The organism is uncultured Nostoc sp. (assembly GCF_964245445.1).
In the GTDB taxonomy this organism is placed as follows: Bacteria; Cyanobacteriota; Cyanobacteriia; order Cyanobacteriales; family Nostocaceae; genus Nostoc.
On sequence record NZ_CAXTNE010000009.1, the window covers coordinates 16,738 to 59,269 of the forward strand.

Sequence of the window (42,532 nt, forward strand, 5' to 3'; positions counted from 1 at the left end):
CCGCCAAAGCTATGCTTTGTCTCCCCTCCCGAAGAGCCTACGGTGTATACACAAGTACTTTCGTTCACAACACAAGTCTTTTTTGAGCTTTTGAGGCAATGAAACAGCTTTGCTTTTCTAGAAGGGTTAGGGGGATTAAAAGTCTGTGGAGCCACTGTAAAAGACTTGTGTGTACACGATAGCCCCGCTTGCGGGGAGGAGTTATTTATTGTTGACTTACGAGAGCGGCAATCTAGCTGAAATGCTTACTACGGTAGCGAATCTAACATTGACAGTAACTTGAAGGTTATCTATAGACAGGTTCAGGATTTATGTTGTCTGTTGGTATTGATATGGGAATCTTAATAATAAAGTATTAATATCAGCGTCTTTTATGAAACCTGTTTTGCGTAAAGGTCAACTAACAACATGGAAAGATGACAAGGGCTTTGGCTTCATCCGCTCCAGTGATGGTAATCAAGACGTTTTTCTTCATATTACTGCACTCAAACAAACAAATCATCGTCCACAAGTTGGTGATGTGATTTGCTATCAGCTAACGGTTGATAAAAACGGAAGAGTTCATGCTTGCAACGCTTTCATTGAGGGAATTGTATCCAAACCTATACTGAGAATCTCACTTTCTGCAATAGAGAAAGCAACATTCAAACCCACAGCGAAATCTTCTTTAATATTTGAAGTGTTGCTTTTATCATTATTACCGGCTTTGGGAGCAATACATTTTGCATTAACAACTTTCAATCCAATCCCTCTGATTCTCTATCCTGTAATGAGTTTTATTACCTTTGCACAGTATGCGGATGATAAATATCGTGCAAAGCAGGGGCGTTGGAGAATATCAGAAAAGAGATTACATTTATGTGAATTTATGGGTGGATGGTTGGGGGCATTCATCGCCCAACGAACATTACGCCACAAAAGTAGCAAGGTTTCATACCAAGTTGTATTTTGGGTAATAGTAGCTATTCACATTGTATTTTGGTTAGATTGGCTTTTCTTGGGTAGAAGACTAATAAGTTTATTTCTGGGCAGCGTTTTTAGAGGATAGCAGAGAACCCTTGCAAAATAAACTGCTCAGTTAAGATTCCCTGAGTGCTTGCCCATTTATTGAAGAAGTGCGATCGCATAGAAGACACACTCAAAATTTTAGCTGTTGGTAAAAGACTCGTTTAAAGTTTTCAGCGATACGCCGATCAGATAAAACCTAGATATTTTGATACGCGATATCCAAGCCAAATCCCTACAAGTCCACCAATGACGCTGAAAAAGATCGAGGTAAATGATAGCACACTTCCACCCCACAATGCAGGGATGTAACTACCAATCGTAGAGCCAACGAACATCCCAATTCCAATGATGAATTTATTCATTCAAAAAAAGCCTCAAAAGTAATCAAAATAAGTCATGCTTGAACTCCTTTATGACTCAAAATATTACCTTTTGGGAAAAGATTTATTTAACCCTTTTGGCAGCCGTGACAGCAACTTGAGCAATCAGAGCATCGAAAATACCGCTACCAGGAAAGTTTAAGGTTGCCATTTGCGCGATCACATGGCAGACACGCTCAAAATTTTACTTATTTGTAAAAAACTGTTGTGATGCTTTCAAAGGCAGTGACATAGAGTGCTGCGATCGCCTTAGCAGTTCTGCCAAGGAATGCGACGATGATGAAATAATCAATGAGTGTTGGATTTTGCGATCGCTCAAAACTCCGATATAGTAGGTATTTATGCATTATTTAGCTTTGCAGTAGGTTACACTCCTATGTCAACAGATAATCAAGTAGTCTATGCCACTAAATAAACAAGCCATTCTTCAAGATATATTCCGAAACGCACCACCGTTGAACTCGGAAGATGATTGCGCTGAAAACGTCGTTATTCCTTTCCTGCAAAGACTTGGTTATACCAGACACCAAATAGGGCGAAAAGTATCTATTACAGGAACTTCAGGTCATCGCTTTAGAAAGCAAGCTGATATTGTTGTTTACATTAATCAAAGACCTGCTCTCGTTGTTGAAACAAAACGAATTCAACATAGACTTAAAGAAGAGGACGTTAATCAGGCGCTTTCATATGCTCAACTTCTAGAACCACCTACCCCAATTGCTGTTCTGACTAATGGGCGTGATTGGGAGGTGTATTACCTCGACAAAGATGATATTGGTGGTTTGGAAGCTGTACCAGAACCACAGGAATTAGGAAGTCTAGTACTTACAATTTCTAGTACTTTAATCCAAACAGAAAAGCGTCAAGCTGCTGAACGGCTGCTAGTAACTATTGAAAATAAAGCTGATTTAGAGGTTGCTTTTAAGGAATGCCGGAAGGAGCTTGCTAAGGAAGGACTTATTGCTGAGTCTGCTTTTGATGAATTAACTAAAATTCTTACATGCAAGTTCAATGAGGAAAAAAGAGCCTCTGAAGGTCTTGCGACAAATCGCTTCACTTCTCAATGGCTGTTAGGTAGCAGTCCGCTTACCGCTTTGCAGCAAATGTTCTCTGATGCAAAACAAACATTTAATGTTTTTCCTACTGGTACTCAAATCCAAATTAGAAGCAATGAAACAGTTGATAAAATTGTTCGTGAGTTAGAGCCTTTTGGGCTTTATGGATTCAAAACTCCTCTGGGATTGGCTGGTGCTGGTGGTGATGTAGTTGGTTCTGTTTATGAGGCTTTTCTTACAGGAACACTTCGTGGCGACTTAGGGCAGTATTTAACCCCAAGACAATTGGTTGAATTTATGGTTGAAATTGCTGATATACAGATTGGCGAAAAAGTTCTTGACTTATCATGTGGTAGTGGTGGGTTTCTGATCAGAGCTTTTGTTCATGTCCGCAAAAAAATTCGCTCCCTTGATATTAGCAAAGAGGAGAAAGATCGGCTTGTTAGCAATCTTGTTACAAATCATTTGTGGGGAATTGAAATAAATCCACGTTTAGCTACGCTGTGCAGGATAAATATGATTTTGCATGGAGATGGATACGAGCATATTTATACAGGTGATTCAATTCGGGATGACTTCTTTGAAAATACGGATGGTCGCAGAACTGACTTGACAGCGATTGAGGACAATAATGCTACAAAATTTGATGTGATCCTTATTAACCCACCATTTAATATACCGTATGAAGATTTTACTTCTCTCAACAGATATGTCTTAGGCCGAGGTAAAGCTGCTCAAGGCTCTGATTATTTGATTCTAGAGCGAGCTATTAGCCTGTTGAAACCAGAAACTGGTCGATTACTTGTAATTCTGCCTCATGGTGTTGCAAGTGGCGTTTCAGAAACAGAAGTCCGAAAATTTATGAAGGCTAATACTTATATTCATGCTTGTATAAGTTTGCCTGTTGGGTCATTCAAACCATTTGGAGGTTCTAATGCTAGGACTTGTGTTTTGTACTTAATGAAAACAGCTAAAGATAATAAAAAGCGTTTTCTAGCTCAAGCGGAGCGTGTTGGATATGATATCACCTCAAAGTACTACAGAGAGATTGATTTGAATGACTTGCCTGTAATAGCTGAAGCCTATCATAACATCAAGCACAATTTGCAATGAGCATAGAATTAATCAAAACAGAACCTCTAATTTTAACAATCACTGAAGAAGCGGCAAATGATATTGATACCGTTGATGCTGGTGCTGCGTATACACAATATCTACATGAGCAAATAGGCGAATTTGAGCAATATCCGTTGGGTAATTTTGTAGATATAGTGTCAAGAAGTGTTAAAACTCAATCTAATAGATATATAGAGCAAATATTTGAATATATAGACTTAAGAGAAGTAGATGATATTTATGGACATATCTTAACCTTTAGAGCTAGAAAAGGGAGAGATATAAGAAGCACGAAACATCGCTTCCAAAAACACGACATTTTATTTGCAAAGATTATGCCTAGCTTGGCAAACAAAAAGATAGCATTGGTAACACAAGATTTGACAAATGCAGTTGCATCAACTGAGTTTATCGTTTTAAGGAAGAAACCGCAAGCTGAAATAAATCTCTATTACTTATTTCGAGCCTTACGTTCTGACCATTTTACCCGTCAAGCCACAGCAAATGTTACCGGAGCAACAGGGCGACAGCGAATCAGTCCATCAAAGCTATTAGAATTAAAAATTATTGTCCCCCCAGAGGAACTTCAAAATACAATTGGGGACGCTGTTGAGCAAGAGTTCACGCTACGAACTTTGGCAGCAGAACAGTCCAAAAAAGCTGACGATTTGGCTCATCTCGTGCTTGGGTCCCTTACTCTGAGAACTGATGGTTGAGGAAGCGCATAACAAATCATACATTTGCGGGTACAGACTACCAACACAACCAACGATTTTTGATTTGTCACATTTGATTTAACGCTAAACTAAAGATAAATCCGGTATCAGCCTCTGCAAAACTTGCTTCAACACCATTACCGTCCAATCTATATCAGCTTCAGTCGTATCACGCCCCAATGTGATGCGAATTCCCCCCAAAGCAGCTTTTTCGGAATAACCCATCGCTAACAATATCGGACTAGGGCTAAGTTTACCACTGTGACAGGCAGCACCAGCACTGATGCCGATGCCAGCAAGGTTTAACTGTCGTACCAAGGTTTTACCACTAAGTTTTTCCCCATCGGCGTATTCTAAGCACATACTGATATGGTGAGGTAAACGATCGCAGCCATCCCCTGTAGCAATTAAACCAGGAATTTCAGCTAATTGGGCAAAGGCGCGATCGCGTAACTCAATTAACCGTGGTGTTTCTGTAGCCAATTCTTTGGCTGCTAATTCTGCTGCTACACCAAACCCCGCAATTATCGGTACTGCTTGCGTACCAGAACGCAGTCCCATTTCTTGCCCACCACCACCCAGTAAGGGCATCAATTCCACACCAGGACGCAGATATAGCGCCCCTACACCTTGCGCCCCATATATTTTATGACTGGAAAGGCTAAGTAAGTCTACGGGTAGTTGTTGCACATCTATGGGTAAGCGTCCCGCAGCTTGCACCGCATCTGTATGGAACAAAGCACCATGCAATCTCACAATTTTACCCAGTTCTGCGATCGGTTGCACAGTTCCAACTTCACTTTGACCGTAAATGATAGAAACTAAAACTGTGTTATGTCGCAACGCCGCCTTTAAATCCAAGGGGTTGACTTTGCCTTTAACATCTACACATAAATGCGTAACTTCCCAACCCCATATTTCTAGCAACTTTACCGTTTCAGAAATTGCTGAATGCTCCACGCTAGAGATAATAATATGTTGAGGAACAGCATACAACCGAGCCACCCCCATAATCGCCAGATTATTTGCTTCGGTACCACCAGATGTAAAGATTATTGATGCTGGATCGACAGCGTTAATTAATCCAGCAACTTGGACTCTGGCTTGTTCCACAACCGTTGCAGCCCTTTGCCCCCACTCATGTAAGCTGGAAGGATTGCCCCACTGTTCGGTGAGGACTGTTTGCATAACTGCGATCGCTTCTTTTCGAGTCGGAGTAGTGGCGCTGTAATCTAGATAAATTTGCATATAACCGATAATGGTGAGAACACACGTTGGTAGTAGGCTGCTGATCTTGTCAGTATATATAGTTTGAGTGGACAAATCGTGAAAAAATCTCTGTAATGCTCTAACAGTGGATTTTTCCCTTTACTTGGAAAGTTATTTTTCTACTTAATTCAGAACACAAAATTTTGGGAATGATAAATATGTCCACTCCTAATCCACTTTTAACAGATTACAGTGCAACTTATCTCTAGACGAAGATATTGTTTATATATCTTTTTACTGATATTTCCTCTTGTTGCTTGTCAACGAGTCCAGTCTTCCAATCAACGTCCAGCACCTTTACCACAAGATCCATTAATTCAAGTTTACTTTAACCATTCTGAGTCTTCAGAATACAAAGAACCTTACCGTCAGCAAATTCGTCTTGGGGATGATTTAGAAAAACAGATTGTCAATGCTATTACACAAGCTAAGTCTACAGTAGATGTGGCGGTGCAAGAATTACGTTTACCCAAAGTTGCCCAAGCACTGGGTGATAGACAAAAAGCTGGGGTAAAAGTCAGGATAATTTTAGAAAATACCTATAGCCGACCTTGGAGTAGCTTAACATCTGCTGAAGTAGGTAAGTTAGATAAAAGGGAACAGGAACGTTATAACGAATTTCGCAAATTTATCGATATTAACCAAGATAATCAACTCAGTCCAGCAGAAATAAATCAAAGAGATGCTTTGATAGTTTTGCAAAATGCCAAAATTCCCTGGATAGATGATCAAGCGGATGGTTCAGCCGGTAGCAGTTTGATGCACCACAAATTTGTGATTGTAGATAATCGCATTGTAATTATTACTTCAGCCAATTTTACTTTAAGCGATACTTCTGGTGATTTCACAAATTCCAGCAGCTTAGGCAATGCCAATAACTTATTGCAGATTGAGAGCGCAGAACTAGCATATTTATTTACAGAAGAGTTTAATGTCATGTGGGGAGATGGCCCAGGAGGTAAACCAGATAGTCAATTTGGTTTGGAAAAACCGATGCGTTTACCTAGACAAATCACTTTAGGGAACACCCAAATTACTGTGCAGTTTTCGCCTACTTCCCCAACTCAACCCTGGAGTAACAGTAGTAATGGTTTAATTGGCAAAACTTTAGATTCAGCAACCAAATCTGTTGATATGGCGTTATTTGTGTTTTCTGATCAGCTTCTTGCCAATATCTTAGAAAAACGCCATCAACAAAGTGTGCAAATTCGCGCTTTAATTGAACCACAATTTGCCTATCGTCCTTATAGTGAAGCATTGGATATGATGGGGATTGCTCTCAGTAACAAATGTAAATATGAAGTTGATAACCATCCTTGGAAAAATCCAATTACAACCGTAGGTGTACCTGTGTTACCCAAAGGCGATTTATTACATCATAAATTTGGTGTTATTGATAATCAAACAGTAATTACAGGTTCTCATAATTGGTCAGATGCTGCCAATAATGGTAATGATGAGACGCTTGTAGTGATTCAAAGTCCCATAGTTGCTGCCCATTATGTGCGCGAATTTGCTCGTCTTTATGCCAAAGTTAAACCAGGCTTACCACCAGGAATTCAAGAAAAAATTAAAGTAGAACAAACACGGTGTCCTCAGATAAAAAGTTATTCATCAAGTGAACTACAAGCAATTAAAGAAATAAATATTAACACTGCAAATCTAGAAGAATTGACAACTCTCCCTGGTGTGGGTAAGAAGTTAGCACAACGGATAATTATTAGCCGTCAACAGCAAAAATTTACATCTTTACAAGACTTAGAAAGAGTTCCAGGAGTCAGTGCTAGAACTGTAGAAAAATGGAGCTATCGCTTGATTTGGTAGGAACGCACATCTGTGCGTTCCTACTATGGTTTGTATTCTATTTAGTTAAAAACATGTAATATTACACAAATGTGATATTTAAGTGCGATCGCTACCTAAACCAATCAAACTGCGGAAACGCCCATTCTGAGAAAATCGTTTTGCTATTATTTGTTGATAAACCGCCTCATAGCCATCAGTCATTTGCTCAACGCTGAAACAGTCTTGAACATACTGGCGACAGGCGTAGCGGTCTAATTCTATTACCCGATCAATGGCACTGATGCATTCTTGAGTATTATTGCAGAGGAAACCCGTCTTGCCGTGAGAAATTACCTCTTCAGTAGATCCCAATTTCATCGCAATCACTGGCGTACCTGAAGCCATTGACTCCACCATCACCAATCCAAAGGGTTCTCGCCAAGTGATGGGGAATAGAGTTGCGACTGCACCTCCCATAAGGGCATTTTTTTGAGCATGGTTAGCTTCACCCAAATACTCAATTTGCTTGCCGTCAATGTGCGGTTTGATTTCCTTCTCAAAGTATTCCGCATCAACGGCATCAATCTTACCTGCCATTTTCAAACGCCAACCAGCAAGTTTTGCAATTTCTATTGCTAAGTGTACTCCCTTCTCAGGAGACATCCGACCCAAAAATGCTAGGTAGGGCGGATCTTCGGGTTGGGCGTGAAAATTATAACTGCTGACATCAATTCCATTGTAGACGGTTGCTATACAGTTTAACCCTAACCTTGGTTCTCGTTGTGCATCAGAAATACTAACGTAGGGTTGTTTTTTACCAAAACTAAACATCTTTTCGCTGTCCGGGGTAAAAATCCCGTGCAACGTATGAATCGTAGGAGTTGTGACGAGATTCGCATAGGACAGCGCCCCACAGCCTATATGGGAGTGAATAATATCAAACTCTTCTGCGCGTTCATAAACCGAAGCTAGATTCAGCATTTCGTAAATGCTGTAATCTTTAATAGTGCGATCAAGTCTGAGGGCACGGGGATGAACTGACACTAGTTTTGCCAGACTGATAGAATCTCCCGATGCAAATAAAGTTACTTCGTGTCCGCGTCGAACTAATTCATCAGTAAGCAACCCCACTACTAACTCTATACCACCATAAGCTGGAGGTGGAACTCTCTCCCACAGTGGCGCTATTTGAGCTATTCGCATCACAAACCTCCTAACAAATAAAACTTGAATTAAAAGTTTTTTCTTTCTGTTGTTCTAGTGCTTGTAATTAATTCACTTTGCATCATAAAGTAATTTTAGATACCAAGTTTATTAACACTCTTTCAAAATCTTATGCTCTTATTTCTATATCCTTTGTCTATCTTTGTACGGAAATTACCCTCTCCTAAAGAGGTAAATACATTTTAATTTATCGATTTTTGGTTATTTAGTACAATAAATTATAAATAGCAATTTTCTAAAATAGCCAAAATCTAAATTAAATGGTGATAATGAACGAAAATAGTCTACTATCGCCTGTCAATTATCTAATTTTAAAACGTTATTTAAAGAATGATTTACATAGAGACTTTTTGGACGGCTTTCCGTACTCTAAAGGATAACCCGTAGCTACCCAAAGGAAACATTTTCGTAAAATAGGTACTTTGAAATTAGAAGAGTTGAAGTTTTATTGTGAATTTTATCTAAGCTTTTAACAGGAGGCAAAAGGGAGAGAAGCGAGTTAGCTTATTGACTTATTGCAATAAATATGATATTTTGTGTTGCTATCAATAAAAATCAAATATAAACGTGAATATCTCTCCACCTCTCAAAAAACCGCGTGTCTCATGGCAGGCGGTTTTCTCACTGCTGATGTTTGTGTTCATGTACCTGCCCATACTGGTACTTAGCTTTTATAGCTTCAATCAGTCACCTTACAGTGCAACTTGGCAAGGATTCACTCTCGACTGGTATGGCAAGTTATTCAGTGACGATCGCATTTTATCAGCTTTGCAAAACAGTTTAATAGTTGCTGGCTTTGCAGTGGGAATTTCAGCAGTACTGGGAACCTTGATGGCGGTTGGGTTGGCGCGTTACGAATTTCTTGGTAAGAAATTGTATCGTGGTGTTGCTTACCTACCATTAATTATTCCCGATATTGCGATCGCAGTGGCTACCCTAGTATGTCTAGCAGCCTTTGCAATCCCTTTGAGTTTGTGGACAATAGTTGCAGCACATATCGTGTTTTGTCTGGCTTACGTCGGACTTGTGGTTGCTTCACGACTGAGCAATTTAGATCCTCACTTAGAAGAAGCAGCACTAGATTTAGGCGCTACACCAACGCAAGCTTTTATTAAAGTATTATTACCTCAATTAATGCCTGGTATTATAGCTGGTTGTCTCTTGGCTTTTGTTCTCAGCTTAGATGACTTTCTGATTGCCAGTTTTACTGCTGGTAGCGGTTATAATACCCTACCAATGGAAATTTTTAGCCGCATTAGAACCGGAGTCAAGCCTGATATTAACGCGCTGAGTGTGATGTTGATTACAGTATCTGCGATCGCTGCTCTTGTAGCTGAATTAATTCGCATTTCTGGAGAGAATAAAAATTTCAAATAAGAGTCAAATCAATTTTAACGATTTCGCCTCTTTAATGGCATCGCAGTTTCTAAGGCTTGGAGTACCGTACCTGATTTGATCTCAATACACTTCAGTAATAACCCTCAGTCTATCTAGTTTTTGTCTTAACCGAACTGTAGTGAGAGTTAAGGGTCAAGAATTTAGTATTTATAACAATTGCTTAACATCCAGCAATATTTTAAATTAAGTGAGTTTACGGTGGCAAAGTATCAAGCTTTACAAATACAATAGAGTATGTAAAGTTCAGTACCAAATCAGTCTAGCAGCGTTGGTTTTTTATAAAAAACAGATGATGTTACTTTAAATCAAAGTTATCAGTAATAGGACTTTGAAATTACAAGTCTAATGTTTAATTTGTTTTCATCCACTTATTTTTGTAATTTGTGGATTAATTGTCTGTACTGAATAAACAGTCCATCAAATATTATGGAATTTTTGTTTTAATTTGTTACACAATAATAGAAAACAAATTCATCCATTTTTGGTTTGATTTGACCGTAATTTTTGCGTCATTTTTATTCCTACAACTACTACAGTTCGCTAAAAAAAAGCCACCTTAATGAAATGTCTCAACCCCCTAATTAATAGAATAGCAATTAATAATTCTGTTAGCGAGTTTATGAGTAATATTCATTAAAAGTTACGCGTCGCATAGCGTTTCGTAGATAAAGGTACTAGGAAAACATATCTTGTACCATTCTCAATATTAGTAGAGTAAGCATTGCTTACATCTCTAGAATCACGGGTTAAGCAAATATAAAGCAGTGTTTACCTACAAAAATATTTTAAAACAACTGGTGCAAGATGTTACACAACAACAACTCAAAAACTGAAAATCAGTTCATAAATTATGAAACCATTACGGAACTTTTTTGCTCATAATTTTCATCACTACCGTTTTTTACTAGTAGCAGCAATTTCTTTAGGAGGGTCATTTACAGTAGTAATGCCTTCTTTGGCAGATGGTACAACCTCTGGTACTACTATCGACAACACTGCAACTGCTGAATATAATTACGTGAATAATTTGGGTGTAAATGTTCTTAATAAAACTACTTCTAATACTGTAACAGTTTCTGTAGCAGAGACAGCAGGAATTACGGTGGCTTCTCAAGGTATGACAGATACAACAGGTGGTAGTGTTGTTTCTAACGATTTGCTATACTACGATTTTTTGATCACTAATGTGGGGAATGATCCTACCCGTTTCTTCATTCCGGGTAAAGCTACTATTACAGGGTCAGCAACAGCTGGCGCAATCACCGCAGATTTAGATGGTAACGGTACATTTGAAACTACTATTCCTAATACTGGTTTTACCACTAGTTCCATTCCTGTCAGTGGATTTGTCAAAGTACGTGTTCCTGTCACAGTTAATCTTTTAGCAACGCCGGGTTCTGTTATCACTGTATTATTAGGTGACACAGGCCCTAACGATAACAGTAATACTACTCAGAACCAACCTGATAGTCCTGATGGCTCAAACGCTACAGAAGTCCGTACCATTGATAATTTAGATGGAACAGCAGGAGAAACAGCAGGGATACCGTTGAATGGAGAACGAGAAGCTAGTGCTATACAAACAACTACTATCTCTGCAATTCCACAGGCTTTTGCTAAAGTCTTAAAAGTTCGTTCTGGGTATTCAGATTCCAGTACACCCAACAATCTGGGTGATGATAAGTTGACCTACGATTTGAGTCTAAAAATTGATTCCACAAGTCCCACAGGTAGTACAGGATTAACTCCCGCAAATTTGGTAGGTACGAACATCAACGTAGATGGGCTGATTGGTGCCAAAATTTTGGTATCTGATGCTATTCCCGTAAATACTCATTTAGCAAGCGTAGTTACTCCTCCTACAGGTTGGAGTGTTATTTACACTGTGACACCTACACTAGTGACAGCAAACAATGCCCTTTGGACTAGTATTGTCCCCGTTGATTTAACGTTGGTAACTCGTATTGGATTTGTTAAATCTGGTACTCTTACAGCAGGTACAACAGTGAATGGATTATCCTTCCAAGTAGTGACAAATGGAGTTCTAACTTCCACCGCTACAATTTCTAATATTGCTCAAAGCTTTGGTCAAACTCAAGGTGATGCACTCAATCAGCTAGTTTATGATGAGTCAGGCGACCAAAGCCCTAGCAACTTTAATGATGATGGTACTGTTGGTTCAAATGTTCCGAATACTGGGGTAGCAAATGTTGCTTCTCAAGGGGCAGATACTAGTAATAACAACACAGGTCAAGGGCCTGGAGGAGAAGTTAACACCTTTACAATGACAGCCCAAACCTCGATTTTGAATGGGCCGCACCTGTTCCCTAACGCTGTGGGAGCAACTGATAATAATAATGATTTTTCAAACCAATCAGCGATCGTTCCACTCTATCTGCCGCCAGGATCTACCATTAATCCTGCTGCTGTGAGCTTCTTCAATACTATACTAAACCCCGATCCAACTCTGTTGAGTAACGTCTTATTAGTACCAGTTACCCCAACCAATACGAGTGACCTACCATCAGGTACAACTGTAACCTTGACCTCTGGAGTCAGTGTTGCCACTTACACATACAATGGCACTGTGTTCACCTTGACTTCTGGCTTAGGAATTGCCCTACCAACCCTCAATAATTTGCCAGTTGATTACACCGTAACTGTAGATTTACCAGCAGGAACGCCTCTATCAACAGATACGGGTAAAGCTTTTCCTGTGACTATTCGAGCTTTTGTGGATAGTAATAGTGATGGAGCCTTTAACTCTGGAGAATCTTACAATAATACGGTTGATCAAGTTTACACAGGTTTCTTGAAACTTGTGAAAGAATCTCGGGTTTTACAAGGAAGTGGCTCTGCTGTTGCTGTGAATGATAGCACTTTTAGTACAACAGTGAAAAAGCCTGGCGTAGGCAATATTATTGAGTATCGTATTACTTACACCAATATTTCATCAGTTCCTATCGGCTCAAATAACGCTACTCTGAATGCAATTGGAATCATTATTACTGAAAATGGTAATTCCACTAATAATAACTGGGCAAAAGATAATGACAACAATGGAAAAGTAGATACCAGCCACGTGTTTAGTACTGCAATTGATACTGCCGGAATTGTAACTTATCTAAATTTGGGAGCAGCAGTAACGGATGCGATAGGCGTTGATATCACCACCTATCTAGACACAATTCCAGGGCCACTTCAACCTGGACAGTCTGGAACATTCACTTTCCAACGTAAGGTCAACTAAGTTATTTTATATCTATAGTTAGGAGTTATTATTTTATTCCTTGTCTTCTTTGCTCCTCCACAGTTAGCTGAAAGGGAAAAGGTTAATTTAGCGTAGCTGATTAGATGTATGAAACTTGGTGTAAAGACGTTGCATTGTAACATTTTTACAAAGGTTTTGAAATCACGCAAAATCAATTTAATACTTGAATTCAGCAACGCTAGTAATTTTAAACATTTACCCTTTTCTCAATTCACAGCAAAGGTCAACAGTGCTTATCCAAACCGCATTGAGAGTCAGATTGGCAATAAAATTTATGTAAAATAAAGGGTTTTATACCCCTGTATCTACAAATACCTATAGTTTCACTGAGGGTTTAAATCCCCTTATGTAACTCTCTTAAGTTTTTAATTCTTTAATTGGTTCTTTACGAACTTTTTTAGATAGTGAAAAACCGCTATCTTAAAATGTAGGGTGCATTACGGCAAGCCTAAGACACTGATATCAGTTTTCTTCAGGGTTTGAATGCTCTGATCTAACTGTTTTTAATTGTTAATCATATTTATATTCTCATATAAAAGATAGTTTTAAACACAATACCTTTGAGTTATTTGATATTCCCTAAGCCTCTTTAATAATGAGAAAATTAGAGCAATTTTAAGCACATGAATAAACTTCCGTGTTCGCTTCTCTACATAACTGTTTTCAATTAGATAATATTGGGGCTAACTTTGGAGAAGATGCTATTTCCCCCTCATTATGCAAATCTGCCAAAATCCCAATTGCTCAAATCCATTCAACTCTGATAGCAATAGATTTTGCGTGAGTTGCGGACAAAGCAACTTTGGCAAACTTCTAAGAAACCGTTACCGCGTATTAAGACTTTTAGGTGAAGGTGGATTTAGCAGAACATATTCTACAGAAGATGTAGATAGACTAAACGCGCCTTGCGTTATCAAACAATTTTTCCCACAGTTTCAGGGAACAGGACAACGTACCAAAGCAGCAGAATTTTTTAAAGAAGAAGCTTTTCGGTTGTATGAACTGGGAGAAAATCATACCCAAATTCCCAGATTATTAGCTTACTTTGAACAAGGTGCTAGTTTGTATCTCGTACAAGAATTTATTCAAGGAAAGACTCTCTTACAAGAAGTTCAGCAACAAACTTATGGTGAATCACAAATTTGGGAACTTTTAGCTGATTTATTGCCAGTACTGCAATTCATTCATACTCATAATGTCATTCATCGGGATATCAAACCAGAAAATATTATCCGCCGTGCAAGTGATCAAAAACCCGTATTAATTGACTTTGGCGGTGCTAAACAGGTAACACAAACCAGCATAGGAAGACAAGCGACAGTAATTTATACCCTTGGTTATGCCCCAACCGAACAAATGGCTGGATTTGCTTGTCACGGCAGTGATTTGTATGCTTTGGGTGTAACTTGTGTGCGTCTTTTAACTCGATATTTGCCCTTGCAGGATGCTTCTGGACAGATTAATGACCCTATTTATGATGCCATGAACGCTAAGTGGTTGTGGCGCGAACGGTTACAAGAAAAAGGTATTACTATCAACGACGACTTAGGCAAAATTTTAGATAAATTACTAAAACATTTACCAAGTGAAAGGTATCAAACAGCAGCAGAAGTTCTCAACGATTTAAAATTTGCAACATTAAACATTAAACCTGTTGCCCTAAAAATTGTTTCGATGCCTCAACCCATTTTATCGCTGCCACCACAAAAAGTAATAGTACCATTACCCCCCTTAGAAAACTTTGAATTTGATGTAGTGACAGTAGACACAGGTGGTAGAGAAGTAAACCGCGTGAGTTGTAATGCAAACTTCTTTGCCGAAGAATTGGGTAAATCTGTCACATTAGAAATGGTATCGATTCCTGGCGGTACTTATATGATGGGTTCACCAGAGTTTGAAGGAGATGCTGACGAACGTCCTCGACATAAAGTTACTGTTGAACCATTTTTTATGGGGAAATTTCCTGTAACTCAAGCACAGTGGAGAGTAGTAGCAGCTTTACCCAAAGTCAAACAAGCTTTAAATCCCCATCCATCAAAATTCAAAGGTTTAGATAGACCAGTGGAAAATGTATCTTGGTATGAGGCTGTAGAATTTTGTCTCAGACTATCAGAAAAAACTGGACGCGACTATCGTTTACCAAGTGAAGCTGAATGGGAATATGCTTGTCGGGCTGGAACTACAACATCTTTTCACTTTGGCGAAACCATTACCTCTGAGTTAGTCAGTTGCACTATCGAACCAAAAAGCAAATTCCGTAAAGAAACAACAAACGTCGGTAGTTTTGAAGTCGCCAACGCCTTTGGATTGTACGATATGCACGGGCTAGTTTGGGAATGGTGCGCTGATTCGTGGCACAACAATTACAACGACGCACCCTCAGATGGAACAGCTTGGGAAGTTGGTGGTGATATTAATCGCCGAGTGCTACGCGGTGGTTCTTGGAGTTTCAACGCAGAACTGTGTCGCAGCGCTAGCCGTAGCTGGAATGAGTCAGACGGTGGACTTAGGGTTTGTGGTTTTAGAGTAGTATTTTCCGTAGAGGAGATTATTTAGCAATTTCATTCAAAGGCTGGGAAGGGGAGACAAAGCATAGCTTTGCCGGGGTAGGCTTCTTGTACGACATTCAACTCAGAAGCCCTATAACTTAACTTCTAAGTTGCACCGGCATAGCTAAATACGTCATTTTCAAACCACCCAATGGGGTAAAAATCACTGGAGTTAGGCTTTGATTTAAATGCATTTGAATTTCCAAAGATGGTAACTCTTTCAAGCCTTCCATCAAATATTTAATGTTAAAAGCAATCTCAATATTTTCCCCAGAAATTTGTGCTGGCATTGACTCTCTACCACTGCCTACATCTTGAGCTTCACAAGATAAGGTAATTTCTTGGGCTTCGCTGTCAATACTGAGCTTAACAATATTATTTTTCTGATCGGCTAGTACAGCAATTCGCTCCAAAGTACTGACGAATTGTCGGCGTTCAATTGTTACTTGTCGCTCAAATTGGCGCGGAATTAGTTGTCGATAAGCAGGATATTGCCCTTCTAATGTGCGACTAGTCAAGCGTTGATTTTGCCATGCAAACACTACTTGACCTTGATCAAAATATAAAGCTACAGGTTCATCTGATGAGGCACTATGAGCTAGCATTCGTTGTAGTTCACGTAATGCTCTAGCTGGTACTGTCACTTCTAATTGACTAGTTCCACCTAAAGGACGCTCGTTGCTAGTTTCTACAACTGCTAGGCGATGTCCGTCGGTAGCTGCAAATTCTAGAGTATCTTGTTTAACTGTTAAATGCACCCCCGTGAGTACTTGCTTGGTTTCATCACCACTAGTAGCAAATAATGAGCCGCGTAATCCTTCAATTAATGCGGTGGTAGTGAGATGGATTACTTCTGTATTTTCAATTACAGGTAATTCCGGAAATTCTTCAGGCCCCATTGCTCGGACTTGGTAATGTCCACTCTTAGGTGTGAGTGTGACAATTAACCCTTCTCCACCGGATGTAACACCTGTGAGGGCCGATTCATCGTCTAGAGTGATTTCGCCTTCTGGAAGACGAGAGGTAATGTCTACAAGTAACTTAGCAGGAAGTGCGATCGCACCACTTTGCCATACCTCTGCGTTAAAGCTGGTGCGGATTCCCAAGCTAAGATCAAATGCTGTTAAGCTTACCTGGTTAGTTTGAGCATCCGCTTGTAACAGCACATTGGCAAGAACTGGATGAGTTGGTCGTGAAGGTACTGCACGACTGACGAGTGAGAGATTTGTACTGAGATCGCTTTGGGAGCAAACTAATTTCATAAGTCAGATTCAGCTGGTGAAAGATATCCTAACACCCTTATTGTTCATGGGCGAGTAGCAGCAGCGCTAGAGGTAAGCTTGTAGTGGAAAGGGAGTAATAATAAAATTGCGTTCAGTCGGTGAATTCGCTAAAAAATTTAGTATGTTACTCATGCTCAGACGTTTACGCAGCCGTAAAATTTTCTTGGTGGCTATGCTTGTGCTTGTTATATGCTTTACTCTGTTTAGTGTGCGTTCATTTGGGCAAAGAATTATGACATCAGCACCCCAATTGCTCACCGACCCATTTTTACAACTGCCAACTCAAACCTCAGTGCGAGTAGTTTGGTTTACTGAGTTTGCTGGTGTTAATCATACAGTAACCTATAGCGAAAATCTTAAACAAACTGCTAAGGCAAATACTACCAAACTCACTCGCACTCGTGAAGACCAACACTCAAGAGTTGCAAACCAAATCAAAGACGGACAAGTTTATCAAAAACCCGTCCAACGCAACATTTGGCGGCATGAGGCTGAGGTGATTGGGTTAACTCCTGGTTTGCGGGTAAACTATCGTATTACAAGTGTGCGAGAAGACGGCGAAACTGTTAGCAGTGATGTTTTTAGCCTCGCAGCTACTCCAAAACCGGATACACCACTAAAAATTTTACTCACATCAGATCATCAATTAAAGCCGATGACGGCGGCAAATCTGCAAAAGGTGGTAGACACGGTTGGACGGGTTGATGGGGTGTGGTTTGCGGGTGATTTGGTCAATGTTAGCGATCGCGCTTCAGAATGGTTTGATGATAATAGTGGTGGTGCGTTATTTCCCGGTCTACAAGGTCGTGCTAAATATGAAATGACGCACGACGGTGTTAAAACAACCTACACTGGTGGACAAATAATTCAACACGCACCCATGTTTACTTGCATTGGCAATCATGAGGTAATGGGACGCTTTGCCAGAACGGGAAGTTTAAATGATGAATTTGATGATACAATTCCCCGTGCAATTGCTCAAAAAATCTACCAAGACAAATCTTTAATAGATAATTCTTTTAATACTAATACTTATGAAGAGATTTTCTCTTTACCAAAAAGTAAAGAGGGTGGAAAAAGATATTATGCAGTCAGCTTTGGCGATGTGCGTTTGGTAGTACTCTACGCTACGAATATGTGGCGAACTCCTAGCTTAGGTGGAAAGCATAAGGGTAGATATCGAGAAGCCGAAAAGGATTTAAATAATCCTGAAGATTGGGGCTATGGACAGGTAATTTATGAGCCAATTGCTAAAGGCAGCCAGCAGTATAATTGGCTAGAGGCAGAACTCAACAGCCCTGAGTTTCAACAAGCAAAATACAAAGTTGTGATGTTTCATCATCCACCCCACACTCTGGGCGATAATATAGTTCCTCCTTATACAGAACCATTTCAAATAATTGAACGGGATGATAATAATATTAAAGCAGTGCGTTATGAGTACCCAAAAGACGCAGATTATATTATCCGCGATGTTATCCCAATACTTGAAGCAGCTAATGTGCAATTGGTATTCTATGGGCATTGCCATTTGTGGAACCGCTTTGTTAGTCAGAGTGGAATGCATTTTCTAGAAACATCTAATGTAGGTAATACTTATGGCGCTGCTTGGGGTAATAGAAAGCGAGAAGTGCCAATTGGATATCAAGAGGATTATGTTAAGCTTGGCGATCCCAATGGGTTAGAACCGATAGTGCCAACAATTTCCCCTTTATTGGGTGAAGATGGAAAGCCAATGCCTTATATTTCGAGTAATGATATTACGGTTTTTAGTATCTTTGATACGGAGGCAGGTACGATAAGTAGTTATCGTTTTGATACTCGTAAGCCTGATTCGGAAGTATTGAAGTTTGATGAATTTAAGTTGAAATAGCCAAGGCAAATGTAATTCGCAGCTACACAAACTTAGTCCACAGAGGCGGACTAAGTACAGCATTTCATTAATTCGTAGCGAATTAAATTTGGCAATGCCAATGCATCGGCTGACAATGCCAATGCATCGGCTGACAATGCTAATGCATCGGCTGACAATGCCAATGCATCGACTGACAATGCCAATGCATCGACTGACAATGCCAATGCATCGGCTGACAATGCCAATGCGTCCCCTTGCATTAAAAACGCTACGATTTTACGCAAAGCTGTACTAAAAAAATTGAGGGTTTGAACCCACAGAGGTCGGTTTTGCCTGTGTAGACGAGGTTTCTAACCGCCGATTTCACTTAAGTTCACAGGAGTGGATTATAGACTAGCGATCGCATCGGCAACTAGCTTAGAAACAAAAGGCAAAATTGCCTGACTCTTAGCCTGTGCTTTGCCTTCAGTAAATACCACTAAGAGGTAAGGGCGCTGTTCTGGTATTTCAATATACGCGGCATCATGGCGAACTTGACTTGTCCAACCTGCTTTTGACCAAATTTGAGCATTTTCAGTCAGTCCACCACCTAAGAAACCTGTTACCTGATTTTCTTCGGTGTCAGTGGGTAAATCGTTGAGAGGACGTTTGAGTAAAGCCATCATTGCTTGCGATCGCGCACTTGAAACCGCTACTCCACCTACAATACTATGCAGTAACCGAGCGATCGCATTTGTTGTTAACATATTGCGATTTTCCAGTAACTCTCCCGCAAACGCTCGTTCTCGTCCATAAGGGCCATCACCCCAAGTTTTTTGACAGACGTTAATCGTCTCCATTTCTTCCCAACCCAAAGATTGGTAATAGCGGTTAACGATATTACGCTGATATTTCCAGGTTTCAAAGGGCCCGATTGGCAATTCTGGCCCTGATGTGGTACCACTCAGAATATCCACAACCAAGCTGGTAGCATCATTACTAGAATCTACAATCATATCCCGCAAGGCGCGTTCCAACTCTTTGGAAGTGTTAGTCATCCCTTTTTCTAGCCATTCGTTTACCGCCACCAGGTAAAATAGCTTGACTACACTGGCGGGATAAATCCGCTCAACACCACGATAAGTGAAACCACGAACTGGGTGATCCCAAAAAGCGTTGGGAGTCAGCGCCCCACCAGTATTTACTAGCACTGGTGGATCGTAAACAACCCAAGTCAGGGCGATTTGATTACGGGCTAAGGTCGGAAATTCTGCCCAAGTTGCATCTAAAATGCCATTACCAAGATTTTCGAGTTGTTCGTCTTTATTAAAAAAAATCATTCTCTAGTAATGTCCTTTAATCTAAAATCCAAAATCCAAAATCCAAAATCAGGGGAGTATCAGTGTTTAGTTGACCTGAATTTATATGATTCTCCTGAATGTACGCGTTTAGCAACTCAAGCTGCATCTGGGAGACATTTGTGGGTAACATCAAATCATCAAAATTTAACGGTTGAGGTGTATTTGTCTGAAGATGATTATCCCGGATGGGTATCCCTTTCAGATTTTGATTCATTACAATCTGCTACTGTACATTATCAAGCTGCAACATTTTCTGAATCTGAAATTAAAAAACTCTTAGCAGAGGTCATCGCCTTTACCCAAAAAGCGATGCAGCAATCCAATTATTACCTTTGGGGTGGTACGGTTGGGCCAAATTATGACTGTTCTGGGTTGATGCAGGCGGCGTTTGCTTCGGTGGGTATTTGGCTACCTAGAGATGCCTATCAACAGGAAGGATTCACTCAACCAATTACTATTGCAGAATTAACCGCCGGGGATCTGGTATTTTTTGGAACTAGCCAAAAAGCAACCCATGTCGGGCTTTATTTGGCGGATGGTTATTATATCCATAGTTCTGGCAAAGAGCAGGGACGGGATGGGATCGGAATTGATATTCTCTCGGAACAGGGAGATGCGGTTAGTCAGTCGTACTATCAGCAGCTGCGAGGTGCTGGTAGAGTTATCAAGAGTTACGAACCACAGAGACGCTGAGGGCGCTGAGGCTTATGAGGAGTGGGTTGGTTGATCAAGGGTTGAGTAAGGAAAATGGGGCGATTTCAGCTATTGTCCCAGATGTTTCGGTGGTGCTGCCGATACATGACGAGGTGGAAAGTTTGCCGCTTTTACTAGAAGCGATCGCATCTACTTTATCTTCTAGTCAGATAAATTATGAAATCATCTGTGTAGATGATGGTTCTACAGATGGTTCTGGGGATTTTCTCAAAAAGGAAGCGCAAATCCGCACTAATTTAAAGGCGGTGATTTTGCGTCGCAACTACGGACAAACTGCGGCGATGGCTGCTGGATTTTACTATGCAGTCGGTAAAGCGATCGTCACTTTAGATGCTGATCTCCAGAATGACCCAGCTGATATCCCCATGTTATTAGCAAAGCTGGATGAGGGTTACGATTTGGTGAGTGGTTGGCGGCAAAAACGCCAAGATGGTGCTGTAAATCGGTTACTTCCTTCCAAAATTGCCAATTGGCTAATTCGGCGTACTACTAGCGTGAATATTCATGACTATGGCTGTTCGCTGAAAGCATATCGTGCAGAACTGCTAGCAGATATGAACCTCTACGGAGAATTACACCGATTTTTACCCGCTTTGGCATACATCGAAGGAGCTAGAATTACTGAAGTACCAGTGCGTCATCACGCCCGTCGCTTTGGTCGTAGTAAATATGGGATTTGGCGGACATTCCGGGTGTTGATGGATTTGTTAACCATTCTGTTTATGAAAAGATTCCTCACCCGCCCGATGCACGTTTTTGGGCTGTTGGGCTTGATTTCAATGGTTTCGGGAACTGCGATCGGAATTTACTTGACTTTCGTCAAATTAGCTTTAGGTGAGATGATTGGCAATCGCCCTTTGCTGATTTTGGCAGTTCTCCTCCTAGTAACTGGAGTACAGTTATTTTGCTTCGGTCTTTTAGCAGAATTACTCATGCGTACATACCATGAATCCCAAGGGCGGCCTATCTATCGCGTGCGAGAAGTAGTAGCAAAAAATGTTAAGTAAGGTAACAATAGTAGTCATTAGTCATTAGTCATTAGTCATTGGTCATTAGTCATTGGTCATTAGTAAATAATTAAGAGTAAATATTGGTTGACTCTAGACAAAGGACAAAGGACAAATGACAAATGACAAAAACCTCGTTAAATTGCATCTACCTTGAAAGCATTTAATACCTTTGACGCCGAACTACGACGCAACCTGCTGATTTTGTTTACAGCAGGTTTATTATTCTGGTCGAGCATATCTTCGCTCTTACCAACCTTACCGCTTTACATCGATGATGTGGGCGCAAGCAAGCAAGAAATTGGGATTGTGATGGGCAGTTTCGCCATTGGCTTATTGTTATCTCGCCCAATGCTGGGACGATTAGCCGATGAACGCGGTCGAAAAATTGTCTTGTTGATTGGTACGATAGTAGCTGCGATCGCACCCTTTGGTTACTTGGCAACCCAATCTCTTGGGTTATTAATCCTGGTGCGGATTTTTCACGGTCTTAGTGTTGCCGCTTTTACCACTGGTTACAGTGCCTTAGTCGCAGATTTAGCTCCCACTGAAACTCGTGGCGAAATCATTGGTTACATGACCTTAGCAACTCCCCTTGGTTTAGCAATTGGCCCTGCCTTGGGTGGGTATTTGGAAGCTACAAGTAGTTACGGGATATTATTTCTCTTCTGTGCCGAATTGGGTTTTGTCGCTCTCTTGGAGATTGTACAAGTCACAAATCCGCCAGTGCAGACACAACAGCAAACTGAAGAAAACGATGTCTACGACGGGCTACGCCTACGCAACTTTTGGCAAATTTTGAGCAGTCCCAGGGTAAAAGTTCCAACGATAGTTATGTTGTTGGTTGGTTTGTCCCTCGGAGCTGTGCATACTTTTGTGTCGTTATTCCTCAAATCGACTGATGTAGACTTCAATGGCGGACTGTTTTTTACAGCTTCGGCAATTTCTAGTTTTAGTATTAGAATCTTTGCTGGTAAGGCAAGCGATCGCTTTGGTCGTGGTTTATTTATCACATTTGGTATTTTTTGCTACATTTTAGCGTTAATACTGCTGTGGCAGGCTCACAACGCGATGTTTTTCTTACTGGCTGCGATCGCTGAAGGTGCTGGTGGTGGTACACTCATCTCCATGATGATCACGATGATGGCAGACCGCTCACTGCCACAAGAACGGGGGCAAATTTTTGCTATATCCATAGCTGGACTTGACATGGGAATTGCGATCGCTGCTCCTCTTCTCGGTATCATCGCCGAACAGGTAGGCTACCGCGATATGTTTGGCTACGGTGCTGCGATCACTTCTGTTGCACTTGTCCTTTTCCTCACCCAATCGAGCAAAAACCTATCCAACTCCCTGCGCTTTGCACTAGGTCTAGCTCCAGATGCCTACGCCTTGAACAACCTAAAAGTTAGGAGCGAGGAACTTTAATTCCTCACTCCTAATTTTCAACTCTTCACTTTCAAAAACGGGCGAGGAGGGATTCGAACCCCCGACACCGTGGTCCGTAGCCACGTGCTCTAGTCCACTGAGCTACACGCCCTCACCGACAATCTATATTAACACGTTCTAACTAAATGGCGCAAGATAATTTTCCATCTAATTTTGCCAACTTAACCCATCTAGATCACCAAGGACAGGCGCAGATGGTAGATGTGTCTGATAAAGCACCCACCGTCCGCCAAGCAGTAGCTGCGGCCAATGTGCGAATGCTGCCAGCCACCTTCGCCGCCATTCAAGCCGGAAATATCCCAAAAGGGGATGTGTTGGCAACTGCAAGATTGGCTGGGATTATGGCAGCCAAGCAAACAGCCACTTTAATTCCTCTGTGTCATCCGTTGCCTTTGCAAAAAATCGCAGTCGAAATTATACCCGACCCCCAACTACCTGGTTATCAAATTCAAGCCACAGTCAAAACCAAAGCTGAAACTGGTGTAGAGATGGAAGCCTTAACTGCCGTTTCTGTGGCTGCCCTGACTTTATACGATATGGCAAAAGCCTTAGAAAAGTCGATTGAAATTGAATCAATTCGTTTAATAAGTAAAAGTGGCGGGAAATCAGGAGATTATTCTTTGCCAGAGCAATAGCCTATATTATTTTGGGGCATTGGGCATTGGTTATTAATTCTTCTTCTTTACTCCTTCATCCCCAGTTATGGGAGATTGTCAGGATCAATGCCGAAATTACGCAAATATGCTGCTAACTGTTCAGCCCGTTGACGTTCTTGTTCTAGCAATAACTCAGCCTTTTCTGCTCTTTGATTGAGTTCCAGGGAATTCAAAAATCTCTGTTCATCTGGACGGTAAATTACTAACTCTCCAAGGCCCGTTTGAAATCTAATTCCTAAGCGGGGACTAATCCAACCATCCATTTGCCATAGCTTATTCAAATGGTTGTTTTGCCGCAACCACCCATCTAGTTGAAAACTTTCAGGGTCGTATAAATAGTATTCTTCAACACCATAGGTATCGTAAAACTCCAGCTTCCGCTCCATCTCCTTGGTATCATTACTATAAGAAAGAATCTCAAAGACTACTTGCGGTGGAATATTATCTTCTTGCCACTGACGATAAGAACGACGTTTTCCCTTTGATCTACCGAAGACAACCATTACATCAGGTGCAGTTGGTGTAATCAGCCGAGAACGGACGGGATACCAGAGCAAATCTCCCGCAATCAAAATATTGTCATTATTAGCAAACAGAATCTCTAAATTCTCCTTAATCAAGACAATCCAACGATATTGCTCTGTATTGTCTGCCATTGGTTTGCCGTCACTATCTGGATAGAGGAGATCGGGGTCTATTTGCTCAAAGATCGTCATCTGATTTAACCCAGTGGCTCTTGACTTCCAATTCAATTATGACTGGTTGTAAGGGTCTAATAGCAACCACTGCCACAAAAACCTTAGAATAAATAAGGTGTATTTAAATCTGTAACAAATATTTATGCCTCCTCGTTGGCCTCGCAAACCCGATCGCAAAGACCCTGATTACCGCAAGATTGATGACCGGATGAATTTTGCCATGCATGTAGCGATCGCTGCTACTATCAATTCTGGCTTGTGGTTTTTCCACATATTGAAAGACACTACTTGGGAGTGGCTGCCTTGGGTGACTTTAAGTTGGACAGGAATAGTGTTGGTGCATCTGATTTATATTAGTGCGATCGCTAACTACACCGAAACTCCGCCAAAATCCACCTGAAGATGGATTACTCATGCTGGGGCGATTGTAACCTCTGGTAGTAGGATTAGGCTGTTAATTGAGCCATAATGTAAAAAAGCCTGAGATTTCGCACTTTTTCTTAATGTAGGGTTATTTTTATGGCTAAGACTAACACCACAGAACTACTAGAAGCCCTAGCAGCTGAAATTGGCGAAAACGTCTACATAGACGTTGCCAAATGGCATCTTTATTTATCTAATGCCAAACTGCATACAGTTGTTGCCGAGCAACTGTATCCCTTAATTACTTCCAACGCTGTCAATGAAGACCGAGTTTTACAAGTCTTGGGATCGATTCCAGTAAAAATTGGTGGCGGTAAACGTGAAGTTCCTTTAATCGATTTACTACCCCTGCAATGCCAAGTGACTTTAGTAGATATTTTGGAAAAATATCAACGTGATTTCTAATCGCTAAAATCAAGATTATCTTAGTTGGACAATTTTATTAATCAGCATTCTCTGATTCGATTTTAGCTTCGGAATTAAGTATTTATTTACTGTGTCGATTTTATAAAAATGAACTCCACAGATACACACAGATCAATCTCGTGTAATTTAGGTCTGGATATCTGATAAAAATTTCCTTTAACAATTAAGGAATCTCCGCGTTCAAAATCGATTGAGATTTGAGCGAGTTTATCTTGATACTCGCTTTGAACTTCCATGCAAACTCATTGAGGCAATTTCTATGCTTTTACAAGTCAAAGATAGTGGCGAATTGGTAAAGATTGTTGAGATTCAGGAATTAATTGACCCGAATAATGATGTTGTTCACGCAAAAGACCAAGAAGGTCAAGAAGAACAGCAACCTGAAAGTTTTAAAAAGGAAAATCTTGTTTTTCCTTCAGGTGAAGTTTTACCACGCTGTTGGTTAGATGCTGACTATAGGCACGACAACGCTTAATTGATTTTAAAATCAGGTAATTTGTAATAGGGTAGCACAGATGTGCTACCCTATTATGCGTCAGATTATGACGCAGCTTTTTCTCCTACCGTCGCCGTTTCATTCTGCTGAGATTTAGGGAAAAATGTCTTAATAATCCAGTCAGTTAAGATGTGAGACAGTAATCCCATAGGGCCAGCAAACAAACACAGTGCAAGGGAATGAATTGTCCAAATACCTGTTTTTTGCCCTTCCCAATAAATCCAGCGACCGACAAATAAATCCATCACTAAAAAATGAATCCAACCCGTTGCAGCAGCCGTTTCATCTGTAAAAAACCGCGCAATATCGGCTAATTGTGGATTTGATAACGCTTCGGCATTTTCTGGCGTAATGCTGTTGATAAACAAATACAAATACGCCCCTGCTAATAGTGTAAAAGGCAAATATGATGACATTATCTGCCGTGTAACTTTCCAATTTGGTAATAAAATTATCAATGCCCAAAAAGGCAAGACGAAAAGGTTGGCAACGTTAAATAGTTGGGAAATCGTCATATTTTTGTAAAGTGAAGAGTGAGAATTTAAGTTAGGAGTTAAAAGTGAAAAATTAGGAACTTTAAGTTATTAGTATTGTTTTTTATTTTGAATTAACTAATATATAATAGCAGAATAAATTTACCATTCTAAGTTGCTCCAAGCCGCGTAATAATCGATAGGCAAATGGCAAAATTACCTTGTTCAAGGTAAACAAACTTCTGCCACAATGTACTAGTTATTCCTAACCCGTAACTCCTAACTCCTAGCTCATAAAGCTACAAGTTGTGATTCGATTTCTGAAGACTTCAAATCACGTCCGATGAAAACTAAACGCGTTTGCCGTGCTTCTTCGGGTTTCCAGGGGCGATCGTAAAATTTATCAAATCGGGTTCCCACGCCTTGCATCACTAAGCGCATGGATTTATTTGGCACTGCCACGAAGCCTTTAATCCGGTAAATTTCTTGTTGTTGTGCTAATTTCTCTAACTGCTGTTGCAGCTTTTCTGGGTCGAAGGTACGATCCAAAATTAGATTAGTTGAGGTGATTTCTTCGTCGTGATTGTGATCTTCTTCGGTATCGTGATGACTGGGACGAGAATCTAAATTCTCTTCCACTGCGGCTTGGAATCCTAATAATATAGATGCGTCTAGTTGAGAACAATCGCTCTCGACAATCTTCACCACTCTGGGCAATTCTTGCTTAATCAATTCCTCAACTCTCGCTTTTGTCTCGGCATCTACCAAGTCAATTTTATTTAACACCACTAAGTCTGCACAAGCAAGTTGGTCTTCAAACAGTTCTTGCAAGGGTGTTTCGTGTTCTAGACTATCATCTGCTTGACGCTGGGCTGCGATCGCCTCTAGATCGCTAGCAAATGTCCCTGCTGCTACCGCCGCGCAATCTACCACGGTAATCACAGCATCCACAGTGGCGGCATTGCGAATTTCTTGCCAGCGAAAAGCCTTTATCAGTGGTTTTGGCAAGGCTAAACCAGAGGTTTCAATTAAAATGCAGTCGATGCTATCCCGTCGCTTGATTAACTCTTGCATCATCGGGTAAAACTCTTCCTGCACGGTGCAGCATAAGCAGCCATTGGTTAATTCAAAGATATTAGTGTCGCCCTCACCATCTTCCGGGCAAACTTGACAAGATTTTAACAATTCACCATCAATACCGAGTTCGCCAAATTCATTGACTACAACGGCAATGCGGCGTCCTTGATTGTTTTGTAGCAGATGGCGAATTAGGCTAGTTTTTCCACTACCTAAGAAGCCTGTAATTACTGTAACAGGAATTTTCGTAGCCATATTTTTGCCTGATGTCCTCAATATGGTAAGTTTTACGCATTACAAACTTAAATACTGAGATTAAGCTTGGTGTGAAGATTAACTTAGTTATTTTAAGCTGAAAGTCTATGGTAAGCCTGAAAATATTGCCGTTTTTGTTGAGTTTAGGTTTGCCTTTAATTCCTCAAATTATTGTCGCACAAACGATAGAGGAGTTTGAGCAAAAACCAATATCTGCCGAAGAAGTGAATTCTGGAGGCGTCAGCCCCAACTCTTGGAGACGCTGTTCGCATTCGGGGAAGTCAAAAGTCAAAAGTCAACTTCCCAATTATCATAAGCTGCAAGTTTAGCAACAAATTCCTTCTCTAGTTGTTGGCGTTGTTTCGGGGACTACATTCTAGTTGAGAGCAGATGCGATCGCATCCCCCAACTCTTTCAATGTTCTTTCTTTATCAAATTCAGCAGCCGCCCTTGCTGACTCGGCCAAAATTGTGTCAGTGTTAGGAGTTAACTTAAACGCCCCACCCAGATATCCAAGCGACTTACAGAAATTATCAGATAAATTACTTGCTGCCAATCGCTTCACAGTTTGGTAATCGCCCTCCATAAATGCGTTCAATGCTTTACAATGCAAGTTGCTTTGAGAATCTCGATCTTCTTTAACCAAAACCTTAAGAATTGCATTAACAGCTTGTTGAACTTTTTCTAGTGTAAGTTCTTGTTGTATAGCTTGCACCATTGTTATTTATCTCTTTTTAACCAATTATTAGATGTTTCACCAGCGACTTGAGGGGCATATAGTAATTCCCAATTTCGCTGTAAATGTTCATAAACGATCCTAGAAAGATACTGAGCAATTTTTGAGCCATCGTAATAAACAACTGTTCTCAGCAATACGTAGTTCTGCTTGATCAGAAAAATGTAATTTATATCTTTCCTATCCATCTTTGCAGGCAAGATGATACGTTTCAATGGATTTGGGAGAATTTCATGATTGATGATTGGAGTTTTATAGTCAGGTAAAGCCTCAAATCCTTGATTAACAACTGTTTCTAGCCAATCATCTATTCTTAAACATAATTGAGGGGCAATTTCCCCATGCTTGCTTTTACTAATCAAAAGCAGTCATAGGGCTATTGCCCCTAAATATTTTGAGCATCAATCGCTCTTTCCCCAGAAACACCTATGAATTATCCTTCATCAGGCTATCTGAAGTTATGACTCGACACACCAGACTCCGCAATCTCAACATAGTTACTCAGCTGTGACAAGTTCAGTACTACCGCGTGTACGACGCCGTGTGAGGCTATTGTAAAGCATTACCCCGATCGCCTTAATCAAATTGCCTTCCAATTCTTGGAACATCGTCATGTTCATGCCAAAGGCGGCGTTAGCTTCATCAACGATGCGATCAGTAGTAGCCTCATCGAGGGGTAATTCATCTAAAGTTTGACGATATTTAGCTTTGAATGCCTTTTCGTCAGGAATCTCTGGAAACTCATAAAAGGCTGTTCCTTGTCCATCAGACAAATTCATCGCCGTTACAGCAATATTTTTGAGAATTTGTCCCCCGGATAAATCACCCAAGTAACGAGTATATGAATGAGCGATTAACAGTTCCGGTTCTATGGCAGATATTTCTCGGATGCGTTTTACATAAGCTTCACCTGCGGGAGATAGCTTGATTTGCTCTCTCCAGTTAGCCCCAAAGTAATAACTCAGGTCTTGCTCTAAAGTATACTTGCGGTTTAGCTGGGGAAAATTAATTTTAGAAAGAATTGCGTGCTGGCGATGCTTTTCCATTTCCTCTTCCATCGCTGAGTAGACGAAGTAGAAGTTAGCAACTAGTTTCCGGTAAGAGTTTTTCTCGACTACTCCTCTTAAAAAGCACTTGACAAAACCTACATTTTCTGCCATTGTGTGGGCTTTCTTAGTGCCTACACGTAATTTGGTTGCTAAATTGCTGCTCATACTAAATTTCTCAACTTTTAAAAAGTTAACTGCCGGAGTTTTAATTCACTAACGGCTAAAAAAGCCATTAAAACGTTACCTTAAAACTATTTGATGAGAATTTATATTAAAATTTTTTAAGCTGCAATACTTATGTAGTTTTTTATACAGTGATTATCTAAGGAAATAATTGCCCTGTACGCATAAAAATTACTTCCCCACCATTGCCCATTCCCTATTTTCCAGTCAGAAAATCAGCTTTTGTGTTTTCAAAATTACGAAAGCAATAACACGCAACAATTGTGTAGATTTTTAATTTAAGGTAACTTCATACTCAAATAAAACATCTCTTAATCTTCATATTAATTTTATCCAGATGAATGTTTAAATAATAAATTAGCGAGTTCTTATTATCTCAGTAGTTCTCTCAAAAAATCCATAAATCAATACTAAATTAAGTACAGATACTGAGGAGCATACAATATGCAAGTGATATATTACAAATAGATTAACTGAGGAAAAAACGTATATTTTCATTATTAATAATGTACTATATAGCAGGTTGTAACTCAGTGATTTACTTGATTTAAGTCTCAATTCCAGACATAGAAACTGTTTTACTTGTGACTACTGATATATTAATTATGCTGCAACTACCAATCAATTAAATTTGAACCTTTGAGCTAGTTAATTCCAATAAATATTACATAAACAATATGGGAAATATTTTAAATCGTTTAAAGGTTAGTTTGCATAACAAGCTATGGCTGTTTAACTACCGATTACGAGAACTTCAGATCCGGCTACAGTTCTACTGGCTTTTGTATCGAGGTAGTCAACCGCTAAATGTTAGCGATAAATCGCTGATTGTGTTTGCTCCTCACCAAGATGATGAAGCACTGGGCTGTGGTGGAATTATTGCACTCAAGCGAGAACAAGGTGTACCTATTAAGGTTGTTTTTGTCACGGATGGAGGGGGTTCTCATCAAGGTAATCCCAAGATTAGCCGCTCTGAAATTATTCAAATTCGCAAACAAGAAGCACTGACAGCTTTAAACATTCTGGGTGTTGATTCAAAAGATATTCACTTTCTTGATAAATCTGATGGCTCACTACACAAGATGACAGAAGCCGAACAGCAGCAAACCATTGAAGAAATGGCGCAATTGTTGCATACCTTTCAGCCTCAAGAAGTTTACGTAACTCACAAAAAAGATCGGAGTCGAGACCATGAGATTACTTATCAACTTGTTAAGACCGCGATTATTAAAGCTGGAGTGAAGGTTGATTTGTGGGAGTATGCCATCTGGTTGCTTTGGAAATCTTTACTATTTCGGGATCTCAAGTTGGACGAATTGGCAGGTGCTTATCGATTATCTATTCACACAGTGCAATCCAAAAAAAATGAGGCGATCAAAACCTATCGTTCTCAATATTTACCTATAGATGCTGAATCTAGTGCGGTACTACCTCCCGGTTTTCTCTGGCGGTTCTTCTTACCTCATGAGGTTTTTTTCAAATCAGAATTGCCAAAGCTATAGCTTTCTCTTTTGGAATTTGAAAAAATTAAATTGCGTTTAACTTTGTTTGAATGAATAAGGCAGAAACAAATTAGTGGAAGATTCGGAACAAGCACTTTTCTTTTAATCACTAAATCTTAGATTTAATGTGGTTTTTAGCTATTTATTAATATCTAGCTTATTTGTGATGGTTTTTCACATAAATTAATAGCTTGTAAAAAGAAAATAGCTACTTTTAAAGTCTCAATCTCTTTATTGAAAAATAACAGGAAAATAAATGATTCAATCAAAAAAAGACTTTTGCTTTTGTACTTTAGCACTAGGAAAAAAATATAGTGCTCTTGCTTCATTATTAGCAAAAGATATAGAGATATATTCCCCAAACACTTCTTTTATTATCTTAACTGATCATCCTGAAGAATTTAGTAAATATTCTCAAGTTTTAGTTTTTAAGCATCAACAACAGGGCGTCAAGTGTTACCACGATAAAAGATTTGTAATTGCAAAAGCTTTGTCACTCTTTAATTCGTGTATATTCATCGACTCAGATATGCGAATCTTGACACCAGTGCCAGAAGATATGCAATGGCTGTTAACACCAGGAATTAGCGCTAGAGCTTGTATGGATATGCCAAAAAAATTTACTAAAGTTCTTGCAGGAACTGCTAGTAGTAAATTTGTGAGAGAATTTACAGTTGTTAAAAATGCAACAAAAGTTCTTAATTTAGAAACAAGTTGGAAAGATATTAGTTTTGTTCATGAGTACTTATTCTCAGTCACTAAAGATTCAGGTAAAGAAATTGAGTTTTTGCAACAATGGGATATGCTTGCTAATTACTTTGAGCTAAATGGAATTTATGAAGGTGAAGGGAGTGCAATAGGTTTAGCTGCTTATAAAGCTGGGCTGGCAGTTAGATGGAGTGAGATGGAAGGCATTTCATTTTTCAATAATAAAATTGAGTTAGTAAAAATTAGCAAGGGTCAATCAAATAGGGATGAAATTTCTCAGTATTTTGAAGAGCACAAAAATATTTTATACCCGAAGCGCTCTTTCATGAGCAAAGCTATAGATAAACTTGGAAAAGCAATTATGCATTTTTACAGAAAAATGCGGTTCAGAATTGTTCGCTCTTCTTTGTTAAACTGATATCTGAACACTGTTATCCAAGTTGAAAAATCAGGTTTTTAGGCAAAAAATCTAGGTTCTTGGCTTCGCAATTGCAAGAAACTCAATTTTCTTTTAAAACTAGCTTTGAGAGCATCCCATTAACGCGATCGCTATCATATCGCCTAGCATGAAAAATGCGAGTTCCGTTAAATGACAGTTTTTTATAGATTTAGATCAGAACTTCAAAGGGGACTTACCCTACGGAACGCTACGCGAAGGTTGTTTAGCCACTAATTCCAGTCATTCGGTTTTGTGGTTCAAGATTTGAGAAAAAGTTTTCTGTCAGAATTGTTGAATCAAGTGTTAAATGCTATTTTCTAGTGTGATTGTGTGGAGTATTGAAACAGATGGTTTCATTTATAACTCGGACACCGGGCATTCCGGGGGATTCTGCTTCTGAAATTGACGGATTGGGGAAAGGGATTGAGAGCAGTTTTGAACTAAATTTAATCCAATTACCAGCAAATCCCTTATTTGGCACAGATGGGATTCGGGGACGAGTGGGAGAATTGCTGAGTGCGCCCCTAGCATTGCAAGTTGGTTTTTGGACGGGGATTGTTTTACGTAACCATGCTACTCAAGTAGGGCCAGTCATTCTCGGACAAGATTCTAGAAATTCCAGCGATATGCTGGCTATGGCTTTGAGTGCAGGGTTAACAGCAGCAGGGTTAGAGGTTTGGTATTTGGGATTATGCCCCACTCCTTGCATTGCCTATCTCACCAGTATCAGTGATGCCATTGGCGGAGTGATGATTTCTGCCAGCCACAATCCCCCAGAAGACAATGGTATTAAAATTTTTAGTGCCAATGGTGGGAAGTTACCCCAAATATTGCAGGCAGAAATTGAAGCCGGACTGCGTGGCAAAATATCACCTATTGCTAGAGTGAGTAATTGGGGACGGCATTACTCCCGTTTCGAGTTAGTGGGGCATTATAGCGAGGCGTTGAAAAAACCCTTGAACAGTGCCATAAAGCTTCAGGGGATAAAGATTGTTTTAGATTTAGCATGGGGTGCAGCAGTCGGGTTAGCACCAGCAGTATTTACAGAAATGGGGGCAGAGGTAATCTGCTTGCATAACGAAGCAGATGGCGATCGCATTAATGTTAACTGCGGTTCCACACACCTTGATATTCTTGCAGGCACAGTAAAAGAACACAACGCTGATATCGGCTTTGCCTTTGATGGCGATGCCGATCGCGTCTTAGCAGTAGATAATACAGGAAGGCAAGTTAACGGCGATTATATTCTCTACCTATGGGGACGACACTTAAAACAAAACCAACAATTGCCAGATAACCTGATTGTATCTACAGTCATGGCCAACTTAGGCTTTGAGAAAGCTTGGCAGCAAATTGGTGGTAACTTAATTCGTACCGCAGTCGGCGACCAATACGTACAAGCCGAAATGTTGCGGACTGGGGGAATGCTAGGCGGCGAACAATCAGGTCATATTCTTTGCCGTCATTATGCCGTAACTGGAGATGGCTTGTTAACAGCATTACATATAGCAGCTTTGGTGAAAGAGGCAGGTGTTCCCTTTAGTGAATTAGTAGATCAAAGCTTCCAGACCTATCCGCAATTGTTGCGAAACGTGCGAGTTGTAGATCGCGATCGCCGTTTGGGATGGCAAGATTGTCGACCTGTGCAAGAAGCGATCGCTCTTGCTGAAGCTGCAATGGGTAATTCCGGCAGAATTTTGGTTCGCGCCTCTGGCACAGAGCCAGTAATCAGGGTTATGGTAGAAGCTGCCAATCCCGAACTTACCAACTATTGGACAAATGAATTAGTTTCCAAAGTTCAACAGCATCTGATGGACTAAATTAGCTATTATCTCAGCTTTTAACAAGCGCCAATTTCACGTCGCAGCTTCTACTAATGACCAAGGCTGGTTAATTTGTAGAAGCTGTGACATTTGTATTTGCATTATTAGATCATGCCCGACTTTTTACTTTTCAACAAAACTCACCGCGTCAAGATAATTAGTCTTGCCATCACTCTGAACGTGTTATTATTTATTTCGAGATTCTTAGCTATATGTTCTAAAATAATATTATGCTTATTTTTGTTATCCCACTCAAAAGTGCAAAAGTTTCCAATTCCTGGGAACGTGTTACACAATTATTTGAAAGATGCATTAAATCAGTTTGCAATCAAACTTCACCTAATTTTCACGTTATTGTTGTTTGTCACGAAAAGCCAAAAATAGAATTCACTCATTCTCATATCACATATATTACAGTTGATTTTTCCCCTCCAAACGAAACTAACCCTGTAGCTAAAGGAGATACAGATAAAGGGCGTAAAATATTAAAAGGATTGGTTTCTGCTCGTCAATTTTCTCCCACTCACACTATGACAGTTGATGCTGACGATTGTGTTAGTAAAAATTTAGCCAAATTTATTCAACAATATCCAGATTATAATGGATGGTTTATAAATAAAGGTTATAAATATCAAGAAGGCAGTAATTACATATATATTAAAAGAAACAATTTTTATAAGATGTGCGGCAGTTGTAACATTATCCGATATGATTTAAATGATTTGCCTGAAGCCGCAGAATATAATCGTGGCTATGGATACTATAGATATTATATAGACCACGCTAAAGTCAGAGATATTTTAAAGAACAGAGCAAAACCCATTAAATCATTACCATTTCCAGGTGCAGTTTATATATTGGACACAGGAGAAAATCTTTTTGATAATTCAAAAAGATTAAAATTTAACATTTTTAATCGCAAATTATTAAATCAATCATTTATGGATGAATTCGGATTGTACGATTTACAGCAATCTAGAGAAATTTGTCAACTATAATATATTTCCTTGAGGCTGATAGGCTACAGCACCATTATGCTGAAAAGAAAATCAAAATCCCAACCATCTAAAAAAGCGAAAAAGCAGGCTAAAAAGGAAACTTCTACCCTTAATCTTAAAGAACAGTTAGCCCAAAAACGCAAAGCAGCCCAAGCACGTAAAGAACTCACTAGCTTACTCACCACCGCCACCTTTGGCGGTGTCTTCGTTGGCATTATGCTTTTTTTCGTAGGTGGAATTAAAGCAGCAGTCCCTGGTGTCTTGGGGATAATTATCATATCCCTTTCCTACAAATACCCGCGTCAAGCGCTATATGCCTTCATCATTTACGTACCTATTGGGGGTACTATCACTTACTACTTGGGCAATAGTCCCATACTCCAATTAGCTAAAGATGCCTTTTACGTTCCAGCCCTAATTGGACTTTGGCAGACTTGCCGTAAACAGGGGCTACCCCTAATTATTCCCCAAGGCATTAAAATCCCACTTTATATTGTTTTAGGTTGCAGTCTGCTGACACTATTATTTATTAATGGTGGACAGCAGTTTAACCCCCCTAGCGTCGGATTATTGGAAAAAGCACCCCAAGAAATACCATTAGGTATGGGAATTCTGGGACTGAAAGTATTTTTAGGCTATGTCCCCTTGATTGGTTGTGCTTACTATCTAATTCGTGATAAACGGGATTTTCTATTTTTATCGCGCCTCCAGATTGTCCTTACACTAATTTGCTGTGTGCTGGGATTTATTCAATACCTATTACTACTAACTGGTGTATGTCAAGGCACTAGAGGTCTTGAAGGAAATGCTCTATTTGTCACATCATTAGAAGCCCGTTGTTATTTTGGTGGAGCGCTCTTATATAGTCCCGAAGAAGGAGTCATTCGCCTACCAGGGACATTTGTAGCTCCTTGGCAGTGGGCATGGTTCTTAATTTCTAGCACCTTTTTTACCTTTGCCACTGGCTTCACCGACCCCTCCGCAATATGGCGACTGGTTGGTTTAGGTTCTTTAGTAACAGTTTTTATCAATGCTGTAATTTCTGGACAGAGAATCGCCTTAGCTTTAGTACCAATCTGCTTTGGAATTTTGCTATTGCTCACCGGTCAAATTGGCAACCTGAAAAGATTTATCCCCATAGGGATAGGACTTGCCCTAGTTCTGGGAATAGCAATGGTGACTAACCCTGCTGTTGTTCAAGAGAGAACCGAAAGTTTTACAGGACGATGGGAGGCTTCACCACCTCAAGATTTTATCGTTCAACAATTTCAAGAAAATTGGAAAAACGTAGATGGACCATTAGGAAGTGGCTTAGGTCGAGCAACTAACTCTGCCCGCGTAATGGGTGAAACTAAGCTAGTGGAAACCTACTATCCCAAAGTACTTTTTGAAGTGGGAATTATTGGAGTGCTAGCTTTTCTGGGTTTGGTCACTAGTTTAACAATTATTGGCTTTAAAACCTATCGCTCCATAAAGAACCGTAATTTCCGCAGTTACGGAGCGGCTTTGTGGGTGTTTATATTGTTTATTAGCTACAACACCTATTACTATCCTCTGGATGTTGATCCAGTTGCTGTCTATTATTGGTTTTTTGCAGGAGTTCTTTTTAAATTGCCAGAACTGGAGAAACAAGATATAGAAGATGCTAACCCTCAGCAAAAGAATAAGAAAAAACGTCTAAAAACAATTTAAATGAAAGAAAAATGGCAAAAGTTATCATAGTAGGTCAAAAGCACCTCAGCATTCCAAATCTACCTCGAAATTCTCGGCATATACTCATCCGTCCCAAGCCTTTCCCCGCAGGCAGATATCCTATAGAAAAAATTTGGTATCCTTTGAGCAGCTTTTTTCCCTGGCAACCTGTATGGGGAAGATACCAAGTTATTCATTCTTTCAACAAAGTTTTATATACAAACAAACCTTGGTTTCTCACCTTTGAGGATCATCGTTTTTTATATAGAAATCCTCAAAATCAAGGTGAAGCTGTAATTTATGAATTGTTAAATAATCGATTAGCATTAGAAAATTGCAAAAAACTTATAGCTATCTCAGATTATGCCAAATTGAGATTAATTAAGCGAATGGAAGATTGGAAGATTAAAGAAAAAATAAGTAAGAAGTTGGATGTAATCCATCCAAGCTTTCCAGTAAAAGTTAACGAATCGAAACTTTATCAACAACAGCAAAACCTCCAGCTTATATTTATAGGAAATCACATTGCCCGCAAAGGTGGGATTGTTGCTTTAAGACTTGCTAAAAAAGCTGAAAAATTAGGTTTACCTATTACTATACATATAATTTCTGATCTGGGGCGTGGTTCAGGAGTCCCGACAGATTTCCCCGATGAAACCAAATATGTAGAAGATTTAAAGCTATTAGATTTAAATAATGTTGTCTTTCATAAAAATCTTCTTAATGACAAAGTTATTGAGTTATTATCGCAAAGTCATTTTCAATTAATGGCGACATTACATGATACTTACGGTTATAGTATAATAGAAGGTTTTTCAGTTGCAACTCCGGCAATTACAACAAATGTATGTGCTTTACCAGAGTTTATTCGTCATGGCGAAAATGGCTATATTCTAAAGTTACCAATTAATGAAAATAGGCACTGGAGCAATTGGCTGTATGAAGAGAAAACTAAAACTAATGAATATTGGGAAATTTTAAATAGCACTTATGATTATTTGGCAGAGGAAGCATTGCAACAAATCATTCAATTTTTTGATAGAAGTGATAAAAAAGAACATTACGAATTTTTAAGTGCAGGAGCGTTAGCTCAAGCGCAAATTGTGCATAATTCTGAAAAGCAAAATGAGTTATTTGATGAGCTTTATGCAGCAGTGGCGGGAGTATAAAGAATTAAAGACAATCTTAAACTGTCCTTCGGCTATTGACTGAATTTAAATTAAGGCAATAGTAGCTTAGTCAAGTAAATGAAAATTAAGTTTTATAAGGTTATTATCAAAGTAGAAAAATCACTTAATAAAAATCATGGATAATTGGCCATTAATTACTGTGGTTATCCCGACCTATGGTCGAGAGGAAGCCCTACGGGATAGCATTGTAGATGTTTTGAAACAAGACTATCCAAATTTTGAAGTTTTAGTGGTAGACCAAACCGTAAAACACCAGCCAGAAATTCAAGCCTATCTAGAAGAGATGGCGGGGGCAGGTAAAATTAAGTGGTTGCGCTTAGATTGGGCAAGTTTGCCAGGAGCGCGAAATTATGCAGTGCGGCGGTCATCTGGTGAAATAATATTATTTATTGATGATGATGTTCAGCTAACCCCAAAATTGTTAGCAGCCCATGCGAAAAATTATTTACAAAATCCAGAGGTGGGGGCTGTAGCCGGTCGGGTATTTGACAGAATGAAATTGGGTGATTCTGGAGGAGATTTACAGATTGAATATCTGCCTCCCCAAGCTATGGACCCAGGAATTGCTTGGTATCATATTGATTTAGTACATACCATCAAACCCCAGCAAGTACTGACAGCGAGGGGTTGCAATATGTCATTTCGCCGCGAAATTTTTACTAAGTACGGACTGAGGTTTGATGAGAGGTTTCGTGGTAGTGCAGTGCGCGAAGAGTCAGATTTTTGTTTGCGGGTGCGACAGACGGGGTATAAAATTTGGTACGACCCAGAAGCCCATTTGGTGCATTTAGGCGAAGAAACAGGGGGTTGTCATGATATTAGTATGCGATCGCTCAAATATCAACTCACCTTTTATCACAACCATTTTTTACTAGGGCTAAAAAACCTTACTGCTAGTCAAGCTTTACGCTTATACGCCCGTTTATTTGACTGTCACGTTCTGGGACGCCCACCTTGTCACAAAAGCGGTTCCCCCATCAAAATTGCCACTCGCGCTATTTTCTACACTTTGGGTTTTTTCAAAGCCTTGGGTACTGTCATTGAATCACTATGGAACGATGGTCAAATTTACAGTCGTTTGGATGAACAAGTTTAGTTAGAAGTTAGGAGTTAGGGAATAACAAAGAATAGCTGACAAAGAATAAATATTAACTAATAAATATCAATGAAAATATTAGTTGCTAGTCACACTTATATCGTAGACCTCAACTGTGAAAAACTACGTGCTTTATCTCAACTAGAACCGGAAATTGAAGTAACAGTTGTAGTCCCAAAGCGCTGGAAACCCGGTGGCGTACAAAATAGAATTATTGAAACTGAATACCGCGATGAAGGTACATTTAGAATAGTTCCTGTTTCTAATTTCAGTCAAAATCATCAGGGACTCCTTACCTTTGGATCTGATTTGATATCTTTGTTAAAAGAATTTCGTCCCCAAATTATCCAAGTTGAACAAGGGTCTAGGGGGCTAGCTTATACTCAGATGATTGTCTTAAATCAGCTATTAGGACTCAAGGCAAAAAATGTATTTTTTACTTGGTGGAATTTAGCATATCATCTGAAATTACCAGTTGCTTTATTAGAAAAATATAACCTTAATCACAGCCACGGGATTATTTCTGGCAATCAAGATGGAGCAGAAGTTTTGCGGCAACGGGGATATAAAGGGGCAATTAAAGTTATGCCGCAACTGGGTGTAGACGAAAGTTTATTTACTCCCAAGGCTCAACCAGAGTTAGCAGCTAAGTTGGATATTAAAAAAGAAGATTTTATCGTAGGTTTTGTTGGACGATTTGTGCAAGAGAAGGGTTTGTTAACGCTTTTGCAAGCCTTAATCACGTTGAAAGATAAACTTTGGAAATTACTTCTACTGGGACGAGGAGAGTTACAAAGTCAATTAATCAAAATCGCGTCAGAAAACAATATTGAAGAACGATTAATTTTGGTAGAAAGTGTTCCCCATAACGAAGTTGTAAACTATATCAATTTAATGAGTACTTTAGTACTGCCTTCAGAAACAACTCACAATTTTAAAACCTTAACTTCTGTTGGCTGGAAAGAACAATTTGGTCACGTACTAATTGAGGCAATGGCCTGCCAAGTACCTGTGATTGGTTCTGATTCTGGTGAAATTCCCTATGTAATTGGCGATGATGGTTTAGTATTTCCTGAAGGAGATGCTCAAGCTCTTGCTAATTGCTTAGTTCAATTAATGGATAAACCAGGTTTTGCTCATACTCTTGGTGAAATGGGTTATCAAAAAGCAATGATTAAATATACAAACAAAGCTTTGGCTAAACAGCAATTAGAGTTCTATCAAAATTTAGTCATTAGTCATTAGTGAATACAAAGGACAAATGACAAAAAAATGAAAATATTACAAATTGTTCCCTCAATTTCTCTAATTTACGGCGGTCCAAGTCAAATGGTATTAGGATTAGCTCCAGCTTTAGTAAAAGAGGGAGTGAAAGTTACAATTCTCACAACTGATAGTAATGGTGATAATGGTCAAACACCTCTGGATGTTCCTTTAAATCGGTCTATTAAACAAAATGGCTATGAAATAATTTACTTTCGTTGCGCCCCATTTCGTCGCTACAAATTTTCCCTAAATTTATTAAACTGGCTAAAACGTCATGCTCACGAGTTTGACATAGCACATATTCATGCTCTATTCTCTCCCATAAGTAGTGCTGCTGCTATTGTGTGTCGTCAGCAAAAGCTACCTTATATTTTTCGTCCTTTAGGTACTCTCGATCCGGCTGATTTACGGAAGAAAAAACTATTAAAACAGCTTTATGTCGCAATTATAGAACGTCAAAATTTAGCTGGTGCAGCAGCAATTCATTTTACTAGTGAGCAAGAAGCTAAAATATCAGAACGATTTGGAGTATCTACGCCAGATTTGATGATTCCGTTAGGTGTAATTCCCCCTCAATCGCCCGTTAAAAATGTATATAGTCAGTTAGAAATACCAGAGGATGTGCCTTTAGTATTGTTTATGTCACGAATTGATCCGAAAAAGGGGTTAAATTTGTTGATTCCGGCGCTAGAGAAGCTGTTAGCGGTTGGTTATAAGTTTCATTTTGTTTTAGCTGGAACAAATCCCCAAGAGCCAGATTATGAAAAAAAGATAATATCTCAAATTCAAAATTCACCACTGCGATCGCACACTACAATTACTGGCTTTGTCACTGGTGAGTTAAAAGTTAGTTTACTACAAGCGGCTGATTTATTTGTCTTGCCTTCCTACTATGAAAATTTTGGGATTGCTGTAGCTGAAGCAATGGTAGCAGGTATACCCGTAGTCATTTCTGACCAAGTTCATATTTGTCAACAGATACGTGATAGTGAGTCGGGTTGGGTGGGTGCAACAGATGTCCAAGAATTGTTAGAGTTACTGCAAGAAGCTTTGCAAAATCCCGCAGAACGCCAACGACGGGGATTAAACGCCCAAAAATATGCATTGGAAAATTTTAGCTGGGATGCGATCGCTAGGCAAACAATCCAAACCTACCAGAAAATTCTGGACAACAAACTAATTTAACCCAACGCAGACAACAGCAGTTTTTGCCAAATAGGCGCTAGAACTGCTTTGACAACGATATCCGCAATCACAAAACCAATCCCAATCAACATATAAGTTTTCGGAAAGGGAGATTTAGGAACTTCGCCTCTAATGCGAGTTACTAGATTTAATCCTAATGCAGCTAAAGCTACACCAGTTGCAATAAACCCGATTATTCGCAAAATTGACCAAGGATACCACCCTAAAATAGCTGCTAAACAAGGTTTAGCACTAACTTTTACCAATTCTGCAACATAAAAGTTCATGTAATTCAACATCCAAGTGCCAAATATTAATGCCATGCTACTAATAGTTACAACGCAGAGAATACAAAAAATCCCGTAGTGCAATAAATGGTCTGGTAAAAATAAATTGAGTGAACCTTCCATACCTTCTCCCGTGCGAATCCAGTACAACATCTCTGTAGTGTATGATTGTCCACGGAGGATGACTTTTGCTGCTGTTTGTGGTGCGCTCGCTGTTGCTACAATTACGGCAATACTCTGCAAAACTCCCCACAATAACATCCACCAAAAAGCACTTTTATATTGTTGACGACGCACTTGTAAAAAGAAAATGGGATAGGGAACAGCAGCACCTAAAATCGGCATCAACCAGGGAACTCCAAAAACAAAACTCGCTGTTGTGCTGAAGATAACACCAATAACTAAAAAGATTAATATGATCATTAGTAAAAAGGGCAGGGGAGTAGGGAATGGGG

General features: G+C 39.7%; 38 protein-coding genes and 1 tRNA gene. 25 read left to right on the forward strand and 14 right to left on the reverse strand.

Translation table 11 applies throughout. From position 1 onward, the window contains the following. The first annotated feature begins 373 nt into the window (after positions 1–373). Positions 374–1,048 carry a DUF1294 domain-containing protein gene (locus tag ACFE90_RS02835; RefSeq protein ID WP_375497549.1) on the forward strand — a complete coding sequence of 225 codons (675 nt, stop codon included), beginning with the start codon at positions 374–376 and terminating at the stop codon, positions 1,046–1,048. Between the two features lie 528 nt (positions 1,049–1,576). Here ACFE90_RS02835 and ACFE90_RS02840 read toward each other — a convergent pair. Then, positions 1,577–1,735: a hypothetical protein gene (locus ACFE90_RS02840; protein ID WP_375497551.1), complete on the reverse strand. Its 159-nt coding sequence runs from the start codon at positions 1,733–1,735 to the stop codon at positions 1,577–1,579. Positions 1,736–1,789: 54 nt separating this feature from the next. Here ACFE90_RS02840 and ACFE90_RS02845 point away from each other — a divergent pair, with 54 nt between their 5' ends. Then, entirely contained in the window at positions 1,790–3,556 is a 1,767-nt protein-coding gene (locus ACFE90_RS02845; protein ID WP_375497553.1) for an N-6 DNA methylase, read from the forward strand. Beyond that, the gene (locus tag ACFE90_RS02850) at positions 3,553–4,275 is read left to right on the forward strand and encodes a restriction endonuclease subunit S (protein ID WP_375497555.1); all 723 of its coding nucleotides are present in this window, start codon (positions 3,553–3,555) and stop codon (positions 4,273–4,275) included. The genes ACFE90_RS02845 and ACFE90_RS02850 overlap by 4 nt, the downstream gene beginning before the upstream one ends. Positions 4,276–4,359: 84 nt before the next feature. Here the strand turns inward: ACFE90_RS02850 and ACFE90_RS02855 are convergent, their stop codons facing one another. Further along, positions 4,360–5,523: a cysteine desulfurase family protein gene (locus tag ACFE90_RS02855; RefSeq protein WP_375497621.1), complete on the reverse strand. Its 1,164-nt coding sequence runs from the start codon at positions 5,521–5,523 to the stop codon at positions 4,360–4,362. A 213-nt stretch (positions 5,524–5,736) separates the two neighbouring features. Between ACFE90_RS02855 and ACFE90_RS02860 the strand changes: the two genes are divergently transcribed. Next, complete coding sequence (locus ACFE90_RS02860; RefSeq protein ID WP_375497557.1) at positions 5,737–7,368, forward strand: DUF655 domain-containing protein; 1,632 nt, start codon at positions 5,737–5,739, stop codon at positions 7,366–7,368. A gap of 78 nt (positions 7,369–7,446) precedes the next feature. Here ACFE90_RS02860 and ACFE90_RS02865 read toward each other — a convergent pair whose 3' ends face one another. Further along, positions 7,447–8,532 carry a glycosyltransferase family 4 protein gene (locus ACFE90_RS02865; protein WP_375497559.1) on the reverse strand — a complete coding sequence of 362 codons (1,086 nt, stop codon included), beginning with the start codon at positions 8,530–8,532 and terminating at the stop codon, positions 7,447–7,449. A 588-nt stretch (positions 8,533–9,120) separates the two neighbouring features. Here ACFE90_RS02865 and ACFE90_RS02870 point away from each other — a divergent pair. The 3 genes from ACFE90_RS02870 (at position 9,121) to ACFE90_RS02880 (ending at position 15,778) form a co-directional block, all read left to right on the forward strand. Beyond that, positions 9,121–9,930: an ABC transporter permease gene (locus tag ACFE90_RS02870; protein WP_375497561.1), complete on the forward strand. Its 810-nt coding sequence runs from the start codon at positions 9,121–9,123 to the stop codon at positions 9,928–9,930. An 871-nt stretch (positions 9,931–10,801) separates the two neighbouring features. Continuing rightward, entirely contained in the window at positions 10,802–13,201 is a 2,400-nt protein-coding gene (locus ACFE90_RS02875) for a beta strand repeat-containing protein (RefSeq protein WP_375497563.1), read from the forward strand. Positions 13,202–13,939: 738 nt separating this feature from the next. Beyond that, positions 13,940–15,778 (forward strand): SUMF1/EgtB/PvdO family nonheme iron enzyme, encoded by a 1,839-nt coding sequence (locus ACFE90_RS02880; RefSeq protein WP_375497565.1) that lies wholly within the window; start codon positions 13,940–13,942, stop codon positions 15,776–15,778. Positions 15,779–15,869: 91 nt separating this feature from the next. Here the strand turns inward: ACFE90_RS02880 and dnaN are convergent, their stop codons facing one another. Continuing rightward, on the reverse strand, positions 15,870–17,033 hold the full coding sequence (dnaN, locus tag ACFE90_RS02885; RefSeq protein WP_375497567.1) for a DNA polymerase III subunit beta: 1,164 nt from the start codon (positions 17,031–17,033) through the stop codon (positions 15,870–15,872). Between the two features lie 253 nt (positions 17,034–17,286). Here dnaN and ACFE90_RS02890 point away from each other — a divergent pair, with 253 nt between their 5' ends. Then, the gene (locus ACFE90_RS02890) at positions 17,287–18,927 is read left to right on the forward strand and encodes a metallophosphoesterase (RefSeq protein WP_375497569.1); all 1,641 of its coding nucleotides are present in this window, start codon (positions 17,287–17,289) and stop codon (positions 18,925–18,927) included. Between the two features lie 50 nt (positions 18,928–18,977). Here the strand turns inward: ACFE90_RS02890 and ACFE90_RS02895 are convergent, their stop codons facing one another. Together ACFE90_RS02895 and ACFE90_RS02900 are read right to left on the reverse strand one after the other, a co-directional pair. Further along, the gene (locus ACFE90_RS02895; protein ID WP_375497571.1) at positions 18,978–19,169 is read right to left on the reverse strand and encodes a hypothetical protein; all 192 of its coding nucleotides are present in this window, start codon (positions 19,167–19,169) and stop codon (positions 18,978–18,980) included. Between the two features lie 126 nt (positions 19,170–19,295). Beyond that, complete coding sequence (locus tag ACFE90_RS02900; RefSeq protein WP_375497573.1) at positions 19,296–20,228, reverse strand: serine hydrolase; 933 nt, start codon at positions 20,226–20,228, stop codon at positions 19,296–19,298. A 9-nt stretch (positions 20,229–20,237) separates the two neighbouring features. On the opposite strand from ACFE90_RS02900, the gene ACFE90_RS02905 reads away from it, so the two are divergent. The 3 genes from ACFE90_RS02905 (at position 20,238) to ACFE90_RS02915 (ending at position 23,398) form a co-directional block, all read left to right on the forward strand. Next, entirely contained in the window at positions 20,238–20,942 is a 705-nt protein-coding gene (locus tag ACFE90_RS02905; RefSeq protein ID WP_375497575.1) for an NlpC/P60 family protein, read from the forward strand. 14 nt (positions 20,943–20,956) lie between these two features. Next, the gene (locus tag ACFE90_RS02910; RefSeq protein WP_375497577.1) at positions 20,957–21,970 is read left to right on the forward strand and encodes a glycosyltransferase family 2 protein; all 1,014 of its coding nucleotides are present in this window, start codon (positions 20,957–20,959) and stop codon (positions 21,968–21,970) included. A gap of 153 nt (positions 21,971–22,123) precedes the next feature. After that, complete coding sequence (locus ACFE90_RS02915) at positions 22,124–23,398, forward strand: MFS transporter (RefSeq protein WP_375497579.1); 1,275 nt, start codon at positions 22,124–22,126, stop codon at positions 23,396–23,398. A 38-nt stretch (positions 23,399–23,436) separates the two neighbouring features. Here ACFE90_RS02915 and ACFE90_RS02920 read toward each other — a convergent pair. After that, positions 23,437–23,510, reverse strand: a tRNA-Arg gene (locus tag ACFE90_RS02920). 34 nt (positions 23,511–23,544) lie between these two features. Between ACFE90_RS02920 and moaC the strand changes: the two genes are divergently transcribed. After that, complete coding sequence (moaC, locus tag ACFE90_RS02925; RefSeq protein WP_375497581.1) at positions 23,545–24,054, forward strand: cyclic pyranopterin monophosphate synthase MoaC; 510 nt, start codon at positions 23,545–23,547, stop codon at positions 24,052–24,054. 65 nt (positions 24,055–24,119) lie between these two features. Here moaC and ACFE90_RS02930 read toward each other — a convergent pair whose 3' ends face one another. Continuing rightward, positions 24,120–24,791: a Uma2 family endonuclease gene (locus tag ACFE90_RS02930; protein WP_375497583.1), complete on the reverse strand. Its 672-nt coding sequence runs from the start codon at positions 24,789–24,791 to the stop codon at positions 24,120–24,122. Positions 24,792–24,915: 124 nt separating this feature from the next. Here ACFE90_RS02930 and ACFE90_RS02935 point away from each other — a divergent pair, with 124 nt between their 5' ends. The 3 genes from ACFE90_RS02935 (at position 24,916) to ACFE90_RS02945 (ending at position 26,097) form a co-directional block, all read left to right on the forward strand. Beyond that, positions 24,916–25,173, forward strand: a complete 258-nt coding sequence (locus ACFE90_RS02935) for a hypothetical protein (protein ID WP_375497585.1) — start codon at positions 24,916–24,918, stop codon at positions 25,171–25,173. Between the two features lie 119 nt (positions 25,174–25,292). Further along, a complete protein-coding gene (locus ACFE90_RS02940) occupies positions 25,293–25,601 on the forward strand; it encodes a DUF3181 family protein (RefSeq protein WP_322736685.1) in 309 nt (102 codons plus the stop codon). Positions 25,602–25,881: 280 nt separating this feature from the next. After that, entirely contained in the window at positions 25,882–26,097 is a 216-nt protein-coding gene (locus ACFE90_RS02945; RefSeq protein WP_322647980.1) for an acetyltransferase, read from the forward strand. A 65-nt stretch (positions 26,098–26,162) separates the two neighbouring features. Here ACFE90_RS02945 and ACFE90_RS02950 read toward each other — a convergent pair whose 3' ends face one another. Both ACFE90_RS02950 and cobW read right to left on the reverse strand, forming a co-directional pair. Next, on the reverse strand, positions 26,163–26,633 hold the full coding sequence (locus tag ACFE90_RS02950; protein WP_375497587.1) for an ABA4-like family protein: 471 nt from the start codon (positions 26,631–26,633) through the stop codon (positions 26,163–26,165). A 249-nt stretch (positions 26,634–26,882) separates the two neighbouring features. Further along, positions 26,883–27,923, reverse strand: a complete 1,041-nt coding sequence (gene cobW / locus ACFE90_RS02955) for a cobalamin biosynthesis protein CobW (RefSeq protein WP_375497589.1) — start codon at positions 27,921–27,923, stop codon at positions 26,883–26,885. Between the two features lie 107 nt (positions 27,924–28,030). Here cobW and ACFE90_RS02960 point away from each other — a divergent pair, with 107 nt between their 5' ends. Beyond that, positions 28,031–28,252 carry a hypothetical protein gene (locus tag ACFE90_RS02960; protein WP_375497591.1) on the forward strand — a complete coding sequence of 74 codons (222 nt, stop codon included), beginning with the start codon at positions 28,031–28,033 and terminating at the stop codon, positions 28,250–28,252. 47 nt (positions 28,253–28,299) lie between these two features. Here ACFE90_RS02960 and ACFE90_RS02965 read toward each other — a convergent pair whose 3' ends face one another. From ACFE90_RS02965 to ACFE90_RS02975, 3 genes are all read right to left on the reverse strand, one after another. Further along, the gene (locus ACFE90_RS02965; protein WP_375497593.1) at positions 28,300–28,641 is read right to left on the reverse strand and encodes a hypothetical protein; all 342 of its coding nucleotides are present in this window, start codon (positions 28,639–28,641) and stop codon (positions 28,300–28,302) included. Positions 28,642–28,643: 2 nt separating this feature from the next. Further along, positions 28,644–29,021, reverse strand: coding sequence for a hypothetical protein (locus ACFE90_RS02970; protein WP_375497595.1), 378 nt, complete (start codon positions 29,019–29,021; stop codon positions 28,644–28,646). Positions 29,022–29,156: 135 nt separating this feature from the next. Beyond that, on the reverse strand, positions 29,157–29,873 hold the full coding sequence (locus ACFE90_RS02975) for a heme oxygenase (biliverdin-producing) (RefSeq protein WP_375497597.1): 717 nt from the start codon (positions 29,871–29,873) through the stop codon (positions 29,157–29,159). A 695-nt stretch (positions 29,874–30,568) separates the two neighbouring features. On the opposite strand from ACFE90_RS02975, the gene ACFE90_RS02980 reads away from it, so the two are divergent. The 9 genes from ACFE90_RS02980 (at position 30,569) to hpsP (ending at position 41,790) form a co-directional block, all read left to right on the forward strand. Then, on the forward strand, positions 30,569–31,393 hold the full coding sequence (locus ACFE90_RS02980) for a PIG-L deacetylase family protein (RefSeq protein ID WP_375497599.1): 825 nt from the start codon (positions 30,569–30,571) through the stop codon (positions 31,391–31,393). 256 nt (positions 31,394–31,649) lie between these two features. Next, positions 31,650–32,519 (forward strand): hypothetical protein, encoded by an 870-nt coding sequence (locus ACFE90_RS02985; protein WP_375497601.1) that lies wholly within the window; start codon positions 31,650–31,652, stop codon positions 32,517–32,519. A gap of 368 nt (positions 32,520–32,887) precedes the next feature. Beyond that, positions 32,888–34,360: a phosphoglucosamine mutase gene (gene glmM / locus ACFE90_RS02990; RefSeq protein WP_375497603.1), complete on the forward strand. Its 1,473-nt coding sequence runs from the start codon at positions 32,888–32,890 to the stop codon at positions 34,358–34,360. Positions 34,361–34,593: 233 nt separating this feature from the next. Continuing rightward, entirely contained in the window at positions 34,594–35,361 is a 768-nt protein-coding gene (locus ACFE90_RS02995) for a glycosyltransferase family A protein (protein ID WP_375497605.1), read from the forward strand. A gap of 36 nt (positions 35,362–35,397) precedes the next feature. Continuing rightward, positions 35,398–37,053: a hormogonium polysaccharide biosynthesis protein HpsL gene (hpsL, locus tag ACFE90_RS03000; RefSeq protein WP_375497607.1), complete on the forward strand. Its 1,656-nt coding sequence runs from the start codon at positions 35,398–35,400 to the stop codon at positions 37,051–37,053. Positions 37,054–37,064: 11 nt separating this feature from the next. Next, entirely contained in the window at positions 37,065–38,222 is a 1,158-nt protein-coding gene (locus ACFE90_RS03005; RefSeq protein WP_375497609.1) for a glycosyltransferase family 4 protein, read from the forward strand. A 136-nt stretch (positions 38,223–38,358) separates the two neighbouring features. Beyond that, positions 38,359–39,339 (forward strand): hormogonium polysaccharide biosynthesis glycosyltransferase HpsN, encoded by a 981-nt coding sequence (hpsN, locus tag ACFE90_RS03010; RefSeq protein WP_375497611.1) that lies wholly within the window; start codon positions 38,359–38,361, stop codon positions 39,337–39,339. Positions 39,340–39,408: 69 nt separating this feature from the next. Beyond that, the gene (gene hpsO / locus ACFE90_RS03015; RefSeq protein ID WP_375497613.1) at positions 39,409–40,584 is read left to right on the forward strand and encodes a hormogonium polysaccharide biosynthesis glycosyltransferase HpsO; all 1,176 of its coding nucleotides are present in this window, start codon (positions 39,409–39,411) and stop codon (positions 40,582–40,584) included. A gap of 27 nt (positions 40,585–40,611) precedes the next feature. Beyond that, on the forward strand, positions 40,612–41,790 hold the full coding sequence (hpsP, locus tag ACFE90_RS03020; RefSeq protein WP_375497615.1) for a hormogonium polysaccharide biosynthesis glycosyltransferase HpsP: 1,179 nt from the start codon (positions 40,612–40,614) through the stop codon (positions 41,788–41,790). Here the strand turns inward: hpsP and ACFE90_RS03025 are convergent. After that, a partial coding sequence (locus ACFE90_RS03025) for a hypothetical protein (protein WP_375497617.1) occupies positions 41,787–42,532 on the reverse strand: 746 nt, incomplete at its 5' end. The genes hpsP and ACFE90_RS03025 overlap by 4 nt on opposite strands.

What these genes read in the sequence shown, in the direction of transcription:
- ACFE90_RS02835 (WP_375497549.1), top strand. Translation starts at nt 374, where the DNA reads ATGAAACCTGTTTTGCGTAAAGGTCAACTAACAACATGGAAAGATGAC.
- ACFE90_RS02840 (WP_375497551.1), bottom strand. Translation starts at nt 1,735, where the DNA reads ATGCATAAATACCTACTATATCGGAGTTTTGAGCGATCGCAAAATCCA.
- ACFE90_RS02845 (WP_375497553.1), top strand. Translation starts at nt 1,790, where the DNA reads ATGCCACTAAATAAACAAGCCATTCTTCAAGATATATTCCGAAACGCA.
- ACFE90_RS02850 (WP_375497555.1), top strand. Translation starts at nt 3,553, where the DNA reads ATGAGCATAGAATTAATCAAAACAGAACCTCTAATTTTAACAATCACT.
- ACFE90_RS02855 (WP_375497621.1), bottom strand. Translation starts at nt 5,523, where the DNA reads ATGCAAATTTATCTAGATTACAGCGCCACTACTCCGACTCGAAAAGAA.
- ACFE90_RS02865 (WP_375497559.1), bottom strand. Translation starts at nt 8,532, where the DNA reads ATGCGAATAGCTCAAATAGCGCCACTGTGGGAGAGAGTTCCACCTCCA.
- ACFE90_RS02875 (WP_375497563.1), top strand. Translation starts at nt 10,802, where the DNA reads ATGAAACCATTACGGAACTTTTTTGCTCATAATTTTCATCACTACCGT.
- ACFE90_RS02880 (WP_375497565.1), top strand. Translation starts at nt 13,940, where the DNA reads ATGCAAATCTGCCAAAATCCCAATTGCTCAAATCCATTCAACTCTGAT.
- dnaN (WP_375497567.1), bottom strand. Translation starts at nt 17,033, where the DNA reads ATGAAATTAGTTTGCTCCCAAAGCGATCTCAGTACAAATCTCTCACTC.
- ACFE90_RS02890 (WP_375497569.1), top strand. Translation starts at nt 17,287, where the DNA reads ATGACATCAGCACCCCAATTGCTCACCGACCCATTTTTACAACTGCCA.
- ACFE90_RS02895 (WP_375497571.1), bottom strand. Translation starts at nt 19,169, where the DNA reads ATGCAAGGGGACGCATTGGCATTGTCAGCCGATGCATTGGCATTGTCA.
- ACFE90_RS02900 (WP_375497573.1), bottom strand. Translation starts at nt 20,228, where the DNA reads ATGATTTTTTTTAATAAAGACGAACAACTCGAAAATCTTGGTAATGGC.
- ACFE90_RS02905 (WP_375497575.1), top strand. Translation starts at nt 20,238, where the DNA reads ATGTCCTTTAATCTAAAATCCAAAATCCAAAATCCAAAATCAGGGGAG.
- ACFE90_RS02910 (WP_375497577.1), top strand. Translation starts at nt 20,957, where the DNA reads ATGAGGAGTGGGTTGGTTGATCAAGGGTTGAGTAAGGAAAATGGGGCG.
- moaC (WP_375497581.1), top strand. Translation starts at nt 23,545, where the DNA reads ATGGCGCAAGATAATTTTCCATCTAATTTTGCCAACTTAACCCATCTA.
- ACFE90_RS02930 (WP_375497583.1), bottom strand. Translation starts at nt 24,791, where the DNA reads ATGACGATCTTTGAGCAAATAGACCCCGATCTCCTCTATCCAGATAGT.
- ACFE90_RS02935 (WP_375497585.1), top strand. Translation starts at nt 24,916, where the DNA reads ATGCCTCCTCGTTGGCCTCGCAAACCCGATCGCAAAGACCCTGATTAC.
- ACFE90_RS02940 (WP_322736685.1), top strand. Translation starts at nt 25,293, where the DNA reads ATGGCTAAGACTAACACCACAGAACTACTAGAAGCCCTAGCAGCTGAA.
- ACFE90_RS02945 (WP_322647980.1), top strand. Translation starts at nt 25,882, where the DNA reads ATGCTTTTACAAGTCAAAGATAGTGGCGAATTGGTAAAGATTGTTGAG.
- ACFE90_RS02950 (WP_375497587.1), bottom strand. Translation starts at nt 26,633, where the DNA reads ATGACGATTTCCCAACTATTTAACGTTGCCAACCTTTTCGTCTTGCCT.
- cobW (WP_375497589.1), bottom strand. Translation starts at nt 27,923, where the DNA reads ATGGCTACGAAAATTCCTGTTACAGTAATTACAGGCTTCTTAGGTAGT.
- ACFE90_RS02960 (WP_375497591.1), top strand. Translation starts at nt 28,031, where the DNA reads ATGGTAAGCCTGAAAATATTGCCGTTTTTGTTGAGTTTAGGTTTGCCT.
- ACFE90_RS02965 (WP_375497593.1), bottom strand. Translation starts at nt 28,641, where the DNA reads ATGGTGCAAGCTATACAACAAGAACTTACACTAGAAAAAGTTCAACAA.
- ACFE90_RS02975 (WP_375497597.1), bottom strand. Translation starts at nt 29,873, where the DNA reads ATGAGCAGCAATTTAGCAACCAAATTACGTGTAGGCACTAAGAAAGCC.
- ACFE90_RS02980 (WP_375497599.1), top strand. Translation starts at nt 30,569, where the DNA reads ATGGGAAATATTTTAAATCGTTTAAAGGTTAGTTTGCATAACAAGCTA.
- ACFE90_RS02985 (WP_375497601.1), top strand. Translation starts at nt 31,650, where the DNA reads ATGATTCAATCAAAAAAAGACTTTTGCTTTTGTACTTTAGCACTAGGA.
- glmM (WP_375497603.1), top strand. Translation starts at nt 32,888, where the DNA reads ATGGTTTCATTTATAACTCGGACACCGGGCATTCCGGGGGATTCTGCT.
- ACFE90_RS02995 (WP_375497605.1), top strand. Translation starts at nt 34,594, where the DNA reads ATGCTTATTTTTGTTATCCCACTCAAAAGTGCAAAAGTTTCCAATTCC.
- hpsL (WP_375497607.1), top strand. Translation starts at nt 35,398, where the DNA reads ATGCTGAAAAGAAAATCAAAATCCCAACCATCTAAAAAAGCGAAAAAG.
- ACFE90_RS03005 (WP_375497609.1), top strand. Translation starts at nt 37,065, where the DNA reads ATGGCAAAAGTTATCATAGTAGGTCAAAAGCACCTCAGCATTCCAAAT.
- hpsN (WP_375497611.1), top strand. Translation starts at nt 38,359, where the DNA reads ATGGATAATTGGCCATTAATTACTGTGGTTATCCCGACCTATGGTCGA.
- hpsO (WP_375497613.1), top strand. Translation starts at nt 39,409, where the DNA reads ATGAAAATATTAGTTGCTAGTCACACTTATATCGTAGACCTCAACTGT.
- hpsP (WP_375497615.1), top strand. Translation starts at nt 40,612, where the DNA reads ATGAAAATATTACAAATTGTTCCCTCAATTTCTCTAATTTACGGCGGT.